The 57,671-nt window shown below is 33.6% G+C and carries 37 protein-coding genes (1 of these 37 running past the window's edge); 30 read left to right on the top strand and 7 right to left on the bottom strand.

Annotated features, from left to right (window positions below):
• From ruvB to ACJJV4_RS09550, 15 genes are all read left to right on the top strand, one after another.
• On the top strand, positions 1-868 hold the 3' portion of the coding sequence (gene ruvB, locus ACJJV4_RS09620; protein ID WP_405293834.1) for a Holliday junction branch migration DNA helicase RuvB. The gene continues 155 nt to the left of window position 1, outside the view; only the last 868 of its 1,023 coding nucleotides appear in the window; its start codon lies off the left edge, out of view; it ends in the stop codon at positions 866-868.
• A gap of 177 nt (positions 869-1,045) precedes the next feature.
• Positions 1,046-2,389, top strand: a complete 1,344-nt coding sequence (locus ACJJV4_RS09615; protein WP_405293832.1) for a cytochrome-c peroxidase — start codon at positions 1,046-1,048, stop codon at positions 2,387-2,389.
• A 64-nt stretch (positions 2,390-2,453) separates the two neighbouring features.
• The gene (queG, locus tag ACJJV4_RS09610; RefSeq protein WP_405293830.1) at positions 2,454-3,374 is read left to right on the top strand and encodes a tRNA epoxyqueuosine(34) reductase QueG; all 921 of its coding nucleotides are present in this window, start codon (positions 2,454-2,456) and stop codon (positions 3,372-3,374) included.
• 125 nt (positions 3,375-3,499) lie between these two features.
• Complete coding sequence (locus ACJJV4_RS09605; RefSeq protein ID WP_405293828.1) at positions 3,500-4,708, top strand: ATP-binding protein; 1,209 nt, start codon at positions 3,500-3,502, stop codon at positions 4,706-4,708.
• Between the two features lie 93 nt (positions 4,709-4,801).
• Positions 4,802-5,707 (top strand): hypothetical protein, encoded by a 906-nt coding sequence (locus ACJJV4_RS09600; RefSeq protein ID WP_405293826.1) that lies wholly within the window; start codon positions 4,802-4,804, stop codon positions 5,705-5,707.
• Between the two features lie 287 nt (positions 5,708-5,994).
• The gene (locus ACJJV4_RS09595) at positions 5,995-8,292 is read left to right on the top strand and encodes an NADP-dependent malic enzyme (RefSeq protein WP_405293824.1); all 2,298 of its coding nucleotides are present in this window, start codon (positions 5,995-5,997) and stop codon (positions 8,290-8,292) included.
• A 34-nt stretch (positions 8,293-8,326) separates the two neighbouring features.
• Positions 8,327-8,908, top strand: coding sequence for a Holliday junction branch migration protein RuvA (gene ruvA / locus ACJJV4_RS09590; RefSeq protein WP_405293822.1), 582 nt, complete (start codon positions 8,327-8,329; stop codon positions 8,906-8,908).
• 6 nt (positions 8,909-8,914) lie between these two features.
• Positions 8,915-16,150 carry a cell surface protein SprA gene (sprA, locus tag ACJJV4_RS09585; protein ID WP_405293820.1) on the top strand — a complete coding sequence of 2,412 codons (7,236 nt, stop codon included), beginning with the start codon at positions 8,915-8,917 and terminating at the stop codon, positions 16,148-16,150.
• 98 nt (positions 16,151-16,248) lie between these two features.
• The gene (gcvH, locus tag ACJJV4_RS09580; protein WP_405293818.1) at positions 16,249-16,629 is read left to right on the top strand and encodes a glycine cleavage system protein GcvH; all 381 of its coding nucleotides are present in this window, start codon (positions 16,249-16,251) and stop codon (positions 16,627-16,629) included.
• Complete coding sequence (locus ACJJV4_RS09575) at positions 16,622-16,999, top strand: VanZ family protein (RefSeq protein ID WP_405293816.1); 378 nt, start codon at positions 16,622-16,624, stop codon at positions 16,997-16,999. The genes gcvH and ACJJV4_RS09575 overlap by 8 nt, the downstream gene beginning before the upstream one ends.
• 61 nt (positions 17,000-17,060) lie before the next feature.
• Positions 17,061-17,780 carry an energy transducer TonB gene (locus ACJJV4_RS09570; protein WP_405293814.1) on the top strand — a complete coding sequence of 240 codons (720 nt, stop codon included), beginning with the start codon at positions 17,061-17,063 and terminating at the stop codon, positions 17,778-17,780.
• A 128-nt stretch (positions 17,781-17,908) separates the two neighbouring features.
• Positions 17,909-18,703, top strand: coding sequence for an energy transducer TonB (locus tag ACJJV4_RS09565; RefSeq protein ID WP_405293812.1), 795 nt, complete (start codon positions 17,909-17,911; stop codon positions 18,701-18,703).
• Between the two features lie 158 nt (positions 18,704-18,861).
• Positions 18,862-20,961 (top strand): gliding motility protein RemB, encoded by a 2,100-nt coding sequence (locus ACJJV4_RS09560; protein ID WP_405294164.1) that lies wholly within the window; start codon positions 18,862-18,864, stop codon positions 20,959-20,961.
• Positions 20,962-21,588: 627 nt separating this feature from the next.
• Positions 21,589-23,904, top strand: coding sequence for a chondroitinase-B domain-containing protein (locus ACJJV4_RS09555; RefSeq protein ID WP_405293810.1), 2,316 nt, complete (start codon positions 21,589-21,591; stop codon positions 23,902-23,904).
• Between the two features lie 30 nt (positions 23,905-23,934).
• On the top strand, positions 23,935-26,223 hold the full coding sequence (locus ACJJV4_RS09550; protein ID WP_405293808.1) for a heparinase II/III family protein: 2,289 nt from the start codon (positions 23,935-23,937) through the stop codon (positions 26,221-26,223).
• Positions 26,224-26,228: 5 nt separating this feature from the next.
• Here ACJJV4_RS09550 and ACJJV4_RS09545 read toward each other — a convergent pair whose 3' ends face one another.
• From ACJJV4_RS09545 to ACJJV4_RS09535, 3 genes are all read right to left on the bottom strand, one after another.
• Positions 26,229-27,410, bottom strand: coding sequence for a glycoside hydrolase family 88 protein (locus ACJJV4_RS09545; RefSeq protein ID WP_405293806.1), 1,182 nt, complete (start codon positions 27,408-27,410; stop codon positions 26,229-26,231).
• Positions 27,411-27,525: 115 nt separating this feature from the next.
• On the bottom strand, positions 27,526-29,028 hold the full coding sequence (locus tag ACJJV4_RS09540) for a RagB/SusD family nutrient uptake outer membrane protein (RefSeq protein WP_405293804.1): 1,503 nt from the start codon (positions 29,026-29,028) through the stop codon (positions 27,526-27,528).
• Positions 29,029-29,049: 21 nt separating this feature from the next.
• Positions 29,050-32,091 carry a SusC/RagA family TonB-linked outer membrane protein gene (locus ACJJV4_RS09535; protein ID WP_405293802.1) on the bottom strand — a complete coding sequence of 1,014 codons (3,042 nt, stop codon included), beginning with the start codon at positions 32,089-32,091 and terminating at the stop codon, positions 29,050-29,052.
• A 946-nt stretch (positions 32,092-33,037) separates the two neighbouring features.
• Here ACJJV4_RS09535 and ACJJV4_RS09530 point away from each other — a divergent pair.
• From ACJJV4_RS09530 to ACJJV4_RS09485, 10 genes are all read left to right on the top strand, one after another.
• Positions 33,038-35,311 (top strand): alginate lyase family protein, encoded by a 2,274-nt coding sequence (locus ACJJV4_RS09530; RefSeq protein WP_405293800.1) that lies wholly within the window; start codon positions 33,038-33,040, stop codon positions 35,309-35,311.
• 24 nt (positions 35,312-35,335) lie between these two features.
• Positions 35,336-35,707, top strand: coding sequence for a cupin domain-containing protein (locus tag ACJJV4_RS09525; protein ID WP_405293798.1), 372 nt, complete (start codon positions 35,336-35,338; stop codon positions 35,705-35,707).
• Positions 35,708-36,241: 534 nt separating this feature from the next.
• Positions 36,242-39,472 (top strand): SusC/RagA family TonB-linked outer membrane protein, encoded by a 3,231-nt coding sequence (locus ACJJV4_RS09520; RefSeq protein ID WP_405293796.1) that lies wholly within the window; start codon positions 36,242-36,244, stop codon positions 39,470-39,472.
• Positions 39,473-39,478: 6 nt separating this feature from the next.
• Positions 39,479-41,050 carry a RagB/SusD family nutrient uptake outer membrane protein gene (locus ACJJV4_RS09515; RefSeq protein WP_405293794.1) on the top strand — a complete coding sequence of 524 codons (1,572 nt, stop codon included), beginning with the start codon at positions 39,479-39,481 and terminating at the stop codon, positions 41,048-41,050.
• 12 nt (positions 41,051-41,062) lie between these two features.
• A complete protein-coding gene (locus tag ACJJV4_RS09510) occupies positions 41,063-42,250 on the top strand; it encodes a hypothetical protein (RefSeq protein ID WP_405293792.1) in 1,188 nt (395 codons plus the stop codon).
• A 23-nt stretch (positions 42,251-42,273) separates the two neighbouring features.
• Complete coding sequence (locus tag ACJJV4_RS09505; RefSeq protein ID WP_405293790.1) at positions 42,274-44,241, top strand: PKD domain-containing protein; 1,968 nt, start codon at positions 42,274-42,276, stop codon at positions 44,239-44,241.
• Between the two features lie 20 nt (positions 44,242-44,261).
• A complete protein-coding gene (locus ACJJV4_RS09500; RefSeq protein ID WP_405293788.1) occupies positions 44,262-45,182 on the top strand; it encodes a polysaccharide lyase family 7 protein in 921 nt (306 codons plus the stop codon).
• A gap of 155 nt (positions 45,183-45,337) precedes the next feature.
• Positions 45,338-46,042: a FadR/GntR family transcriptional regulator gene (locus tag ACJJV4_RS09495; RefSeq protein WP_405293786.1), complete on the top strand. Its 705-nt coding sequence runs from the start codon at positions 45,338-45,340 to the stop codon at positions 46,040-46,042.
• Between the two features lie 74 nt (positions 46,043-46,116).
• Entirely contained in the window at positions 46,117-47,415 is a 1,299-nt protein-coding gene (locus ACJJV4_RS09490) for an MFS transporter (protein WP_405293784.1), read from the top strand.
• A gap of 40 nt (positions 47,416-47,455) precedes the next feature.
• Entirely contained in the window at positions 47,456-48,220 is a 765-nt protein-coding gene (locus ACJJV4_RS09485) for an SDR family NAD(P)-dependent oxidoreductase (protein ID WP_405293782.1), read from the top strand.
• 57 nt (positions 48,221-48,277) lie between these two features.
• Here ACJJV4_RS09485 and ACJJV4_RS09480 read toward each other — a convergent pair whose 3' ends face one another.
• Positions 48,278-49,300, bottom strand: a complete 1,023-nt coding sequence (locus tag ACJJV4_RS09480; RefSeq protein WP_405294162.1) for a LacI family DNA-binding transcriptional regulator — start codon at positions 49,298-49,300, stop codon at positions 48,278-48,280.
• A gap of 156 nt (positions 49,301-49,456) precedes the next feature.
• Between ACJJV4_RS09480 and ACJJV4_RS09475 the strand changes: the two genes are divergently transcribed.
• The gene (locus ACJJV4_RS09475; protein WP_405293780.1) at positions 49,457-50,503 is read left to right on the top strand and encodes a PfkB family carbohydrate kinase; all 1,047 of its coding nucleotides are present in this window, start codon (positions 49,457-49,459) and stop codon (positions 50,501-50,503) included.
• Positions 50,504-50,593: 90 nt separating this feature from the next.
• Positions 50,594-51,262 carry a bifunctional 4-hydroxy-2-oxoglutarate aldolase/2-dehydro-3-deoxy-phosphogluconate aldolase gene (locus ACJJV4_RS09470; protein WP_405293778.1) on the top strand — a complete coding sequence of 223 codons (669 nt, stop codon included), beginning with the start codon at positions 50,594-50,596 and terminating at the stop codon, positions 51,260-51,262.
• A 79-nt stretch (positions 51,263-51,341) separates the two neighbouring features.
• Here ACJJV4_RS09470 and ACJJV4_RS09465 read toward each other — a convergent pair whose 3' ends face one another.
• The 3 genes from ACJJV4_RS09465 to ACJJV4_RS09455 all read right to left on the bottom strand — a co-directional run bounded on the left by ACJJV4_RS09465 (position 51,342) and on the right by ACJJV4_RS09455 (position 55,688).
• Positions 51,342-52,151, bottom strand: a complete 810-nt coding sequence (locus tag ACJJV4_RS09465; RefSeq protein ID WP_405293776.1) for an HAD family hydrolase — start codon at positions 52,149-52,151, stop codon at positions 51,342-51,344.
• A 125-nt stretch (positions 52,152-52,276) separates the two neighbouring features.
• Entirely contained in the window at positions 52,277-54,784 is a 2,508-nt protein-coding gene (locus tag ACJJV4_RS09460; RefSeq protein ID WP_405293774.1) for an outer membrane beta-barrel protein, read from the bottom strand.
• A gap of 100 nt (positions 54,785-54,884) precedes the next feature.
• A complete protein-coding gene (locus ACJJV4_RS09455; RefSeq protein WP_405293772.1) occupies positions 54,885-55,688 on the bottom strand; it encodes a helix-turn-helix domain-containing protein in 804 nt (267 codons plus the stop codon).
• 140 nt (positions 55,689-55,828) lie between these two features.
• On the opposite strand from ACJJV4_RS09455, the gene ACJJV4_RS09450 reads away from it, so the two are divergent.
• From ACJJV4_RS09450 to ACJJV4_RS09440, 3 genes are all read left to right on the top strand, one after another.
• The gene (locus tag ACJJV4_RS09450; RefSeq protein WP_405293770.1) at positions 55,829-56,836 is read left to right on the top strand and encodes a LacI family DNA-binding transcriptional regulator; all 1,008 of its coding nucleotides are present in this window, start codon (positions 55,829-55,831) and stop codon (positions 56,834-56,836) included.
• A 307-nt stretch (positions 56,837-57,143) separates the two neighbouring features.
• Complete coding sequence (locus tag ACJJV4_RS09445) at positions 57,144-57,290, top strand: hypothetical protein (protein ID WP_405293768.1); 147 nt, start codon at positions 57,144-57,146, stop codon at positions 57,288-57,290.
• Positions 57,291-57,335: 45 nt separating this feature from the next.
• On the top strand, positions 57,336-57,503 hold the full coding sequence (locus tag ACJJV4_RS09440) for a hypothetical protein (protein ID WP_405293766.1): 168 nt from the start codon (positions 57,336-57,338) through the stop codon (positions 57,501-57,503).
• Positions 57,504-57,671: the final 168 nt, after the last annotated feature.

Below are 57,671 nucleotides of genomic sequence, written 5' to 3'. Positions count from 1 at the left end.
TGAAGCATTAGATCATGCTTTATTTCATGGACCTCCAGGTCTTGGGAAAACAACTTTAGCAAATATTTTGGCTAACGAATTAAATGTAGGTATTAAAATAACTTCTGGACCGGTGTTGGATAAACCAGGTGATTTAGCGGGCTTGCTTACTAATTTGGACGAACGTGATGTTCTGTTTATAGATGAAATTCATCGATTAAGCCCAATTGTTGAAGAGTATTTATACTCGGCCATGGAAGATTATAAAATTGATATCATGATTGAAACAGGGCCAAATGCGCGCTCCGTACAGATTAATTTGAATCCTTTCACTTTGGTTGGTGCTACAACGCGTTCAGGGCTTCTTACAGCACCTATGAGAGCTCGTTTTGGTATTCAGAGTAGACTACAATATTACAAAACAGATTTACTTACCAATATAGTTCAACGCAGTGCAAGTATTTTAGATGTTCCTATCTCTATGGAAGCAGCTATTGAAATAGCAGGTCGTAGTCGTGGTACACCTAGAATAGCCAATGCTCTGTTACGTCGCGTTAGAGATTTTGCTCAAATAAAGGGTAATGGTAGTATTGATATTACCATTGCTAAATATGCGCTAGAGGCGTTGCATGTGGATGCACATGGTTTAGATGAAATGGATAATAAAATACTAACTACCATTATCGATAAGTTTAAAGGTGGTCCGGTTGGTATATCTACAATTGCAACGGCAGTTAGTGAAAGCTCGGAAACTATTGAAGAAGTTTATGAGCCTTTTCTTATTCAGCAAGGTTTTATTATGCGTACGCCGCGAGGAAGAGAAGTTACGGAACAGGCGTATAAACATTTAGGTCGTGTTAAGGGACCAATTCAAGGCGGACTTTTTTAAATATTTAATATACAATATATACTATCATTCGTTTATGTGTAGATAAAAACGTTCTGCGTTATGGCATTTGCATGTTATCTAATTTATGAGAATTTTAACAAAATTTTTGTAAGGTTGTTTAAGTTGTAGTTATGTTTGGGGCGGTTTAATATTATTTAGGCTCCCAATCAAATTATTATGAAGAACTTACCGCTATTAAGTCTATCTATTTTAACGACTTTTATTTTTATTACATCGTGTGCAAAAAATAATGATGAGTATATTGAAATGCCGTTACAAAGTGTTTTAGAAAATCAAATTAATGCCACAGCAGGGTCAAAAGCTGCTTTATTGCTTCCTGCCTCCAATGATTTTATTACTATTCCTGGTGATATAAATAATAATATTACAGTTTCTAAAGTTGAGTTGGGTAAACTATTATTCCATGAAACTATAATTGCTGAAAATTCTACAAAGGAACAAGGGAAAGATACTTACTCTTGTGCTAGTTGCCATCATGCTGCAGCTGGTTTTCAAAGTGGACTTTTACAGGGTATAGGTGAAGGTGGTATTGGTTTTGGTTCTAAAGGTGAAGGACGCTCCAAAAATCCCAATTACCTAGAGTCAGAATTGGATATGCAACCAATTAGAAGCCCAAGTATTTTAAATGTCGCTTATCAAGAGGTTATGCTATGGAATGGTCAATTTGGTGCAACAGGTTATAATCAAGGCACTGAGTCTAGTTGGGTAGATGGTACTCCAATTGCAACTAATAACTTAGGTTTCGAAGGCGTAGAGACGCAGGCTATAGCTGGTATGGATGTACACCGGTTGGCTATTGATGAAGACTATATATTAAATTGCTCATATAAAGGGATGTTTGATGAAGCTTTTCCTGATGTTCCTGTTAGTGAAAGATATAATAAATTGACGGCAGGTTTGGCCATAGCGGCTTATGAAAGGACGGTGTTATCAAACGAAGCACCATTTCAAAAATGGTTAAGTGGAGATGGAATGGCTATGGAGGATGATGAATTGGAAGGTGCTACTTTATTCTTCGGAAAAGGGCAATGTTACTCTTGTCATTCAGGGCCTGGGTTAAATGGAATGAGTTTTCATGCTTTAGGTATGAATGATTTAGCTGGTGAGAGTATTTTAACAATTGTAGATGAAACAACAAAAAAAGGTCGTGGTGGTTTTACAAAAAATAGCGAAGACGATTATAAATTTAAAACTCCGCAGTTATATAACCTGAAAGATGTAAGATTCTATGGGCATGGTGGTAGTTTTTCTTCTGTTAGAGATGTTATTAGCTACAAAAATGAAGCGAAACATGAGAATAAAGAAGTGTTAGAAAACCAATTAGACGATGCTTTTCAACCTTTAAATTTATCAGAAAAAGAAATTGATTTAATTACGTTATTTGTAGAAAACTCTTTATACGATCCAAATTTAAAACGGTATCAACCAACAACATTACCAAGTGGTAGTTGTGTTATAAATGCCGATTCTCAGTCGTCTATCGATATGGGGTGCAATTAATTTTTATTAAAAATAAAACGTAAAATAAAAACTTAATTGTAGTTTAGATGTTTTCATAAATTAAGTGAATAAACAAAAGTATACTCAACTCATTAAAGCCGAAGCCAAACGCCTTGGTTTTTTGTCTTGTGGTATAAGCAAAGCTCAATTTTTAGAAGAAGAAGCACCACGCTTAGAAAATTATCTTAATAAAAACATGAATGGGCAAATGCGCTACATGGAAAATCATTTCGATAAGCGACTAAACCCCACTTTACTGGTAGAAGATTCTAAAAGTGTTGTATCTTTATTATTGAACTATTTCCCTCCGAAAGTTCAACAAGATTCTAACGCACCTAAATTGAGTAAGTATGCCTATGGACATGATTACCATCATATAATAAAGGATAAATTAAAGCATCTTTTACATTTTATTCAAGATGAAATAGGCGAAGTAAGTGGTAGAGCATTTGTAGATTCAGCACCTGTTTTAGATAAAGCTTGGGCCGCTAAGTCAGGTTTGGGCTGGGTTGGCAAGCATAGTAATTTAATAACGCAGCAAGTGGGCTCATTCTATTTTATAGCCGAACTTATTATCGATTTAGAATTGGAGCACGATTCGCCGACTACAGACCATTGTGGTAGCTGCACGGCTTGTATAGATTCTTGCCCTACGGAGGCTATTGTTGAGCCATACGTTGTAGATGGAAGTAAATGCATTTCATACTTAACCATTGAACTCAAGGAAAACCTTCCGAATTCGTTCAAGGGAAAAATGGACGATTGGATGTTTGGTTGCGATGTTTGTCAAGATGTTTGCCCATGGAATAGGTTCTCTAAAGCTCATAATGAACCGCTATTCAATCCGCATCCAGAATTACTCTCGATGACTAAAAAAGACTGGGAAGAAATTACTGAGGACACCTTCAAAAAAGTATTTCAAAAATCTGCGGTTAAGCGTACAAAATTTGCTGGATTAAAAAGGAATATAGAGTTTCTAAAGTAAGATTTTTTTAATGTTAAGTAATCTTTGAATAGCTGTAAATGCTTTATATAAAGAATTTTAACAGTTTATTATGGGTTTATTTAATCGGTATGAAGTAATTTGCTATAATCTTAAATTTAATTATTATGGTTATCCCAAATATACCAGAAAACGAAACTGAAAGGCTTAAAAATCTAGAGTCGTATAATATTCTGGATACACTCCCCGAAACCGATTATGATAATATTACTACCATTGCGGCCGAAATATGCGGTACACCAATAGCTTTAATCACTTTGTTGGATAATAAGCGTCAATGGTTTAAATCACATCATGGTATAGACGTTAAAGAAACACCGAAGGAACAATCTTTTTGTGCTCATGCTATCAATGATAATGATGGCATTTTTATTGTTCCGGATACCCGCGAAGATTTTCGTTTTCATGATAATCCCTTGGTAACCGGAGATTCTAATGCTGTTTTTTACGCGGGAGCACCACTTACAAGTAAAAATGGCTTACCCTTGGGAACCCTATGTGTTATCGATCATAAACCAAATATTTTAAGCAAGACACAAATAAATTCACTATCCGCCCTTTCAAATCAGGTTATGAATTTGTTAGAGCTTCGTAAAAACAAATTTTTATTAGAAAAAACGTTAAAAGATTTAGAAGACAAGAATCATGAACTTGAGCGTTTCGCATATATTGCTGCGCACGATTTAAAATCTCCTTTAATTAATATCTCTAGTTTAGCACAAATATTTATTGAAGATTATAAGTTAAGTATAGACGCAGAAGGTTTAGAACTTTTAGAATTAATTATAAGTTCAACAGATAGTCTTCGTGAGCTAGTAGATGGCTTGCTTAGCTATAGCAAAAGTGATGGACTTGCAGAAGAAGAGAAATCTACCATTAATTTAGAAGCATTAATTACCGAAATAACTCAGTTATTTAATTCGGATCATCATGTTAAAATGGTTTTAGAATCGCCTTTAGAAGCTATTTTTATCAATAAAACGGCCATTCATCATATTTTAATGAATTTAGTTAGTAATGCTATTAAGTACAGCGATAAAGATGATGTTCTTATTGAAATGAATGTAAAAGAAACCGATACTCATTATAATTTTTTTATTAAAGATAACGGGCCAGGCATTGATAAAAGTGATCAAACCAAAATATTTAAATTATTTACTAAAATAGCTCATCAGGATAAGTTTGGGCAAGCTGGACATGGTATTGGCTTGGCGACGGTAAAAAAAATTGTTGAAAAACTAGGTGGAACAATTAGTGTGAATTCAGAATTAGGAAAAGGGGCGACATTCAATTTTTCAATTAGGAAAGAGTATTAGCACTTAAAATTTTACAAACAAATAAATTTTTTTGAAATGCTCGAGGTGTTGTCTCGACTAATATAAATTAATCAATAAAAAGAATATAATACAATGAGAACATCTTATAAACTTTTAAGTTTATTTTTAGTATTAACTATTATTGCTTGTAAGCAAACTAATAAAGTAGAACCTGTTGCCAATCTACAAGTTGAACCTATTGAAGAAGAATACGATATTCCAGTATCTTGGGTAGAAAAAAGAGTTGAATCTGCCAATAAAAAACTTAATGCTACCGAAGCAGGAAAAGTGCTATGGAGCGCAATGGAAGCTCATGGTGGATTAGCTAAATGGTTCTCAAACGGTTATCTTTCATTTCAATTTAATTACCAACCTTTAAACGGGAAAACAGCTAGGAATTCTTATCAAACTATTGATACTTGGAGTAATAAAGCAAGGCATAACAGTGTTACAGATACCGAATCAATTTTTGGTTGGGATGGTAAAGAAGCTTGGTTGAAGGCTAAGGATAGTACATCTTTTGCTTACGACACGCAATTTTGGGCATTAACGCCTTTATATTTTTCTGGTCAACCTTTTGTTTTAGATGGAGAAGGTGTAAATCTAGAATTATTACCAGAACTAGAATTTCAAGGGGCCACTCAAAAAGTGATAAAAGCAACTTATGATGCTGGAATTGGATCTGCCCCAGATGATTATTATGTTTTGTACGTAAATGCAGAAACTAATTTGGTAGATGCATTTAAATATATTGTGTCTTACCCAGATTACTTTCCAAACGGTGGTCATGCTCCAGAGAAAATTACAGTAACACAAGGCACAACTACTGTAGACGGTATTGTGTTTGCAACTGGTTTTAAAACATATTGGTCTACTAATGATAAAGATGGACTAGGTGAGTACATAACTAAAATAGATGTTAGCGATATTAGTTTCTCTCCAACTGTAGAAGATAATTTCTTTTCTAAACCAGAAGGTGCAGCAGTACTGAATAAATAACATAATAGTATAAATATTTAAAAAGCCTTAGTTGTCTCAAGTGGATAACTAAGGCTTTTCTATTTGTTTTAGTTCGCAAGATGTATTCTGTTCAACTGTAACATTCTCATAAAAGATGTTTTTAATTTAAAATAAACATCAATTTTTTAAAAGAATAGCAGTTTGCTTGGTAGGATTATTATATTTGTAAGTTAGAAGTAAGCCCTTTTAAGTTATTAAAAGACTTCAAATAATTTCGAGTCGTTTTAAAACCTAAAAGCTTAATAATAAATAAAATATCCATCTATATGAGTGAAGAAAGCAAGCGTAGAGAAGCCCTTATTTATCACGCAAAACCAACTCCAGGTAAAATAGCAGTTGTTCCAACAAAAAAATATGCTACCCAACGCGATTTATCTTTAGCCTATTCGCCAGGTGTTGCTGCCCCATGTTTAGAAATTGAAAAAGATAAAGAAGCGGCTTATAAATATACAGCTAAAGGAAATTTAGTAGCCGTAATATCTAACGGAACGGCCGTTTTAGGACTAGGAAATATTGGTCCTGAAGCCTCGAAACCCGTAATGGAAGGTAAAGGTTTATTGTTCAAAATTTTCGCAGATATCGATGTGTTCGATATTGAAGTTGATACGGAAAATGTTGATGAATTTATCGAAACAGTAAAAAATATAGCCCCAACTTTTGGAGGTATTAATCTAGAAGATATAAAAGCTCCTGAAGCTTTTGAAATCGAGCGTCGTTTAAAGGAAGAATTAGATATTCCTGTAATGCATGACGATCAGCATGGAACAGCAATTATTTCGGCAGCAGCCTTATTAAATGCGGTAGAAATTGCTGGCAAAAAATTAGACGATATAAAAATAGTAATTAGTGGTGCTGGTGCGGCAGCTATTTCATGTTCGCGTTTATATCAAGCCTGTGGTGCAAAGCGCGAAAACATGGTAATGCTAGATAGTAAAGGTGTAATTCGCGATGATAGAGAAGTATTATCAGACGAAAAAGCAGAATTTGCAACGCACAGAAAAATTGATACTTTACTCGAAGCTATGCAGGACGCCGATGTATTTATTGGTTTATCTATGGCAGATATTGTAACACCAGAGATGCTATTGGTAATGGCAGAAAACCCGATTGTTTTTGCAATGGCAAACCCTAATCCGGAAATAAAATACCAATTAGCCGTAGATACTAGAAAAGATATTATTATGGCAACAGGCCGTAGCGATCATCCTAACCAGGTTAATAATGTACTAGGTTTTCCTTTTATTTTTAGAGGTGCTTTAGATGTACGTGCTACTAAAATTAACGAAGCCATGAAAATGGCTGCGGTAAGAGCTTTAGCTAAATTAGCAAAAGAGCCCGTGCCAGAGCAAGTTAATATTGCCTACGGAGAAACACGTTTAACCTTTGGTAAAAATTATATTATTCCAAAACCATTCGATCCGCGTTTAATAGCAGAAGTACCGCCAGCAGTTGCAAAAGCGGCTATGGAAAGTGGTGTGGCAAAACAACCAATTACAGATTGGGAACGCTATAAAGATAGTTTATTACAACGTTTAGGGTCTGATAATAAATTAGTTCGTTTATTATTAAACAGAGCTAAATTGGCACCAAAACGTATTGTTTTTGCAGAAGCCGATCAATTAGATGTTCTAAAAGCAGCACAGATTGTGTATGATGAAGGTATAGCTATTCCTATTTTATTAGGAAGAAAAGAAACTATACTATCGTTAATGAAAGAAATTGAGTTCGATGCTGATATTTTAATTGTCGATCCAAAAGAAGAAGAAGAAAACGAGCGTAAAAATAAATATGCAAAAGTATACTGGGAGCAACGTAAGCGTCGCGGTGTAACATATTATTCTGCTCAACGATTAATGCGTGAGCGAAATTATTTCGCTGCTATGATGGTGAACGAAGGTGATGCCGACGGATTAATTTCTGGATATTCTAGAAACTATCCAACGGTGGTAAAACCGATGTTAGAGTTAATTGGTTTAGCAAAAGGCATTTCGCGTGCTGCAACTACTAATTTAATGATGACTAAACGCGGACCTTTATTTTTAAGTGATACCTCAATAAACATCGATCCAACAGCTAAGGATTTGGCTAAAATTACTCAAATGACCTCTAAGGTGGTTCAAATGTTTGGTTTAGAGCCTGTAATGGCTTTGGTGTCTTATTCTAACTTTGGCTCGTCTGCAAACGATCGAGCTTCAAAAGTAAGAGAGGCTGTTTCCTTTTTGCATAGACATCATCCAGAAATGATTGTTGATGGTGAATTACAAACAGATTTTGCTTTAAATGATGAAATGCTTAGTGAGAAGTTCCCGTTTTCTAAGTTAGTAGGTAAAAAAGTAAACACTTTAATTTTTCCGAATTTAGATTCAGCTAACATTACATATAAATTATTAAAAGAATTAAACGAAGCCGAATCTATAGGACCAATAATGATGGGAATGCGCAAACCAGTGCATATTCTTCAGCTTGGTGCAAATGTTGACGAAATTGTTAATATGGCTGCAATTGCTGTAATAGACGCTCAGCATAAAGAGAAGTGGGAAGTAGAACATGCCGAGCTAAAATAATTTTATTACATTTGGAAGGGACCAAAAACCTGTTATGATAACACACATTCAAGGTAAATTAGTAGAAAAAAACCCAACACATGTTGTAATAGACTGCAATGGTGTTGGTTATATGTTAAATATATCGTTACATACATTTTCAAATATACCAGATGCGGAACAATTAAAATTGTTTACGCATCTTCAGGTTAAAGAGGATTCGCATACATTGTATGGGTTTTCCTCAATAGCCGAGCGAGAAATGTTTAGGTTATTGTTGTCGGTTAGTGGTATTGGGGCAAGTATTGCGCGAACCATGCTGTCTTCATTAACACCAAAACAAGTTCGAGAAGGTATTGCTACTGGAGATGTGGCGCTTATTCAATCTATTAAAGGGATTGGAGCAAAAACAGCGCAGCGTGTTATACTCGACTTGAAAGATAAAGTATTGAAAATTTATGATATAGACGAAGTTTCTGTTTCTAAAGGCAATACCAATAAGGATGAAGCGTTATCTGCTTTAGAAGTACTTGGTTTTGTTAAAAAACAAGCCGAACGTGTTGTGGAAAAAATTGTAATGGCCGAACCAGATGCCTCGGTAGAATCTATTATAAAACAAGCCCTAAAAAAATTATAGTACATTTTGAAAAGAACTAACCTTTATTTTTATAAATCAATAAAACGCTCGGCTCTTTTGTTGTCCATGCTGTTTTTTTCAATAATATCTTGGGGACAAGAAAAAGAACAAGATTCTGTAAAAAAAGGGTATCAGCAAGGAGAAATAAAGACATCGCGACCAAATAGTATTGAATCTAAGTACACTTATGATGCTTTAACCGATAGGTATATTTACACTGAAAAAATTGGGCAATTCAATATTAATTATCCGGTAATTTTAACTCCAAAGGAGTATTATGCTTTGGTTGCAAAACAAAACTTAAGCAGTTATTATAAGGAAAAGGTCGATGCGTTTTCAGGGAACAAAGAAGGGGCGGAGGATGCTCAAAAAAACCTTCTGCCTGAATTTTATGTTAAATCCGATTTTTTTGAATCTATTTTTGGAGGTAGTACTATCGAGGTGATTCCTCAAGGTTCGGTAGAAATGGATTTGGGTGTTTTATTTTCAAAACAAGATAATCCATCATTTTCACCAAGAAATAGAAGTAATTTCACTTTCGATTTCGATCAACGTATCAGTTTAAGTTTATTGGGGAAAGTGGGAACACGTCTTCAGATTAATGCAAATTATGATACACAATCAACCTTCGATTTTCAAAATCTTATAAAATTAGAATATACACCAACCGAGGACGATATTCTTCAGAAAATAGAAGTTGGTAATGTAAGTATGCCTTTAAATAGTTCCTTGATTACAGGAGCACAGAGTTTATTTGGAGTAAAAGCACAATTGCAATTTGGAAAAACAACCATTACTGGCGTGTTTTCTGAGCAGCGTTCTGAGTCTAATACTGTTGTAGCGCAAAGTGGTGGAACGCTTGAAGATTTCGAATTGTTTATTCGAGATTACGATGAGAATAGACACTTTTTCTTGGCACAGTATTTTCGAGATAATTATGATAAAGCATTAAAAACCTACCCATATTTAGATACAAGAGGTTTACAAATTACTAGAATTGAAGTTTGGATTACTAACAGAAGTAATAGAACCGACAACGTAAGAAATATTGTTGCCCTTCAGGATTTAGGTGAAAGTGATAAAGTGTACTCTGCTGTAAATGTTTTTGGAGCTGTTGGAGGACTTCCTAGAAATAGTAATAACGCATTCGATCCAACTAAAATAACTCAGTCCGGATCAACATCTCAGTTAAACACAAGTATCCGTGATGTGGCGACTATAAAGTCGGGTATTGAAGTGTCGGGTACCAATGAAGGTTTTGATTATGCAACTTTAGAAAATGCAAGAAAATTAACGAGTGGCTCGGAATATAATTTAAATTCTGAGTTAGGTTACATTTCATTAAACCAGCGTTTAAATAGCGATGAAGTATTAGCTGTTGCCTTTCAATATACAATAGGTGGCGAGGTGTATCAGGTTGGTGAGTTTGCTAATGATGGGGTTTCTGCTACCGATGTTACAACTAATACAAATGGAGATGTTACTCAGGTTGTAAATAGTAATTTAGTTGTAAAACTATTAAAAAGTAGTATTACCAATGTCGATCTTCCTATTTGGGATTTAATGATGAAAAACATCTACGATACGGGAGCCTATAATTTAAGTTCGGAAGATTTTAAATTGAATATTTTTTACAATGAAGCTTCACCTTTAAATTACATTACACCTGCTGGAACAACACCTTTTCCTGATCCTTTGCCTGGTGAAAAGCCATTAAATGAACAACCACTTTTACGTGTTTTTAATTTAGATAAATTAAATTATAACAACGATCCACAAACAAGTGGTGACGGTTTTTTCGATTATGTAGAAGGGATTACAGTGCTTTCGCAAAACGGACAAATTATTTTTCCGAATGCAGAACCATTTGGTGAATATTTATTTGATGTTTTAGGTGGTGGTGATTATGAAAATGATGCATCATATAATGAAAATCAGGAAAAATATGTTTACGATGTACTCTATAAAAGTACAAAAACAAAAGCTTTAGACGAAAACGAAAAAAATAAATTTAAATTAAAGGGGCGTTATAAATCATCGGGTAGTGATGGTATTTCTATTGGTGGATTTAATCTTTCGCCGGGATCTGTAAGAGTTACGGCTGGCGGGCGTGTTTTGATAGAAGGTATAGATTATACTGTAAATTATCAATTGGGGCAAGTTCAAATTTTAGATGAATCCCTAAAAGCATCTAACACACCTATTGAAGTTTCAACCGAAAATAACTCTGTTTTTGGACAGCAAACTAAACGTTTTACAGGCTTAAATGTAGAACATAAGTTTAACGAAAATTTTGTTTTAGGCGGAACGTTTTTAAATTTAAATGAACGACCAATTACTCAAAAAGCTAATTATGGTACCGAGCCTATAAACAATACTATTATTGGTTTTAATGGAAATTACGCTACAAAGGTTCCGTTTTTAACACGTTTAGTTAATAAGTTGCCAAATATAGATACCGATGCAGAGTCTAACTTTTCTGTCCGTGGTGAAGTTGCTTATTTACTACCAGGTTCTCCTAGCGGAACTGACTTAAATGGCGAAGCAACATCCTATATAGACGATTTTGAAGGTTCGCAAAATGCAATTGATTTACGTTCGCAACAATCTTGGTTTTTATCTAGTAGACCTATTGGTTTAAATACACCATCTAACGGAAATGAGGATGATAATGGTATTCAAAATGGTTATCAACGTGCCATGTTAAACTGGTATTCTATAGACCCTATATTTTATACAAGTCAAAGACCAGATGATATTACAGATGAAGATATGTCTAGCCTTTATACAAGTCGTGTTTTTATTAACGAGTTGTTTCCAGATCGAGATTTAGTTCAAGGTCAAAATTCTGTAATTTACACGTTAGATTTAGCATATTACCCACAAGAGCGTGGACCTTATAATTACGATCCTGCTGCTGCCGATGGTATTGATAATGTAGAGGCTAGAGATAGTTGGGCGGGTATTACACGCCAGTTAACTTCAACAGATTTTGAACAGCAAAATGTAGAGTATATCGAGTTTTGGTTACAAGATCCCTTTCAGGATAATCCATCAAACCCAGGTGGTAAATTGGTTTTTAATTTAGGGAATATATCCGAAGATGTTATAAAAGATGGTAGAAAGTTATATGAAAATGGATTGCCTGATGATGGTAATATTGATTTACTTCAAAAAACAACTTGGGGAACTGTAGTGCCTCAAAACCAGTCGTTAATTTATGCCTTCGATTCTACGGGAGATGAGCGTACTAATCAAGATGTTGGTTACGATGGATATCCCGATTCTGGAGAAACACCAACAATAGATGGTGATCCAGAGCTTACGGCTATTTACGCTAATTATAGTGGTTTAGATGATCCTGCAAATGATAACTACGAGTATTTTTTAAATGCTGAAGGAGATATTTTCGATCGTTATAAAAGGTATAATGGTGTTGAAGGTAACACGCCAGATACGTTTAGCAATACCGATAGAGGCGCCAATACACAGCCTGACGTAGAAGATATTAATCGTGATAATACCATGAATACGATTGATAGTTATTACGAATATGAATTAGATATTCAACCACAATATTTACCACGAACTAGAGCCGATTTTGATAATATTTCAGATAGTAATCCTTTAAAAGAATATTTAAGAGATTTTAAAGATCAACCTAGAGCTTTACCAAATGGTGAAAGTATAAATGTAAGATGGTATCAAGTTCGAATTCCTGTTGAAGGAAATGATAGAGTTCCCGTTGGTGGTATTAGTGATTTGCGTTCGGTACGTTTTTCAAGAATATATCTTAAAGATTTTGTTCAACCAACGATTTTCCGTTTTGGAACTTTAGACTTAGTTAGAAGTGATTGGCGAAGATATTCTCAGGCTTTGGATGCAGACGATCCAACTCCTGCAGATCCACAAACCGATTTTACAGTTGAAATTATTGGAACTATTGAAAATGATGGTAGTTATGAAAGACCTCCGGGAATTGAACCCGAAGAGCTTTATAATAACAATACAGTAGTTCAGCAAAATGAACAGTCGTTGGTGCTTAAGGCTTGTGGTTTAGAGGCTGAAGATGCTAGAGCTGTTTATAAAAATGTGAGTTTTGATATGCGCCAATATAAACGTTTAAGAATGTTTATGCATGCCGATGATGACGATTCTGGTAATTTAAATGATGAGGAACTCGTCGGTTTTATTAGAATGGGTAATGATTTAACAGAGAATTACTATCAAATAGAAATACCATTACAAGTTTCACAGTCTACTACAAGAGAAGGTTTATGGCCAACAGCGAATGAAATTAATATACCTATTGAGATTTTAGGTAAAGTTAAAGCAAAAGGAATTTTGGACATGACATTGTCGAACGAAGATCCAACGTTTTATGATGTAATAGGAGACGATATTCAAATAGCGTCTGATCCATATGGAGGTTACACTTTAGGGCAACATCGTGTAGGTATCAAAGGAAACCCTAATTATGGTGATATTAGAACTTTAATGGTGGGTGTTAAAAATATTGCTCAAGATAAAGGTGATGTTTGTGGTGCGGTTTGGTTTAATGAAATGCGTTTATCCGATATGGATAACGAAGGAGGTTGGGCAGCTGTAGTTAGTATGGATACTAACTTTGCCGATTTTGCTAGTATTAGTGCTACAGGAAGTCAAAGCACCTCTGGTTTTGGATCTATAGAGCAAGGGCCAAGCCAGCGTAGTTTGGAGGATGTTAAGCAGTACGATGTTGTAACTAACGTTAATGTTGGGCAATTGCTTCCAGAAAAATGGGGCATTCAAATACCATTTAATTACGGGCAAAGTGAAGAGTTAATTACGCCAAAATACGATCAATTCTACGAAGATTTAACTTTAGATTCTAGATTAGACGCTGCCGTAACTGAGGTGGATAAAGATAAAATTAAAAAGCAATCTGAAGATTATACTAAACGCCAAAGTATTAATTTAATTGGTGTTCGAAAGAATAGAACAGGTGAAGCAAAACCACGTTTTTACGATGTAGAGAATGTTACTTTAAATTATTCTTATAATAAAGTTGAACATCGCGATTTCGAAATAGAAAACTCGGTTAATAAAACGGTGCGTGTTGGTGCCAATTATGCCCACAATTTTAATCCAGTCACTATTCAACCTTTTAAAAAGAACGATTCATTATTTACCGGAAAATATTGGAAAATTTTAAAAGACTTCAACTTAAATTTATTGCCTTCTAGTTTTACAATTAATACAGATTTAAACCGTCAGTTTAATAGACAAAAATTTAGAGATGCCGATTTATCAGGAGGTTCTAATATTGAAATAGAAGAGCTATTTAGAAGAAACTATACGTTCGATTTTCAGTATACTGTAAATTACAATTTAACCGAGTCGCTTCAGTTTAATTTTACAGCTTCAAATAATAACATTGTCCGCAATTATTTTGTAGATAATATTATTAACGGAGAGCAAGACCCAACTTTAGACGTCTGGGATGGCTTTTTAGATTTTGGAGATCCAAACAGGCAAATGCAAAACTTGGGGCTAACCTATCAATTACCAATTAATAAAATTCCAGTATTTAGTTTTGTTAATGCTACTTACCAATATACAGGTAACTTTCAATGGCAAAAAGGATCAGATTTATATGGTAGTCTTGAACTAGATGGTGAAACTTACGATTTGGGTAACACCATTCAGAACGCCAATACACATAATATTAATACATCTTTAGATATGAATAAGTTGTATAAATATATTGGGTTGGTTAAAAAACCAATACGTAGAGTACGCACGAGAACAGTAGGGCCTCAATCTAATCGAGGATCTGCAAAAGATAAAAAACAACCTAAAGCTAAAAGTCAAGCCACTACCAAATTATTAAACGCGGGTATTGATATATTAACAGCAGTAAAAAGGGTGCAGTTTAATTATTCTGAAAATAATGGAACGTACTTACCGGGTTATACGCAAACTCCTGGTTTTTTAGGTACGCTTAAACCAACGTTTGGATATACTTTTGGTAGCCAAAGTGATATTAGGAGTTTAGCGGCGCGAAATGGTTGGTTGACTTTGTATCAGGATTTTAATCAACAGTTTACATCTACCAATACTAAACAATTAGATGTGTCTGCAAGTTTAGAGCCTGTAAAAGATTTAAAAATTGATATTGTTGGTAATAGAACTTACTATAAGAATTTTACCGAAAATTATAGAGTTGATGTAAATAATGATAATCAATATATTGGTTTAACTCCAAATACGTTTGGAAACTTTAATATATCTACACTTTTAATTAAAACAGCTTTTAGTAAAAGCAACGAAACCGTTTCTGATGCATTTAACGATTTTAGAAGTAATAGGCTTATTATTGCACGTCGTTTAGCAGCTCAAAACGGTGCAGATGTAAATGATTTGGATGATGATGGTTATCCAAAAGGTTTTGGTAAAAACAACCAAAATGTATTACTACCTGCGTTTTTAGCAGCTTATACAGGCACAGATGCAAGTAAAGTAAACACAAGTGCTTTTAGAGATGTTCCAATTCCAAACTGGGATTTAAAATATTCTGGTTTCATGAAAATGGCATGGTTTAAAAAGCGCTTCAAACGTTTCTCATTAACTCATGGTTACCGTTCAACTTATACCATCAATCAATTCCAGTCTAATTTAGATTATAATGAAGTAGACTTTTCTTTACCTTATGATGATCAGCCAGACGATACCAAGGATCAGTCAGGAAACTATAAAAACGAGCGTCTATTCAGTAACATTAACTTAACGGAAATGTTTAGTCCGTTAATGCGAATAGATTTAGAAATGAAAAATTCAGTAAAAATTCTAGCTGAAATAAAGAAGGATCGTTTATTATCATTAAGTTTTGATAATAACTTAATGACAGAAATTATCGGTAACGAATACATTATAGGGTTAGGTTATAGAATAAAAGATTTAAGAATTAGATCTAAACTTGCTGGTCCACAAAAGCGTATTGTTAGTGATTTAAACATGAAGGCAGATATATCTGTTCGCGATAATAAAACCATTATTCGTTACTTAGATCTAGAAAATAACCAAGTAACATCTGGGCAAACCATCTGGGGGTTAAAGTACTCGGCAGATTATGCCTTTAGCAAAAACCTAACAGGTATCTTTTATTTCGATTACTCGTTCTCTGAATATGCTATTTCTACAGCGTTTCCATTAACAACTATTCGTTCTGGATTCACTATTAGATATAATTTTGGGAATTAACAATTAATCTATTTGAAAATCAATCTTGAATAAATACATTTGTGGAAACTTATATAAATCAGTTTACATATTAATCGTATTTAATAAATCAAATTAAAATGAATATTCCATCAGAATTAAAATACACTAAAGACCACGAGTGGATAAAAGTTAACGGCGATATTGTTACAATTGGTATTACCGATTTTGCACAAAGCGAATTAGGCGATATTGTTTATGTTGAAGTAGAGACTTTAGACGAAACTTTAGAAGCTGAAGAGGTTTTCGGAACTGTAGAAGCTGTTAAAACAGTTTCAGATTTATTTTTACCAGTTTCAGGTGAAATTATTGAGTTCAATGAAGCTTTAGAAGATGAACCAGAAAATGTGAATACTGATCCTTACGGAGACGGATGGATGATTAAAGTAAAATGTTCTGATATTTCTCAAATAGATGGGTTAATGTCTGCTGATGATTATAAAGCCTTAATTGGTGCTTAAAAAGTCGGCAATAGTCCTAGCGGTATTATATACTGTTGCTTTGGTAACAGTTTGTTTAATATCTCTCGAAGATATGCCAAAAGTAGACGTTTCTAATGGAGATAAAATTTTCCATTTTGGAGCTTATGCGGTTTTTACTGTTTTATGGTACGGTGCTTTTATGTTTAACTTCAAGTTAGAAAAAATGAAAGCTTTATTATACGCAACCATCTTTGCAGTACTATTTGGTATAGTTATTGAGGTGTTACAAGATACTATGACGGACTATCGCGCAATGGATATCTATGATGCAGTAGCAAACTCCTTGGGAGCTTTACTCACAGCTTTGATATTGTGGCGAATAAACAAATTACAAGTTAAAAAGCAATAAAGACTTGTTTTTTTGAATAATAAATAGTTATTTTAGCAATCTTGATAAACTAATTAAATTTATGGAACCTAAAAAAAATCCTAAAGCAAATGTTGGACGTAACAGTTCTCTGTATTTTGCAATCGGCTTAGCGTTAATGTTATTCTTAACGAACTATGCTATTAATTTTAAAACTTATGATGAAGTAGTTACCGACATAGGAGTGGTAAGTATGGATGAAATAGAAGAGGAAGAAATTCCAATTACAAATTTAATGCAAACGCCACCACCACCACCACCACCACCAGCAGCACCAGATGTTATTGAAATCGTGGAAGATGAAGTGGAAATCGAGGAAACTATTATAGAGTCTACTGAGGTTGATCAAGAAACAGAAATTGTTGAGGTTGAAGAAGTAGAAGTTGTAGAAGTTGAAGAGGATATCGAAGTACCTTTTGCTGTTATTGAAAACGTTCCTGTTTTTCCTGGTTGTGAAAAAGGAAACAACGCAGCTAAAAAAGCTTGTATGTCTGAGAAAATTCAAAAATTTGTAACTAAAAAATTCAATACCGAATTAGCTAGTGAATTAGGTTTATCTGGAAGACAACGTATTAACGTAATTTTCAAAATAGATAAAACAGGAAATGTTGTTGGAGTACGTTCAAGAGCACCACACCCAGGTTTAGAAAAAGAAGCAGCACGTGTTATTAACATGTTGCCAAAAATGAAACCAGGTATGCAACGTGGAAAAGCCGTAACAGTACCTTACTCTTTACCTATCGTATTTCAAGTTCAAGATTAAATTTCTTTATCGCTGTTAATCAACAGCATTGTAAATATAAAATCCCGTTACATTTCTGTAACGGGATTTCTTTTTTGGTATGCTTATTGATATTTTATCATAATATTAACATTTAAATTTTAATAATTATGAGTAATCCAAAGAAAACTCACGAACTCATTCGGCAAAATGAGCAAATCGTGAAAAAATCTCAAAAGCATGATGCAAATTTACAAAAAAACTCCACGCTTTACTTTCAAGTGGGGTTAATCGTCTGTTTGTTTATGGTGTATGGGCTTTTTGAAATGAAATTTGAGTCGGAAATCCCTAAAGAGAGTGGTTTTGTTTTTGAACCAGAATCTGAAGAAATTCGAATTGAAAACTACCAGGTTTATGTTGAACCTGTAAAAGAGATTCAGGCAGAACCTCAGAAATCAACTAAATTAATAAATAAGGTTATTGAAATTGAAAACGGTGCTCCGCTTAAAGAAGCTCTAAACATTAAAACGGCCGACGAGAATATAACTTCTAAAGCTGTCGCTATAGGTGATGTTATTGTTGAAGGGCCTCCAATTGAAGAACCTCCAGTAGATTTTATTAGTGTTGAAGAGGTGCCTATATACCCGGGTTGTGAAAATAAAAAATCGAACTTAGATAAACGAAAATGTATGTCTGAGAAAATAACAAAGCTAGTTCAGAAAAAATTTGATACCGATTTAGGGAGTAAGCTTGGCCTATCTGGTAAGCAAGTGATTAGAACCCAGTTTAAAATTGACAAAACCGGGCGTGTTACTGAGATTAAAACACGCGGTACCCATCCAGATTTGGAAAAAGAAGCTGAACGTGTAATTAATAAAATACCAGAAATGACACCAGGAAAACAACGTGATAAAAATGTAGGTGTTATTTATACCTTGCCAATAGTCTTTAGTGTGCAAGAATAAATTACTCAATATAATTGTATAAGAGCCGTTAACCTATATAAGTTAACGGCTTTTTTTGTTTAAAAGGAACTTTTGGAGTTGCCGTGTCGAATCTAAAAAATATAGTATCTTTCGATCTTAAATATTTGTTATACTATTTATCAATCCCCAATTAAGTGATGAAGCAATTTCTTTTCCTAGTATTTATTTTGGTTCAATATCTGGGCTATGCTCAAGCTAATTCTTATTCAGAAAAACCACCAGTGTTTTCGGCTTGCGATAGTGTTTCTTTTAATAATCAGCAAAAGTGTTTTGATAATCAAGTTCATTCATATATCTACAATAACTTTAAGACACCTTTAAAGGTGAAAAATGAAAATTATAAAGGAGAAGTTGTGGTGCTATTTGAAGTAGATACAACGGGTCGTTTTAAAGTAATTTATGTTGATGCTGTATATAGTGAATTGAAAGAAGAGGCAACTCGTGTATTTTCAAGTCTTCCAAAAATAAAGCCGGCAACTTATAATGGTCGTTCTACGTTTAAGCAATATTCTTTGGGAATCAAAATTCCTTTGGAGGATATTGGAATTTATAACGAACAAAATGAAACCATTAAATCAGTTTCTAAGTTAGAACAAAAAGCAAAGCAAGAATATGATCAGGTGGATAATGATTTAAAAGCCTTTGAAAATAAGGTATATAGAAGTCAATTAAACATTCAGTTTACACATAGTGACTATGCGAAGTTTGATAGACAAATGAATGCTGTGGGAACAAATAGCCATACCGCGTCAAAACCCTTTGTTTATGATGATGTGGCGAGCTATTACGACTTTGAAGCCGAAAATGAGGCCCTGCAGCGTGAAACCAAAACTTGGGCCGGACAGAAGCTTTGGAATGAACATTTGGTTCAATTGCAAAGTGATGATTATTGGTTTACTATAGATCCCATTTTTGATTTAGAAGTTGGTAAAGATACCGACGCTGAATTTAGCTCAACTTATAATAATACACGTGGCTTTCTAGTGCAAGGTGGCTTGGGTGAAAAGTTTAATTTTTATGCATCCGTTTTTGAAAGTCAAGGACGTTTTGCCGATTATGTAAATAGGTATGCAGAAACTTTAAAGGCTTTTGGCCCCGATCCCGCTATTATTCCCGGTCGAGGTATTGCAAAGAGGTTTAAAACCGATTCTTATGATTATCCAGTAGCCGAAGCATACATGTCGTATGCGCCTGCAAAATTTGTAAATGTCCAGTTTGGACATGGTAAAAATTTTATAGGCGACGGATACCGTTCTTTGCTATTGAGTGATGTTGCTAGCCCACACCCGTTTCTTAAGTTAAATACTAAGTTCTGGAAAATTAAATATACCAATACTTGGATGTGGTTAAGAGATGTGCGCCCAGAAGTTACGGAAGATGGTGCGTTTTTAACGAAATACATGGCTAATCATTATTTAAGCTGGAATGTATCTAAACGCTTTAACTTAGGTTTGTTTGAGTCGGTAATTTGGACCAGTTCGAATAATCGTGGTTTTGATGTTAATTACTTAAACCCAATTATTTTTTACAGAGCTATAGAGTTCGAAACCGGGCAAGATGCTGGTAATGCTGTTATTGGGGCAACAGCAAAATATAAGTGGAACGATAATGTTAATTTATATAGCCAATTTGTGTTAGATGAATTTTCTTTGGCCGATGTAAAAGCTGGAGAAAAGAGTTGGAAAAACAAATTTGGTTATCAATTGGGGGTTAATTATTTTAATGCTTTTAAGGTTGAAAATTTATTGCTTCAGTTTGAGTATAATCGCGTTAGGCCCTATACATATTCACATAATACTATAGCCACAAATTATGGGCATAATAATCAATCTATGGCGCACCTTTGGGGAGCTAATTTTAGTGAAGCTATATTTATAGGTCGCTATCATTACAAGCGATGGTTTGCCGATGCTAAGTTAGTTTTTGGGGTTCGTGGTTTAGATTTTAATACCGATACAGACACGTTTAGTTATGGTGCCGATATTTATAAAAATTATAACGATCGTCCTTTCGATTCTGGAGTAGAGGTAGGACAAGGTCTGAAAACAAAAATTTTTAATGGCAATTTGCAAGCCGGTTATGTATTAAATCCTGCGTCTAATCTAAAATTGTTTACAGATATTACGGTAAGGAATTTTAATCCAGATGCTACTACAGATGCCACTTTCAAAAATAGTACAGTTTGGTTTAACTTCGGTATTAGAACCGACTTGTTTAATTGGTATTTCGATTACTAATTTTCTTCTAAAATAGAGGGTTGTTTTCATTTTATCAACGGCCTAGCTCGAGGGTTTAACCTGTTTTAGCTGCATGTTTAATGAAGTTATTGTGCAATCAATAGAAATTTGGTGTCAATAATAATCTAAATCACACTGTACTAGTGCTTTATTTTTCATTGACTAAGAGCTTGTATCAATTGTTTTTTCTTCGTTTATTCTTTTTTCTATGGCATTTTAACCATAATTGATGTTTAATTATCAAATTTTCTGTTAAAATAATTTGCTTACCTCGAAATTATGCATATATTTGGAAAACCAATCTGGTTAACCAATTTGGTTTTCCAGAAAAACAATCCACCTAAACTAAGCTAGATATAAAACAAAGGTGTTTTTTCTTTTTTTAGTTACGTTATGGTTAAATGTTAAATTAATATCTTTTCGAGATGTTTTTAAAGCAGGATGAAATACAGAAAAAAATAGATATTTCAAGTTTAATCCATGGTTTTTGTCTTTTTGAAATAAACCAATTAAAAGAAAGCTTGAACAAAATAAATTATAGTTGAGTAGTTAGTTGTTTTTAAAAAGAAGGTCTTTTGTTGTAATTGGCCTTCTTTTTATTATTTTAAATGTATCAAAAACGTTTTTATGAATAAGTTGTTTAGCCTTTTTTTGGTAGTAGTCTTTTGTTTTTCTTGTAACGAAAAAGTTAAAAACTCAGGTGCTTTAGTAAACACCAATGAGGAATTGTATGAGGCTATTAAAAATGCCAAAGCTGGAGATAATATTGTTTTGGCAAATGGTACGTGGGAGAATGTAGAAATAAAGTTTGTAGCAGAAGGTACTGAGGGTTCTCCAATTACGTTACGAGCAGAAACTCCAGGACAAGTATTTATTGAAGGTGTTTCTAATTTAGAAATTTCGGGACATTACTTAGTTGTTGAAGGCTTGTTTTTTAGAAATGGATACACGCCAACAAGCAACGTTATTGCGTTTAGAACAAGTGAAGAAACTGTTGCTAACCATTGTAGAGTGACTAATTGCGTAATTCTAGATTACAACCAAAAACATCGTGATAATGATGATTTGTGGATTCAACTTTTTGGAAAACACAATAAAGTAGATCATTGTTATATAGCTGGTAAAACTAACGGCGGTCCAACACTTAGGGTGGACTTAAAAGGGAATCAGAGTATTAGAAATTATCATCAAATTGTTAATAATCATTTTGGGCCAAGACCTAGAAAAGGTGGTGCCAGAGGCGAGTCTATTCAATTAGGTAGTAGTTTTACGTCTATGTCTCCTAGTAACACAACTATTGCTAATAACTTATTTGAAGAATGTAATGGTGAAGTTGAAGTTATTTCTAGTAAAACAAATTTTAACGAAATTAGAAATAATGTATTCTATAAAAGTGAAGGTTCTGTAGTAACACGCCATGGTAACTATGCTGTTATTGACGGTAATTATTTTATAGGTGATGGTGTAAATAAAAATTACGGTGGAATTAGATTAGTAAATACCGGACATTGGGTTGTAAATAATTATTTCTATAACATTATTGGTGAAAACTTTAGAAGCCCGCTAGCCGTAATGAACGGAATCCCAAAGTCCCCATTAAATAGATACAACCAAGTTACCGACGTAGTAGTTGCTTATAATACTTATGTAGATTGTAAGTCGCCGTGGCAGTTTGGTGTGGGTACCAACATAGCGCAAGCCGATGTTTTACCAATATCAGAAATCCGATCAGCAAGACCTATTAGAACAACAGTTGCTAATAACGTTATTTATAACACAGTTGGAGATAATGAACCAGTGATTGAGCATGATAAGGCCGATGGTGTTTTGTTTAAAAGTAACGTTATAGATAATAGTGGCGTAAAATTTAATGAATTTAACGGAGGTTTGGTATCAGCTAAATTAGAACTAAAAACTATCTCAAAAAATATTGCGATTCCAACAGGTATTCCGAGTTCTGTTGAGCCTTATGTAGGTTTCGAGTTTAATACTATAACTAAAGATTTGGCAGGAAATTCTAGGGCTGATCAAAATAAAATTGGAGCTTTTGTAAATTCAGAAATGGGAGATCCAAATATTTTAGATAAATCAAAATATGGAGCAAGTTGGTATTCTAATGTTATAGAAAAAAAAGCACCAAACACACATGTGGTTTCTAAAGCTGAAGAGCTTCAATCACAAATTGATAAGGCTAATAATGGTGATATCATTGCTTTGAATTCAGGAGTTTTTGAAATTAAAGAATCTATTATCATCAATAAAAATATTACTATACAGTCTAAAGAAGAGGCGAAGGCTCAAATTATATTTTCAGGTAAGGTCGATACTCCATTATTTTCTTTACATCCTAAAGGAATTCTTTCTATAAAAAATGTGAGTTTAAAAGGAAACAATACAAACTATGCTTTTGCTACTTTAAAAGAAGATATGTCCAATCATTTCGGCTTATCGGTATCAGCTTGTGATATAAGTGACTTTAATTATGCTTTAAAAGTATACAAGGAGTCTTTTTCAGAAGCAATTACATTTGAAAGTACATCTATTTCAAATTGTGAAAACGGTTTAGAATTATCTGAAGAGACAAACGATAGAGGTGATTATAACACCGAATATTTAACAGTAAATAACTGTATATTCAATAACGTGAAGCAAAATGTTATTGATTATTATCGCGGTGGTTATGATGAGTCTACTATTGGTGGCAATCTATTAGTTGCTAATAGTACTTTTACTAATTGTGGTGCTAATGAGCCTAACAAAATGCTGTTAAATCACAGAGGGATTGTTTACGTTAACATTAATAAAAACACATTTAAAAACAATGCTGTAGATTATGTTTCTATACTTTGGGGAGCAAAGGAAAATTATGAATTAGATAACGTAATTACTAATTCCGGAAAAATAAAAACCGAAGAAAATTTAAAAATGAAATTAATGTATTAACCCATATATTAATTTGAAATAATAAATACAATGTTTTATTCTCAACTTTCACTAAAAAGAGATATTACAACAGTTAAAAAGCAGCATTTAAATTTAATTTTAATGCTGTTTTTTGTTGGTGTAATATTTCCTTTCTATGCTCAAAATATCTCATCTACGGAGATTATTAATAATAAAGAATTACCTAATTATTTAACAGAATCTGCTCGGGCAGAGTTAGGTATTAATGGAGATATATCAAAAGAAGTTTTAGCAAGTTATTTAAGAGAGAAGTTTTCTGAGCGCTATTTTTTCAATTGGAAAAACAAAGACAAACGTTTTTTAGAATATAAAAGACTTTATGCTTCCGCGGAAAAATCTCATGTTGAAAATGCAAAAGACCATATGGAGAAATTTCCTGATGTTGCACAATGGAAATTACCCTTTAATTACAAGAATGGAGAGCCTGTAAACGCTTATGCATTGCGACATTTGGCACGTCAGCACAAAATGGTCGACATTGCTTATTTATACCATTACAAGAATAAAGATACTACTTATTTAAACTATTTTAAAAACCAATTACAATCGTTAAATGCTGCACTAGCTGTAAATAAATATGAAGTTATTCAAGATGGTAATGGTGTTTTCGAATCTTTTAGGTCGGGATATCGCGTTTTAAATTGGTTGCAAATTCATAATTTGTTTTTAGGCGACGCTGCTTATACTGATGATGATCAACTAACAACAATAGCAACGCTTTTGCAGCATGGAGCGCATTTGTATGAGCATAACACAAAGTTTCATGCGGGTAATCACCAAACAAGAGGTTTATCTGCTTTAGCCATGCTGTCTATATTGCTTAGAGACTTTGAGGGAGCCAATGTGTGGTACAATCATGCCATGAAACTTTTAGAAGAACATTTATCGAAAGAAATTAACGACGATGGTTTTCAATTTGAGCGCACGGTGCATTACCACATGAGTGATATTGGAAATTATTATTACGTGTATCAGCTTGCTAAAACGAGTAATCTCAAAGTGAATTCTTATTGGAAAGATAGGTTAAAATCTCTTTTTGAAACCTTAACCAAAATAGCATATCCTGATAAAACAGCTCCTGTATTATCCGATGATACCGATAACCCTTGGGGAGAGAAAAATGATATTTCAGGAGCACTAACGTTGGGTTATCTTTTGTTCGATTCGCCAAAGATGGGGTATTTCGCAAATAATAAAGTAGATTCTCGAATGTACTGGTTTGTTAACGAGAAACAATTGACAATGCTCAATAATATTCAGTCGAAATCTCCAACCATGAAATCGGTTGAGTTCCCGGATACAGGTTATTACATTATGCGAGAGGGTTGGAAGGAGAAAGATAAAATGATGATTATTTCATCGGGTTTAGATGCCAATAAACCAGATCATCAACATGGAGATATGCTTGGTGTGCAGGCTATGGCAAATGGAAAAGTAATTTTGCCTAATTACCAAGTGCGCTATTCTTTAAAAGATTTGGAACTTTTTAAAAATTCATTGACCAAAAATGTAGCTTTGGTTGATCATGAATTAATTGGTAAAGAATATACCTCTAATAAAGGCGGAAGTGGTTTTGGAAAATTTTTAAATTTACCAAAACCAACAACTATAGTTTGGCAGAAAAATAAGGATTTGGATGTTTTTATTGGAAGTCATGATGGTTTTGGAAATATAGGAGTTGGGTATCATAGACAAGTATTATATTTAAAGGATGATTTCTGGGTTGTAAAAGATAATTTTACTTCGGATAAAAGCCATGTTTATAAACAAGTTTGGCAAGGTCATTATAGTTTAGAAGAAGGTGCGAGTTTAATTCGTTCTTCTTTTGATGATGCTTCTGGCCTTGACATTTTTCAAATGAATAAAGTGGATACAGTGGTAAACTCGGGGCAACGTGGTAAGCAGTGGTCTATAGTTTCAAAATCTGGATTAAGTAATTTCAGTTTTATAACGATTTTATATCCTTATTCGGGTTACAGTAACCGCATAGATGAAGATAGTAAAAAAACTAAAGTGAAAGGTTGGATGCTAAATGCTTCTGATGTTGTAATAAAAGGGGATCACGCTTACAGTTTATCCAAATCAAATAAAGTATTATTATTTGGAGTAAAATCTGTAAAATGGAACGATATTGAAATTCAGTTTTCTGAAATTTCCGATATGTTTATCAAGACTAGTAATACTGAAGTAACAATACAATCGTTAACAAATAAATATGTTAAGGTTGTATTGAAGACTAATAAAATGAAAAAAGCAATTTCTCTAAAACCAGGAGAGGCTGCTTTACTTAAAATGTAGTAAACTTATGAAGTCTTTAGTTCCTTCAGTCTTATTAATGTTTCTAAAAAATAATAATCTCCGTATACGATAGGTTCGTCCATTTCATCTTTTTTAGGCCAATTACCAGTGCTGTGATCTAAAATAAAAGGCGCTTCAATATTTTCATTTAAAAGGTAGTTTTTGGAGTTTAAACTGTTTACTACTTTTTTACTATAGTTTAAATAGTCTTCATTTTTTGTATATCCAAATAATTCTACCAAAGCAGATGAAACTAAGGCTCCAGCTGAGACATCTTTTGGTGCGTTTGGAATAGAAGGATCGTTAAAATCCCAATATGGAATGCCATCTTTAGGTAGGTTTTCGTGGTTTATAAAGAAGTTTGCTGTAGCTTCTGCGCGGTCGAGGTACTTTTTATCTTGGGTATAGCGATAAGCCATGGTGTAACCGTAAATAGCCCAACCCTGGCCGCGTGCCCAAGAAGATTCGTTAGCGAATCCTTGGTGTGTCACCTTCATTCTTGGTTGATAGGTAATAGTATCATAGTCTACAACGTGATAACAGCTATTATTAGGTCTAAAATGGTTTTTTAAGGTGTTATTAGCGTGTTTTACAGCTAAGTGATGATAACTGCTATCTAAAGATATTTTAGTAGCTTCAAACAGTAATTCTAAATTCATCATATTATCTATAATGACTGGAAATTGCCAAACATCTTTGTTGAAATCCCACGAGCGAATGCTACTTATGTTTGTATTAAAGCGTGTACTAAGTGTTTTGGCGCTTTCAACAATTATTTGTTTGTAGTCATCATTGTCTTCATATTTTAGGCCATTACCGAAACTGCAGAAAATTTTGAAACCCATATCATGGGTTCGGTTGTTAAATTTTTCATTTTCAATATAAGCTGTCCATTCTTTGGCTTTGTTTTTATAAGCTTCGTTTCCTGTTAAGTCGTAAATCTGCCAAAGATTTCCAGGAAAAAAACCACTGCACCAATCTTTGGGTAGTACCTTTTTTAGAGTATTGGTTTTTAAGTTTACGCTACGCGGAAAGGCTAAGGAGTCTAAAGGGTATTCTAGTAGTTTTTTATATCGAGCGTTTAATGATTCTTTGGCAGTTTTTACAGACGTAATTTCTGTACTACTTTTATTTTTGCAGCTTATAAGGTTTATTATTATAACGATAAGTAGTATGTGTTTTTTCATCGAGGTATCATTTAAGTATTGGTAAATTAAATAAAAAAAACCTCAAATCAATAAATGATTCGAGGTTTTAAAGCTAGAAGCGACTAATATGCTTCATATAAAATTGGTGCTAAACTTATAGATTTGGGTTTCTCTCTTGTTCTACTTCTGGAATAGCAATAAGGTAGTTGTCTTCGCTAAAAGATTTAGCTCCCTCTAGACCAGATGCACTAAATACCTGTGTACCCAATTTTCTTCTGGCAATATCGTACCATCTTTTAAGTTCAAAAGCAAGTTCTAATCTGCGTTCCTCTAATACCATGTCTGTAAAAGCAGCGCCAGATAATCCAGAAACATCTGCTGGTGATGCACTTGGCGTACTTCCTGTAGCACCATCTCTAGCTCTTTCTCTTACTTCGTTTACCCAGTCGTGAGCTTCTTGACTTCCAGGAGTAACCTCGTTAGCAGCTTCTGCTGCAATTAAAAGTACTTCAGCATAACGCATAAGTGAGTAAGCATGGCTAGATGCTCTACCATTTCCTCCAGATTCTCCTCTAAAACGTGTGTATTTTGCACAGTATGGTTGGTTTTTGTTTCTGGCATCAAACGAGTTAAATTTGGTATAAGGCTCTTCAACACCATCAAAAACTCCTGTGGTGTTAAAACTAACAGCTCTTCTGTAATCGTTTTCATCCCACGTTGTAAATGCTTTAAGTGGTGGAACTAGAACTGCCCAACCTTCTTGACCAGAACCAAATTGGTCATCTGCTCTAATTCCAGTAAATGGTACAAGATAATCTGTACTATAATTTCCAAGAGACGTGTCGCCAATATAATCTAATGTAAAAATTGGTTCTTTTGAATCACGAGCTAAGGCTGAATTAAATAAATTTTGAAAATCTGGTTCTAAATCATACCCATAAGTGTTCTTTTTATTAATAACATCTTTAGCTTCTGCATAAGCCATTGGATAGTTGCCTATAGTTAAATAAACTGAAGCCAAATAAGAACTCGCTGCTCCTGCAGATGGTATAGATCTTGTTGCTTGCGTTGTAGGTAGCCATGTTTTTGCAAAGGTAAAGTCTGCAATAATGTTTGTGTAAACGTCTGCCGCTGCTGTTTTTTCTATATTATTACCTTCTTCTACATTGGTTACTGGTTCACTTAAGTAAGGAATGTCTCCAAATTGTCTCACTAAATGATAGTATGCTAATGCTCTTGCAAAATAAGCTTGAGCAACAACAGCATTTACTTCTGCTTCATCTGCATTTATAGTTTCTGCTCCTGCAATAGCTTGATTAGCTGCAGAAATTATTTGATACATTATTGGCCAACTTACTCTAGTTTGCCCATTGTCATCTAGATCCGTGAACTCATCATGGTCAATTCTTTCTTGTCTTGTGTTAGGGTCTGAAATTTCAATCATATCACTACGAAGCATAAGCGTCATTCCAGTTTCTCTAGTTAGGAAATAGCGATTATGCATATAACCATAAGCACCATTAACTGCTACTTGTAATTTGTCTATAGACGTAAAGTAGGTTGTAGGTGATAATAACCCTACTGGCTCCTCTTCTAAGTCTGAACAGCCTATCATTGATAATCCTATCAATAAAAATAAATATTTATATGTTTTCATTATGTCTGTTTTAGTTTATTATTAAAATTTCAAATTAAGGCTCATAGTGACTGATTTCACTGTTGGGTAATTACCAAAGTCAAATCCTTGAGTTGTGTTAGCCTTAGAATCGTTGCTTCCACCAGAACCAGAATAACTAACTTCAGGGTCTAAACCAGAATAGTTTGTAAAGGTTAATAAGTTTTGTCCACTTACAGATAATCTAAGGTTATCTAAACCTAATTTCTCTGTTATGTTTGCAGGTAAGTTGTAGCCTAAAGCAATATTTTTTAGTCTAATATAACTTCCATCTTCTACAAATCTAGAAGTTGAGCGTCTTACACCAGAAACTGTAGGAATATTGGAGTCTGTATTAGTTGGCGACCAAGCATTTAAAACATCTCTAGTTGTGTTAGAATCTCCAACATTAGCCTGTAGCTTTGTTAGGTTGTAGATATCGCCACCTTGAACACCTTGAAAGAAGATATTTAAATCGAAATCTTTGTATGAGAAGTTATTATTTATACCTAAAGTCCAATCTGGATTTGGATCACCTATTAATTTTTGATCGTCGGTATTAATTAATCCATCTCTAGCACCTGAGGCATCAGCCATGTCTGTGTACAAAGCATCTCCAGCAACGGCACCACTAAAGACGGCTGTTCCTGCAGGAATGTTAGTACCATCATATACACCTCGGTATTCATATCCATAAAATACACCAATAGCTTCACCTTCTCTTAAAACGTGAGTACTACCACCTAATGATAAATAACTTGGCGCTGCATTTAGAAATACATCTTGACCGTTTAATAATTTTTTAAATTCATTTTTATTTGTAGACCAGTTAAAATCTGTTGTCCAAGTAAAATTATCGTTTGTAATATTTCTAGTGTTTAATGATATTTCAAATCCTTGATTGTTTACCTCTCCTACGTTTCTTAAACTAGCAGCGGTAAGAAACCCTAAATATTGAGCTTGACTTCCGTCTTCCATTAAAAGATCTTTAGTGTCAATGTTGTAATAATCTAATGATAAAGATATTTTGCTATTAAATAAACCTAAGTCTATACCAATATTAGTTTGGTAAGATGTTTCCCATTTCAAATCATTATTAGCAGCTTGATCAGGTACAACAGCATTTACAACACTTCCTCCGTATAATCCGTTAATATTATCAAATTTGGCTAAGGATTGGTAAGAATCAATTGCTTGGTTACCTGTTAAGCCATAACTCGCTCTTAATTTTAAGTTTGATATGGTTTCGTGATCCATTAAAAAGTTTTCATTAGATACTTTCCAACCAATAGCTCCTGAAGGAAAAATAGCGTATTTTTCGTTTGAAGCAAAGTTAGAAGCTCCATCACGTCTAACAGTAGCTGTTATTAAGTACTTGTCGTCCCAGTCGTAATTAACTCTACCAAACTGTGATTGAATTTCAGATTCTACTATCGAAGAGTCCGGAATTAAAGGCGTATCTCCACCAGATAAGTTGTAGAAAGAGAAATCGTCATCAATTAAGTTTTGTACTCCGGCTGAAAATCTTGTTGTTGTATTTTTTTGATATGAATACCCTCCTAATAAGGTTAAACTACCTTTACCAATTTCGGTCTTATAAGTTAAGTAATTCTCACTTAATAAGGTTGTAGATTGTCTGTTATTAATCTCTGCAGTACCGTTGTTTCCTCCATCGGTAATTAGTAATGTTTTTGGAATATATGTGCCTACGTTTTCGTTAAAGGTGCTGTAACCAAAAGTTGTTTTAAAAGCAAAGTTTTCTGTAATATCATAGTTGGCATATAAGTTTGCTCTATATCTGTCAGACTTTGTTTCATTTATACGTTCTGTGGCAACGGCATAAGGGTTGTCTACATTATCTCCAACAGAGTTAACAGTATAATCACCATTTTCATCGAAAATGCCTAAGTCTGGAGAAAACCTAACTAATAGTGAAATAACATCATCTCCACCTCCATTAGCAGTTTCACCTGTAGATTGTGTAGAAACTCCATTTTTAGTGGCTCTACTTCCAAAAAGGTTAAACCCTAATTTTAATTTATCTGTTACTTGAGCATCAATATTTGATAAGAATGTCATTTTTTCGAAGTCGGAATTTACAATAACACCTTCTTGTTGAAAATAGTTTGCAGAAGCATAAAAATTTATATTATCGCTTCCTCCAGAAAAAGAAAACTGATGATTTTGTGTATGCCCTGTTTTGTATAGTAGGTCTTGCCAGTCTGTATTTTCAGTTCCTTGTACATAAGACGGGTTTCTTAATTGTTGGTAAGCTGCAAATTCTTCTGCATTTAATAAATCTAGTTTATCTCCCGTGCTTTGCATAGCGTAATTAGTATTAACTTCTATAGTTAATTTACCGCTTCTACCTTTCTTTGTTGTTACTAATACCACACCATTTGAACCTCTAGATCCATAAATAGCGGTTGCAGAGGCATCTTTTAATACCTCCATTGATTGAATATCATTTGGCTGTGGCATACTCGCACCTACAAAACCATCGACTACAATAAGAGGACTACTACTTGCGTTGATAGATGTATTACCTCTAATTTTAATGTTAATAGGAGCTCCCGGCTCACCACCATTATTAGATTGTACTACTACACCAGCTGCACGACCTTGAAGAGCTTGTTCTGCATTTAGTACAGGAAATGCATTTAATTCTTCTGCTTTAACTGAAGATACAGCACCTGTTAAGTCGCTCTTTTTACGAGCACCGTAACCTACAACTACAACTTCTTCTAAAGCACTTACGTCTTCTGCTAAAGCTACATTTATTTTAGATTGTGCTCCAACAGTCACTGTTTTTTGAACAAATCCTACGTAACTAAAACTTAATTCAACACCGCTTCCTTCAACAGTGACAGAGTAATTACCATCAAAATCTGTAGAAGCACCTGTGTTAGTTCCTTTCACAATAACGTTAACACCTGGTAGGGGTTGGTTATCGGTTGCCGAGGTTACTGTACCTGTTATTGTTTTTTGTTGAGCGTTTACTGTAAATGCAAAACAAAAGGCTAATAATAAAAGGTATACCTTTTTAAATCGCTTGTTTTTTTTCATTAGTTTAATAATTAATTTAGTTTAAAATAAATTTCAAGATATATGCTGTTCCTAGTGGTGATACAAATAATATCTTGGCGTGTGTTTGTTTTTTTTGTTTGCTTTTTCTTTTTAGTTTTTCATTTCTGTTTTTCGTGTGTTTTGTAGTATTAGTTTATTTTTTAGGTGAAAAAAGCCCAATTTTAAACTGCCAAACCACTTTGGTTTACCACTTTGGTTTACCAAATATAGTTAAATATTTCATAAAAACAAGAGGCGATAATTTTGTTTTAGATTGGTAGTGTTAATAAATCGTTAAGAAACCTAGATTACTCTTAGGATTCGGCTGTTTTATGTACAAGGCAAAATATGTGTTAATTTTTTAGTAAATTGAAATAAATCATGCTTGTTTTTTGATTTTTTGATCAAAATAGGTTTTGTGATTAAGGGTTATGTGGCTTTGATTTGATGAAAGTGTTTGCTTTATTTTAGTTAGTACATGTGTTTTGAAATAAAACTGAATACATAAATTGTTTTATTTAAGGATTAAGATTTTTTTTAAAATTAATTACGTGTGCGTTTTTTAATCTTTAATCTTACACTTCTAATGTAAGAAAATATTTAACAATAAAGTTGAAATTTATTTCTTTTTTAAATGGCAACTTTAAAATCTGTTTGCTTGATTTCTTAGATTGGTTTAGATTATGATGTTTTAACGCGCAATATTTTTCACTTTTGAACCATTTGTGTTAGTTTTCTAATAAATGTTTTGGATGTAAAATTATTTTTAACTCGCAGGTACTAACCTTGCGTTGTTTAGCTGAAAAATCTTGCTGTATGCAACAAAACTTATGTTTTTTTGGATTGTTAAAATCTGGGATTTGTTAGTCATTCTTTTGTGTAAGTGATAATTATGTCTATATTTGGTAAACCAATTTGGTAAACCAATTAAACCAATTCTAATAAAATGAAAAAATCAGGAGTCAATTTACTCAGTTTAATACTCGTTTTAGTTTCGATGTTCTCTTGTAAGGAGCAGGTATCGAATGAGAAAAGTGAAATGATTTCTACTGAGACCGAAGGAGGTCATCCTAGTTTAATTCTTACAAAAAAAGGAGTTGCGGATATTAGAGCGCAGTTAGGTAATATTCCAATTTTTGATAATACCTTAAAAGAAGTTCAAGAAGAAATTGATGCCGAAATTGAGTTAGGTATTGATACACCAACACCTAAAGATTATTCTGGGGGTTACACCCATGTGCGTCATAAACGTAACATGATTGTTTTACAAAAAGCGGGAGTTTTATATCAAATTTTAGATGATGAAAAATATGCGAAGTATGTTAAAGATATGCTTATGCAGTACGAGGGTATGTATAAAGGATTGCCTAAGCATCCTAAAACAAGATCTTACGCGAGAGGCAAGTTGTTTTGGCAATGTTTAAACGATTCTAACTGGTTGGTGTATGTGAGTCAGGCTTATGATTGTGTTTATAATTACTTAACTGAAGAGGAAAGAAATAAGCTAGAAACTAACTTGTTTAAACCATTTGCTGATTATATTTCTATAGAAAATCCACAATTTTATAATAGAGTGCATAACCATAGTACATGGGGGAATGCAGCGGTTGGAATGATAGGTTTGGTTATGAATGATGAAGAGTTAATCAATCGCGCTTTGTACGGAATTAAGGATTTAGAAATGGACAAAACCGCTAAAGATGATGACGGTGGGTATATTAATAAGGACGGGAAAGCTGGATTTTTGGCTAACATAGAAGAGCCTTTTTCACCTGATGGCTATTATAATGAAGGACCATATTATCAAAGATATGCCATGTATCCGTTTTTAATTTTTGCTGAAGGCTTGCATAATGTAAGGCCAGATGTAAAGATTTTTGAATATAAAGAAGGCGTACTTTTAAAATCAATAAATGCGCTTTTAAATTTATCTGATGCCGATGGTGACTTTTTTCCACTTAACGATGGTCAAAAAGGGATGTCTTATTACAATAGTGCTTTAGTAACAGCTGTAGATATTTCGTATCATTTTGGAGGACAAGATTCAGGGCTTTTAAGTATTGCAAAGCAGCAAAATAAAGTGCTGTTGGATGATTCTGGATTAGCTGTAGCACTCGGAATAAAAAATGAAGAAGAAACACCATTTAGCAAAAAGTCTATTAATTTATCAGATGGGCCTAATGGCACTCAAGGAGGTGTAGGTATTTTGCGTAACGAAGGTATGGAACTTGTTTTTAAGTACGCGGCACAAGGTTCAAGTCATGGGCATTACGATAAATTATCATATTCATTATACGAGAATGGCGATGAGGTTATCCAAGATTATGGCTTAGCTCGTTTTGTGAATATTGAACAAAAAGGTGGCGGAAATTATTTAAAAGAAAATAAAACTTGGGCGAAACAAACCATAGCTCATAATACTATAACGCAAAATGAAATATCTCATTTTAATGGCGATTTCGAAACAGGGAATAAATATCATCCAGACCTTAATTATTTTTCTTCAGAGCATGACAATGTACAAGTAGTAAGTGCAAAAGATGTTCATGCCTACGTTGGAACAGAAATGCTTCGTACTATGGCTATTATAAAGGACGAAGATTTTGAAAAACCATATGTTTTGGATATTATGAAGGTAACATCAAATAAGGCTAATCAATATGATTTTCCATATTACTTTTTGGGTCAGGTTTTACAAACTAACTTCGAATATAAAATACCAGCTACATTAAAAACTTTAGGTAATAAGAACGGATATCAGCATTTGTTTGTTGAAGGTTCCGCTAAAGCGCAAAGTGATAATAGTAAATTGTCTTGGTTAAATAAGGGAGCATTTTACACGTTAACAATGGTGACTACTACCGCCGACGATTTGTTGTTTACGCGAATAGGAGCAAACGATCCTTATTTTAATTTAAGACGAGAGGCCGCTTTACTTTTAAGGCGTAAAAATGTAAAGAACACAACGTTTGTGTCTGCGATTGAGGCGCATGGAAGTTATAGTCCAGTAACAGAATCTGCAGTAAACTCTAAAAGTAATATAGCAGAGTTAAAAGTGCTTTTAGATACGGAAGATTATACAGCAATTGTTATTACTAACGTAAAAGGTAATTCTAAATTATTTATTACTGCCAATATCAATTCAGGAAAGGATGCAACACATAAATTGAAAATTAATAATGAGAATTATGAGTGGTCTGGTTCTTATTATTTCAAATAAATAAATCAACTTAAATAAAAAATTATGAAAAGATTAAGTGAAAAGTATGTCATCACAAAAGACATGGAATGGGAAGAACTTGGAGGAGGAGTTTCAAGAAAGTTTTTGGGTTACGATAATCAAATTATGATGGTAAGGGTAAAATTTGAGAAAGGAGCATTAGGTTCTCCTCATCAACACTTTCACACGCAAGCTACTTTTTGTGCTTCAGGTAAATTTGAATTTGAAATTGATGGAGTAAAGCAAATTGTAGAAGCAGGAGATGGTGTATATATTGAGCCGAATTTATTACATAGTGCGGTTTGTCTGGAAGCAGGTGAGTTAATTGACACGTTTAGTCCGGTAAGAGAAGATTTTTTAAGTGGTGATGGTGTGTCTTATTTTGGAGACAAATAATTAAAGTATAAAATCTATTTTGTTATTAAAATGATATTTTTTAACACCTTTTTAGGTAGAGACGATGTTTTATTAGGTGTTTTTATATCAATTCTTTAAAAAACTAAAAAAATGTTTTAACATTTTTTTAGTTAAAATGTATTTAAAGGCTGTAATTAACAAAATTTTATATATATTTGGTAAACCAATCTGGTCAACCAGTTATTGAATTGAATGAAGTAAACCAATACTTATAATAATAGGAAGTAAGGTGAAAGCTTTTTTTAAATAGAATAAAAAAAGGACGGGTGTGCGCCCATCCTTTTTTAGTTGATTTACTTCTTTTAGGAGGGAAGTAAATTAAAAACATGCAATTACAGTATTAAAAACATGTGTTCTACAAAATTACTAAGATTACAGTTAGTTCATATTGTTTTTAGGATTGCTTTAAGAGTTAAATATCTCTTAAAATAATCACGTTTTTTGAACATAAGAGAGTTCAATTAATTCTGGAGTGTGAATTCCAGACCAAACAAAAATTAAACTAAATTGATTATGAATTTAAAGTCTAAACTAATTTTAGTAGTAATGTTGGTTTTCAATATTACTTTATTTGCGCAGAGCAGCATGCAACTGAAAGGTGTTGTTGTTTCAGCGACAGATGGCATTCCTATTCCAGGGGTAAATGTTATCGTTAAAAACACATCAAAAGGAGCGTCTACAGATTTTGATGGTGTTTTCGATATAAAAGTTGAAAAAGGTGATGTTCTTCAGATTTCTTACATAGGGTTTGTGTCTCAAACGATCATCATATCAAATCAGAAAACTCTAAATATTTCACTTAAAGAAGACGTTGCTCAGTTAAATGAGGTTGTTATTATAGGGTATGGCGATCAAAAGCAAAAAACAATAACAAGTGCATTATCGAAAGTATCTGGTAAAGCTCTAGAAGATGTTTCTGTTGCTCGTGTTGAAGATGCACTTCAAGGAAAAGTAGCAGGTCTAAGAATTCAAGTAGGAGCATCAGAGGCTGGTGGAGATCCTAAAATTACCTTAAGAGGTCCTGGGTCTATTACAGGCTCATCATCACCACTAATTGTTGTAGATGGTATTGTTTTAGGTAATGATGCTGATATTTTAGGTTCTATAGATAATAATGATATCGATTCTATAAGTGTTTTAAAAGATGCTTCCTCTGTTGCTATATACGGATCTCGTGGTGCAAACGGTGTGATTTTAGTAACGCTTAAAAAAGGTGTTTCAGGTAAAACTAAGTTTTCTTTTAACTCATTTACCGGATATAAATACGCTAATAAGAACGATAATTTTAACACAAGTATTTCTGACGAAAGAGCTAGGTTAAATGGATTACAAGGTGTTATTAATGATATCTCGGTAGACAGTCCAAATTATGATAGAATTATTGGTGATTACGATTCGGCCTATGCTGAGTTAGATGCTATGGATTTTATTGCTTCTCTTGGAGGTGGTGAAAAAAATTGGCAAGATGAAGTTTTTAATGGCGGAGTAATAACAAGTCATTCTTTAGGTGTTAGAGGAGGAACGGAATTAACTAGTTACACGGCGTCTTTAGGATATCTTGAAGATGAAGGTATTGCATTAACGGATAATTTTAAAAAGTACAATGCTAGAATTAAGGTTGATAGTAAGTCGAAAAACAAAAAGATAAAGTTTGGGGCTAACTTAAATGTAAATTATAATGATCAAAAAAAGTTACCAGCGAGGTTTACAGATCCGTTAAGACAATATGGGCATTTACCTCTTTACTTAAATGAAGACCATTTAGAATATGTAACTAATTTCCCTACAGATGTAGGAACCTCTACAGATGCTGGTAAATTATTTGAAAACCTAGAGGAAGGTAGTTATGGTTTTTCTAGGGCTTTTGATCACGTTTTTACGCAAGATCCAAATAACCCAAGACAAATTTTAAGAGATCCAAATACAGGTCTTCCAGTAGCGAGTGATTTAACTTCAGGCGGGTTAACATTATCTACTACAAAAAATGTACATCCATTAGTTCACTTTTTGGAACGTTCTAGAACAAAAAAGAAGTTAAGTTTAAACGCTTCATCTTACATTGATTTTGAGTTAGCAAAAGGGCTTAATTTTAGACAAACAATTTCTGGTGTTTTTAGACATAACAAGAACAATGATTTCGATTATTTATACGGTCAAGAAAATAGAGATCAAGAAGCTTTTCGTGCAGAAGGAAGAGATGAGCTAAATCAATTTGCATTTGAGTCTCTTGTAAAATACAAGAAAAGTTTTGGTAAGCATGATTTCAATTCCGTATTTGGTTTTGAGTATACTCAAAGGGATTTTTACACACAAGAAACAGAAGCTGTAGGTTACACCAATGATTTCAATAATAACATTGCACTTGCAGATGGAGGAACAACCTATACTGATAACGGAACAGATAAATTGGTTTCGTATTTTGGAAGAATAGATTACAATTATGATGAGAAGTACTTATTTCAAGTATCTGCTCGTACAGATGGAAGTACACGTTTTGGTCCAAACACGCGTTTTGGATTCTTTCCAGCAGCATCTGTTGGTTGGGTTTTATCTAAAGAAAACTTTTTGGAATCTAGTGAAGTCGTAAGCTTTTTAAAATTAAGAGCTAGTTACGGTATTTCTGGATCTAACGAAATATCTAACAATATTTTCGAATCGCTTTACAGGTTTGAAGAAACATTTGGTACTGTTGGCTATAATGGCCAAACGGGAGTTAAAGGTTTAACTTTAGCAAATCAAGATTTAGGTTGGGAAAAACTTGTAGAATTCAACCCAGGACTAGATGTTACTTTCGGTAGGAGTCTATTAAACTTAACTTTAGATTACTATACAAGAACGAGTGAAGATTTAATTCTTTTTGCTCCTGTGCCTGGTACATATGGTGCTGATAATTGGCTTCAAAATATAGGTGAAGTAAAAAATGAAGGTGTTGAAATTGAATTAAACTCAAGACTTATAACTACAGAAGATTTTAGTTGGGCTGCTTCTGGACAGTTTTCTTTAAATAGAAATACGGTACAAAGTTTAGGGAAAAGTGAACAAATTATTTCAGAAATATCTCAAGACACAAGAGCAACACAATTTATAGCTCGTGTGGGACAACCAATAACATCTTTTTATGGTTGGGTTTACGAAAAAGAAATTCCTTTAGAATGGGTTGATAACCCTTTTAATAGATTTAATAATGATTTTGCAGATGTTTATGTTAAGGATTTAAATAATGACGGAATTATTGATGATGAAGATAGAACAGAATTAGGTAGCCCATATCCAGATTTTACTTGGGGTTTCAATTCCGATTTTACTTATAAGGATTTCGATTTTGCTTTTCAATGGCAAGGATCTCATGGCGCAGAAGTTCGTGTAGCCGATTTAGATCAGTTATATTATGCTAGTGAATCTGCAGTTAATGAGTTAGCTAATTTCCCTGATAGAGATTTAACGGTGCACAGAAGGTTTACAGACGATCACATTCAAGATGCTTCTTTTGTTACCTTAAGAAACGTAACACTTGGCTACTCGCTTCCCGATTCATTTACTTCAAGGAATAATATAGACAAACTAAGATTTTATATAACAGGTGAAAACTTATTATTCTTTACAGCAAAAGGGTACGAAGGGTTTAATCCTGATGCATCTGGACAAACATCTGATAATGCCAATACGCCATTAACATCGGGTTACCAAAGAGGAGATGGTCCTGTGGTTAGAACAATTTCAGCAGGGATTAACTTTCAATTTTAATTAATTATGAAAAAGATATATAAAAATATAATACTTTGTTTTTCTTTAGCAGCTTTAGTTACAAGTTGTGAGAAAGAATTAGACCTTAGTAATCCAACGGCACTTTCTATAGAAGAGCTATTGCAGACCAACAATGGATTTGAATTATTGTCAAATGGTGTTTTAGATGCTTATCAAAAAGTGCCAGCAAACGAATTTCTTTTAATAGAATTAAGATCTGATAATGTTAGAGCAAATTCTGAAAACGGAAACTTTCCGGCAATTAATGCCTACAATGTAGATCCTAATAATGGAGATGTATCAACATATTATTCTAACAATATGTCTACCATTAAACATGCTAATACCGTTATTGATAATAGGTTTTTAGCTCCAGAAAATCAGCAATACACCGTGGGTGAAGCTTATTTTATGAGAGCATTATGTCACTTTAACTTAGTAAGAGCATATCAAAATGTACCATTTGTAGATAAGGTTTTAGATATTACTAAAGACGAAGCATTAGATTATCCTCAACTTCCTGAAGCAGATGTTTATGCGAAAATTATTAGCGATTTTAAAACATCAATAGCTTACTTAGATGGTGTTGCACAGAACAGATACCGCCCTTCTAAAGGTGCTGCTATTTGTTTAGCTGCTAAAGCGTATTTAAGTCAGCCTAATCCTAATTACGAAGAGGCAGAATTATTATTAGCTTCAGTTATAGAAAATAATAGTGTATACAACTATGATTTAATATATACAGAACGTGATGCAAGTTTAACCGATCGGGAGTACTATGCAACTTTAGCAGTAGACTACGGTAATGTTTTTGGTAATCAATTTACAGGTGGTTTTTCAGAGTCTGCATTAGCATCAGATCCAGTTCTTGATGGTGACTGGTCTAATAATCCTGGTTTTGAAATCAATGAAGAAGTTATTTTCTCTATAGCTTACGATCTTGTTAGTAGTGATAATTACACTACTAGTGATAGTGGTTTAGGAGATCAAGTTGAAACAGATTCAGAATCTCATAGTTTCGCAATGACGTTGCAAGGTCCTTCTAATGGTGTAAATATCGCTTCTCCTAATTTTTTAGAGATCATGACGCCGGAATTACAGCCTGTAAGATTCCCTGGAACTATTAAAGCATTAGATTATAGTGCTTTTTCAAATGATAATACTGTGGATGTTTTTAATGCTAAATTTCCAACAGATGGTGAAATTGGTGATAATGATTGGATTGTTTTAAGATATGCTGATGTGCTATTATTATATGTAGAAGCTATTTTAGGTACTGATGATAGTACAACAGATTCCAGAGCTATTGATGCATTTAATCAAGTAAGATTAAGAGCGGGCTTAGAGGAAGTCGTTAATGTAACAAAGGACGAATTGTTGGCTGAAAGACAGGTTGAGTTTGTGTACGAAAACCAACGTTTATATGATTTAATTAGGTTTGGTGAAGCCGATAGAGTATTAACTGATTTTTCAACTTTAAATAGTTTGTTTTATACCAACGAGAAGAAATATCTTCCTTTTCCTCAAAGAGAAATAGATAATTTACCAAACTTTTACAAACAAAACAACGGATACTAATACCTCATAATTATGAAAAAATATTTGTTTAATTTAAAATATGTAGTGGTTGGTGCGTTAGTATCTCTAACAGCTTGTGTTAGCGATGATTTAGCTAATGTTGGTGATTTGGAAGATATCACAGGACCAACACCTTTTTATAACTCTACCGATGTAACATCTTCAGAGTTTAATTGCAATAAAGAAGAGCTTTGGGCAAACTATGAAATTAATTTTCAAGCTGGTTCAAACTTAGCTGTAAATGGTACAAATTACGAATGGGTAGTTACACCAGCTGATGGAGTAACTTTAATTAATAAAGATTTGCCAATTTTAGAAAAGTCGATAGAGGCTGAATTAGCTGAAATAGTTGCTATTGAAAAAGAGATTGCTAAGCTTGAATTTAAAGTTCCTTGCGAGAGTAATGCAGAAAAGAAAGCGGTTCTTGAATCTCAAATTACCGATTTCGAAAGCCAATTAGAAACTGCTAACAATAATCTTTCTGATGAAATAAAGCAAAATGTGGCAGATTTAGAAAGTCAAATTGAAAATTTAGAAGCGGCAACCTTACAAGATAGAGAACTTATATTTGGTTTTCCTGGCCCAGGAGATTATACGGTTGGGTTAACGGTAACTGATAATCTTGGTAAGTCGAATTACACAGAAAAGATAATTACCGTAAATCAAGCAGTACCAACAATTCCAATTCCTGAAATAGGCGAGCCTGGTTTTGAAGATAATAGTTTGTTTGATGGATCTGGCGATGGTAGAGACTCTTGGAGATCTCCAAGTAGTTCTAGTTGGGGGTCTGTTTTTCAGATTAATACCGATAGTAACGGTAGAGGTGAAGGAAATGATTTGCCTGAAGGGATTCAAGCAGCAAAGTTCCCTTCAGATGGTACCAGAACGGGCTATCAAGAAATTGAGGTAACGCCAGGTGCAACTTACGTATTATCATATTTTAGTGCTTTTGAAGAAGATACCTTTGGAGACGTAACAGTAGCCATTATAAATACTAATGCTTCCAATCTTGAGGAAGCTAAATTAGAATCGAATATTATTGCGTCTAGAACGGATACAAACGATGGTAGAGTAGCAAATGTATTCAAAAAACACGCCATCACATTCGAAGCAGGAGAGAATGAGAGTGTTATTATCTTACTTACCAACACAGGTGTAGAAAGTAGGTTAGATGCATTTGATATCGTAGTTAAACAATAAAAACCTTCTAAAAATTTAATATTATGAATTATAAATTATTTAAAAAATTAGATAGAAGCGTTTTAGCTTTACTATTCATGTTTTTGGGTCTTATATCTTGTTATGATAGCGGATACGATGAGTTTATACCGCCTACAGGAAATGTAAATAATATACAACCAAATACATTATTTACAACAAGCACAAGTGCAGATGATACTATGTCATTTGTGTTTAGAAGTTATTCAACAGATGCTGCTTCTTATTTATGGGATTTTGGAGATGGTAACACATCTACAGATGCAAATCCAAATTATACTTACGCTGTTGGAGGTCTATATACCGTAAAACTTACCACAAAAAGTTCTGAAGGTTTGGTAGCAGAAGATTCATCGGAAGTAGCTCCCCTTTTTCTTGATTTTGATTTTACAATAGTAGATTCAGAAGTAACTTTTCAAAACCTTAGTTCTGGAGCTAATAGCTTAGTTTGGAATTTTGGTGATGAGGAAACTTTAGAATGGGATTCTGAAGATACTGAAGATGATGCCGATTTTAGTCCTGTACATGTTTATAAAACAGCAGAAACTTTTGTAGCAACGCTTACTGCAACTAATTTTTTAGGAGCAAGTGTTTCTGTATCAAAAAACATCGAAGGCTTGGTTTTATCTACCGTTCCAGATTTTACGTTTGCTGTCTCAGGTTTTACCGTAAATTTCACGGATGCATCAGTTTTAGCAGTTTCTTATAGTTGGGATTTTGGTGATGGTACTACATCAACAGAGCAGAACCCAACACATATTTATGCAGGAGAAGGTAGTTATGATGTAATATTAACAACTACAAATGAAGCAGGTGTATCTAAAAGTATAACAATTGGGGTTCCAGTTGGAGGCATTCAAGCAACCTTTGCAGCCGTTATTCTAAATGGTACAATGGATGAGTTTACAGCTAACAAGGATGATAATAACGATGCATGGGAAACAGATCCTCCAAATAGTTTAAAAGACGGATCGGACAGTCCATACTTATGGGATAATAAAGGTCTTAGAGATGACTTAGGATTAAAAGCTGCTGGAATAACCACATCTGCTAATACCGGTAGCTATGCATTAAAATTTAGTAGTAACGATCGTAGAGCTTATCAACCATTTGCAGTTGAGGTTGGAGTAGAGTACACCGTTTCAATGTTTGTTAGAACAGAAACAGGAGATAATTTTAATGTGTATATGCTTAATAATGAAGCTCAAGATGAGAATGATTTAGCGGGAAATAGTGATGCAGTATATACGGTTTCAGGAAATCCAAACTCATACGTAGAACACACTTTTACTTTCAGAGCAAGTTCTTCAACGGCAGTGTTTTATGCTGTGCCAGACAGTGGAATTAGCGGAGATTCTGAAGTTTATTTAGACGATATATCAATTCAAACACCTGGTTTTGATGCTTCAGGTCAGCCTACTGGAGTTACCGCAACTTTTGCAGCAGCAATTCTTAATGGTACTATGGACGAGTTTACAGCAAATAAAGATGATAATAATGATGCTTGGGAAACAGATCCTCCAAATACATTAAAAGATGGATCGGATAGTCCGTACTTATGGGATAATACGGGACTTAGAGATGGTTTAGGCTTAAAAGCTGCCGGTATTACAACTTCGGCAAATTTTGGTACATACGCTTTAAAATTTAGTAGTAACGACCGTAGGGCTTACCAGCCATTTGCGGTAGAAACTGGAGTAGAGTATACTATAACCATGTATGTTAGAACAGAATCTGCAGATGATTTTAATATATATATATTAAATAATGAAGTTCAAGATGAAAATGATTTAGCAGGAAATAGTGATGTAGTATATACGGTTTCAGGAAATCCAAATTCATATGTAGAACATACATTTAGCTTTATAGCGAGCTCATCTAATGCTGTATTTTATGCCGTACCATCTAGTGGTATAAATGGAGATTCAGAAGTATATTTAGATGATATTTCAATTGAAACTCCTGGGTTTTAATAAAAATATTTTTAGTAAAAATGAAACACTTTAAAAAAGAAATATTAGTAATTATATTAACAGCTTTTCTATCTGGAAACGTTGCTTGTCATGCACAGAAAAGCAACGTTTCAGATTCGGATATTAAAGTTGAAAATAAAAAGAAGAAGAAAAAAAGGAAGAAAAAAATTAAGCTTCCAAATATAGATTTAAGTCATTGGAGTGTTACAACTCCTGAAAAGAATAGTAAGGGTGGCGCAATGAACATTGAGCCTCCAGAGATTTTAGATTACGCCACAGACGAAAGGTTATTACCATATATGTATAATGATTCTACTAGTGGAGCATTGGTTTTTTATTCTTTTCCGAGTAATGCCACAACGGCAAATACAAAGTACACAAGATCTGAATTAAGGGAGCAAATGGTTCCTGGTGATAATAATACGAACTGGACCTTTGCAGATGGTGCTAACATGAAAGGGAAACTAGCCATGGGAGAAACAACAAAAGATTCAGACGGTAAGTATCATAGAACTATTATCATGCAAATTCATGGGCGTTTAACAAATGAACAAAGAGATTTAATTGGTCAAAAAGATAATAACGCACCTCCAATTTTGAAAATATATTGGGATAGAGGTAAAATTAGAGTGAAGACAAAAGTGCTTAAAGATTTAAGCGCAACTGGTGAAGCTTTATTGCATGAAGATGCTTGGGATGATGATGACGGATTTAATTTTGAACAAGAAGTTGGTTTTAGAAAATTTACGTTAGAAGTAAAAGTATCTGAAGGTAAAATGGTTGTTGTATTGAATAATAATGAGTACAAGGTTTATGAAGATATACACATGAGAAAGTGGGGTGTTTTTGAAAACTATTTTAAGGCAGGAAATTATTTTCAATCAAGAGATGAGGGGGCGTATTCTAAAATTAAGTATTACGAACTTGAAGTAAGCCATTAAAGGAATAATAAATAGAAATCTATTTGATCAGGTTATAAAAATATACTAGATAAAACAGGATTAATAACTTAACTGTTTTGTTTAAGTTTAGCACCATTATTTGGTTAATCATAAGTAAGTGTTAACCGGTTGGTAGTCATTAAATTGAAAAAAATATGAAGTTAGAAGTAGTTACATTAAGCGATAGTCAGAAAGCACAAAACGATATAATTGGTAAAATTAGAGATCTAATCAATTTTAAAAACTTAGAGCCTGGAGATAAACTACCTGCAGAGCGAACCTTATCTGAAAAGTTTGAAGTAACACGCTCTAACGTTCGTGATGCTATTCAAAAATTAGAGTTTTACGGCTTATTAAAATCTATTCCTCAAAGTGGCACTTTTGTAGCAAATATAGGTGTAATTGCTATGAACGGAATGATTGATGACATTTTAAGGTTAGAGTCTTCCGATTTTAAATCTTTAGTAGAAACAAGAATTTTGTTGGAATTAAAAACGGTGAGATTAGCGTCTTTACGAAGAACGGAAGAAGATTTAAAAAATATAAAAGCAGCCTTAGATGCTTACAAGGAAAAAGCCTTGTCTGGAGAAGATGCTGTTCAAGAAGATTTACTTTTTCATTTAGCTATAGCAAAAGCAAGTGGAAATAGCACCATAAACATGTTTATGTTAACTATTACACCGCAAATAATTATCGATTTCGGTAAGTACCATGTTTGTAATATAGATCAGGCTGTTGTAGGAATTCAAGAGCATAATGATATTTACGATGCTATAAAAAAGCAAGACCCCGTATTAGCCAAACAAAAAATGAAGGATCATTTTAAGATTCTTTATCAATATTGTTATAAGGTTGAATAAATTGAATCTCATTTGAAAAATAACGTATTCGAATATAATCGAATATTTAAATTAAACTTAATTATAATAAAGTTATGAAAGTAAACGGATTAAGATGGTGGGTTGTAGGACTTGTTGCGTTGGCTGCAGTTATAAACTATATAGATAGGCAAGCTTTTGGAGCGCTTTGGCCTGATATCGCAAACGATTTATTTCCTGAAATGGATAAGGATGGCCATAAAGCTATTTACGGTACCATATCAACTGTATTTATACTTTCATATGCTGGAGGTCAAGCTCTTTTTGGAAAAATTTTCGATTGGATTGGTACCAGAATTGGATTTGCACTTTCAATTGGTGTATGGTCGATTGCTACCTTTTTACACGCATTCGCACAAGGTATGCTAACTTTTTCAATCTTTAGATCAATCTTAGGGATTGCTGAGGCAGGAAATTGGCCTGGAGCGGCTAAAGCTAATGCAGAGTGGTTCCCGACAAAAGAGCGTGCACTTGCTCAGGGAATTTTTAATTCCGGAGCAGCCATTGGAGGTATAGTTGCTTATCCAGTTATTGGGTTGTTATCTGCTTATTTCGATTGGAAAGCTATATTCATAGTTGTTGCAGCTCTTGGATTTTTATGGTTATTACCTTGGTTATTTATTGTTAAGGGGGATCCTAAATCTCACCCTTGGTTATCAGATGAAGAAAAACAATATATTCTTTCTGGACAAAAAAATCAGGATATTGACAATGATGGTACTTACGATGATGGCTATAGTCCTAATACAGGAGAATTGTTAAAGCGTAAAGAGAGTTGGGGTGTTATAATTGCCTCTTCTGCAATCGATCCTATTTGGTGGCTTTTTATTGTTTGGATACCAATTTATCTATCAGAGGTTTTTGGTTTAAATATAAAAGAAATAGCGTTCTCTGCATGGGTACCTTATGTTGGTGCTATGATTGGCGCAATCTCTGGAGGCTTAATTGCTAAAAATAGATTAAACGCCGGATGGTCTGTAGATAAAACTCGTAAAATGACTATCACCTTGGGCTGTTTAATTATGATTCCTTGCTTCTTTCTTTTAAGAGCGCCTGGTACAGCCATCAATGCGGTAATTATTATGGCCGTGCTACTGTTTGGTTTTCAAGTGGCTATTGGAAATATTCAAACACTTCCGAGTGATCTTTACAGTGGAAAAATTGTTGGTACGCTTTCTGGTTTTGCAGGAATGGGAGCTAAATTGGGAGCTGCAGGACTTACTATCTTAGTTACGTTTGTAACTACAGGAGGTAACTATACACCTGCATTTTTAATTGGTGGAGCATTAGCTATAATAGCTTTATCAGCTGTTTGGTTTTTAATTCCTAAAGTACATCCGTTAAAAGAAAAATAAAAAATAAAGCATATAATAATAAAACTTAAATTTAAAAAAGATGAGTGATTCAAAAGTAAAAGTAGCGGTTATAACAGGTGCTACAGGTGGTATTGGTTTTCAAGTAGCAAAAAGATTAGGTCAAGACGGATACACTGTAGTATTAAATGGTATTGAAGATGAAGTAGGTGCACAACGTGTAAAAGAACTTACTGCAGAAGGAATTACTGCTGAATATTTCGGATTTGATATGACAAAAGACGAAGCAGTAACTGAAAACATTACTAAAATTGGTGAAAAATACGGGAAAATTGATGTTCTTGTAAACAACACAGGTGGTATTGGTGTTAGAGCTAGATTTGAAGAAATGACAACTGAACAATACAGATTTGTTATGGCTTTAAACTTAGATTCAGTATTTTTTGCATCAAGAGCAGCTATTCCTTTCCTTAAGAAAAGTGAAAACCCTAGCATAATTAACTATACTTCTAATGCAGCATGGAATGGTGCAGGACCTGGAGCTGGAATTTATTCAGTATCTAAAGGTGGAGTACAATCTATCACTAGAGCTTTAGCTAAAGATTTAGCAGAATACGGAATTAGAGTAAATGCAGTATCACCTGGTACTATTGATACGCCTTTCCACGCACAAATTAAAGCGACTAAACCAGAAGTTTTTGCTTCTTGGGCAAACAGTGTTTTATTAGGTAGATTAGGTCAGCCAGAGGAAGTGTCTGGTGTTATTTCTTTCTTAGCTAGTAAAGATGCATCTTTTATTACAGCTGAAACTATCCAAATTGGTGGTGGACAAGCTTTAGGTATCTAAATAATTATAGATTTAGTCAAAACTTATAAAGCGTCTTTGTTTAATTACAAAGACGCTTTATTGTTTTTTAGAAGAGTCTCTAATAATCAGTTCCGCGTTTAAAATAATCTTGTTTAGTGTTTGGGTAAACGATTCTTTTTTAACGTGCTTTAAAAAGGTTTTAGCAGCAAGTTGGCCAATTTCTGAGCTATGTTGTTCAATACTCGAAATGGTTGGAGAAACTATAGCTGTAAAAGCTTCATTTCCAAAACCAACTAAAGCAATATCTTCAGGCATTTTAATTTTTTGTTCATTTAAAACCTGAAAAGCACCTAAAGCAGCATAATCTCCAGCAACATAAACAGCATCTGGTCTATTGTTTAAAGCTAATAATTGAGTCATTTTTTCTCTACCATCTTCAGTTGTTAGGCTACTTTCAATTAAGAGTTCTGGATCTTGTGGTAAATTATATTTTTTTAAAGCATCCACATAACCACGAATTCTATTGTTAAAAATTCGAGTACGTTTAAAACCTCCAATATGGGCAATGCGTTTACAACCTTGGTTTACCAAGTGCTCCACAATCATATGGCTGCTGTTGTAATCATCAATACCTATATAATCTACGTTTAAATCATTTTCACCACGGTCAAATAAAATTAATGGAATACCTTTCGATTTTATCTTTTCATAATAACTTAAATCTATAGTTTCATTGGCCATTGAAGCAATTATACCATCGACTTGTGTGAATAATAAGGTATCAATATTTGCGCATTCTTTATGATAAGACTCATTAGATTGCGTAATAATAATATTGTAACCGGCCTTATTTAAAACCTCTTCCATATTTTGAATAACTGAAGAGAAGAAGTTGCTATTTGTACGTGGTACGATAACGCCAACTAAATTACTTTTACCGCTTCGTAAAGCACTAGCTAAATGATTGGGTTGGTAGTTTAGGTTTTTTGCAACTTGTTTTACGGCTTTTTTAGTTTTATCACTAATTCTGGAGTCGTCATGAAGTGCTTTTGAAACCGCGGCGGCAGAAATATTTAAAACGTTTGCAATATCTTTTATGGTTGTTTTCTTTTTCACAATGAAATTTTTTATATATTTGCTTAAACGTTTAAGCAAATATACTGAGTTAGTATTTATAATCAAAGCACGATATTTAAAATATAAGGTTTTGATTTATTTTTAATTTTTTGGTTAAACGTTTAAGCAACTTTAATTAAATTAATAAGTATTAAAAAAATGGGTAAAGTAGTAACATTCGGAGAAATCATGTTAAGATTAGCTCCTCAAGGATTTTTAAGATTTTCACAAGCAAATAATTTCGACGCAGTTTATGGTGGTGGAGAGTCTAACGTAGCGGTTTCTTTAGCTAATTACGGTGTAGATGTTGATTTTGTAACACGTTTACCAAAGAATGATATTGGTGAGTGTGCTATGATGGAAATGCGTAAAAGAGGTGTTGGAGTTGATAAAATTGTTTATGGTGGAGATCGTTTAGGAATTTATTTCTTAGAAACTGGAGCTGTATCAAGAGGTTCTAAAGTGGTTTATGATCGTGCTCACTCTGCAATTGCTGAAATTGAATCAGGAATGATTGATTGGGATACTGTTTTTGAAGGATGTGAATGGTTCCATTGGACAGGAATTACACCTGCAATTTCTCAAGGTTCTGCAGATGTATGTTTAGAAGCTGTAAAAGCTGCAAGTGCAAAAGGAATTACTATTTCTACAGATTTAAATTACCGTGCGAAATTATGGAATTACTGTGATGATGCTCATAGAGAAGCTGTGATGACAGAATTAACATCTTACTGTGATATTGTTTTAGGAAATGAAGAAGATGCAGAAATGCACTTTGGTATTAAGCCAGATGGAGCAGCTGTTCAAACAGCAGGACATGATGTTAAAGCAGAAGCTTTCTTATCAGTTTGTAAGCAAATGACAGAAAAATTTCCAAGAGCTAAAAAAGTAATTACTACTTTAAGAGGTTCTATCTCTGCATCTCATAACACATGGGCAGGCGTTTTATATGATGGAAAAGAAATGTTACAAACGCGTCAATACCAAATTACTGATATCGTAGATAGAGTAGGTGGTGGAGATTCGTTCATGGGAGGTTTAATCTACGGATTATTAAAATACCCAGAAGATGATCAAAATGCATTAGACTTTGCAGTTGCTGCATCTTGTTTAAAACACACTATTAAAGGTGATGCAAACTTAGTAACTGTTGCCGAAGTTGAGAAGCTTATGGGTGGAGATGCTTCAGGACGTGTTGCAAGATAATATATAAGTTTATTTGTTAAGCTGTTGAGTCGTTTATTTGCGAATCAACAGCTTAGCAGCTTATTTAACTTAACGAATAAATATAATAAAATGGCACAATTTTCAAGATTAGAAGTGGCGCAAGCCATGAAAGATACAGGGATGATTCCTTTATTTTTTCATAACGATATAGAATTAAGTAAAAACGTATTAAAAGCGTGTTACGATGGTGGAGCAAGATTAATGGAATTTACTGCGCGTGGCGATTTCGCTCACGAAGTTTTTGGTGAATTAACTAAATATGCTATCGCCGAATTACCAGGGATGATTATGGGCGTTGGTTCGGTAACAGATGGTGCTGCAGCTTCACTTTACATGGCTTTAGGAGCAAACTTTATTGTAACTCCAGTTTTAAGAGAAGATATTGCAATTGCTTGTAATCGTAAAAAAGTATTATGGTCTCCAGGATGTGGAACATTGACTGAGATTACTAGAGCAGAAGAATTGGGATGTGAAATTGTAAAACTTTTCCCTGGTGATATCTACGGACCACAATTTGTAAAAGGAATTAAAGGCCCACAACCATGGACAAGCGTTATGCCTACAGGTGGAGTTTCTCCAACTGAAGAAAACCTAAGAGGTTGGTTTGATGCGGGTGTTACTTGTGTTGGTATGGGATCTAAATTAATATCTAAAGATATTATTGCTAATAAAGATTACGCAAAATTAGAGAAAGATGTAAAAGCAGCTTTAGCTATTGTAAAAGCGGTTAGAAAGTAAGTTTTAAATACTGTAAATAAAAAGCCTTCCTTTTTTCTTAATGAAATTGGAAGGCTTTTTACTGTTTTAGCGTAGTCTTCTAAATAAATTTACTGTTTATTAGGGCTTCTAAAACAGTCTCTACTCCTTGATCCATGTTGCTTTTAGTTTCAAAATTAGCTACTTGCTTTACATTAGGATGCGCATTTTGCATAGCATAACTGAAATGTGCTAATTGTAGCATTTGCAAGTCGTTATTATAATCGCCAAAAACCATAGTTTCATTTTTACTAATGCCCATGTCTTTTTGTAGCATATTTAAAGCGTAGCCTTTATTGGCATCTATATGCGAAATATCGAGCCAGTTTTGCCCAGAAACTGTTACTTGATAATCGTTTTCTATTTCTGAAATATGAGGTAAAATATGCTCTTCTGAAGATTTAAAATGGTAAACAGCTATTTTCATAAAATCGTCGTCGGTTACTTTTGTTAAATCTTCAACAATTTTATAAGCAGTGTAATATTCACTGAATTTTGAAATAAATTCAGCGTCATTGGTTTCAATATAAGCGTTTTTTCTTCCGCATAAAACAATATAACAGTCTTTAGTTTTACGGAGTATTTCAATAGATTTCAAAACATCTACATTAGATAATTTTAAAAGCACATTGGTTTCATTTTTGTGCTGCATTAATCCACCGTTTTCTGCAATTATAGAAATATCGTGTTTTATAGAATCGAGCTTATGCACAATGCTTTGGTATTGGCGCCCACTAGCTGCTACAAAATGAATATTTCGTTTTTTAAGTTCTTCAAATTGTTTAAAAAAGCGATTGCTTACTTCACTATTGTTATTTAATAGTGTGCCATCCATATCGGTGACAACGAGTTTTACTTCAGATAAATTCATATAAAATAGTTCTTAGCACAAAAATACAAACTAGAATTGACAGGGATGTTAGTTAAATATTAAAATAAAAAACCTGCAAAATGTTCAAGTCTTGCAGGTTTAATTTTTATTATGAAAGTCATTTATTAAAACTCTTTTTTACCAAATTCACTATCAATAAATTTAGATTTATTTTTAACCGTATTAAAGGTGTACGATAAATTCAAAGATACCATATCAACTTCATATCTGTAATTTGTGGTGGTATAAAATTGGTCTAGTCTAGAAGTTGTAATGCGTTGTTCATTTGTGCTAAGTAATCCCATATCTATGTTCTGCCATTGTAACGTTGCTGTTAAACGATCGTCAAAAAATGTTTTTCTAAATGCTAAATTTGGTGAATAGAATCTAGAGTCTTCGCCCATAGCAGTATTTCTATCGGACAGATAATTGAACGTAAATTGCAGTGATGCATTGTCCCAAAATGAATAGGTTGAATTTAAGTTGAAAGAGTAAATCGTCGACTTTGAATCAATATTGTAACTTCTAGAAACACCATCTCTGTGATTAAAGTTTAGTACACCATCAATAGCATAATTATAGATATTTGCACCAATAACGTTTGTCCAGTTTTTGGTAGGTTTAAGTGTTGCTCCAAACTCTAAGCCTACGGCATTGCTTTTCCCAACGTTAGAATATACACGGTTTATAACACTGTCTATTATGGCACCGTTGGTTTCGTAAGCTAATGTGTTTACTCGGTTTATCACGTTATTCACATGTCTAAAATACGTGGTTGCATAAACGGAATTGCCTCCTTTTAATTTTTTTGTTACGCCCAATTCAACTAAATCTATAAACTCTGGTAATAAGGTATTATCACCTTGCTCAAAAACTTCTGAATGTTCACGCTCGGCAAAACTATTCATTTTTAAAGTGGTGGTGCGCTCTACACGTTTACTGTATGCAGCTTTAATGTTCGTTTTATCATTAATGGCATATTGCACAGATGCAGAAGGAAATAGTTTTACAAAATCGTATTCGTAAACATTTGGAGTTGTTTCACTCTTTAAAGATTCGGTGTACGTTCTATCCATAGATTCTAAACGCACGCCAGCATTATAATCCCAGTTGTCTTTTTTGCCTGTTAATTGTGCATAACCAGCATGAATGGCACGTTTTAATTGGATATCACTAGAGAATTCTGGTACTAAAACGCCATCACGTTCGTAAACAAAATCACCTTTGTGATCAATATCTCGGTATTGGTAGCCGGTTTCAAGTGTTCCGAAAGAGAATGGTTTCCACGCGTAATCTAGGTTGAACCGTGTTCCGTAAAGCGGATTATCATTAGTGTTGTACTCTTGTTGGTAGATAATAGAATTATCAGGATGGCCTAAGTTATCATTCACAGTTGGGCCACCTAAAAAAGTGTATTCATATAAAATAGAAGTGGATAATTTAGAATCGTCATTAAATTTGTGTGCATAATCGAAACTACCTAAAGCGAAATCTCCTTTTCTAATCCTTAAGTTGTGGTTATAATATTCAAAAGTGTATAACCTGTTTTCTGTTCCAATTGGTGAAACGGCGTGGTTATCGTAGTAAACAATATCGGCAAGCCGCTCTTTGGTGTGTTTCCCTGCGAAAAAGCCAAGTGAAAACTCATCATTTTCATTAGGTGTAAAATCGACATTAAAACGGCCATTATAACTAACTTCATCAAAACTACGCTCACCATCCGAAGGTAAAAAGGTGGTTTTGTTTTCGGCTTGGTTTACAATAAACATATCGCCTTCACGACGTCCTGTTTTATCGTTACGTTGGTAACTTGCTCCAAGAGAAATATTCCATTTATCGGTACGTTTATTTACTGTAGCATCTATGCCATAGCGTTTTGCCGGTACTTTAGTATCGTAAGGTTCAATAGAAGGAAATCCACCACGAACATTAAGTTGAGTAAATGTACCGTTTGTAGCTCCTTTTTTTGTTTTAATATTTAAAATTCCACCTTTTCCTTCTGGATCGTATTTTGCAGATGGCGCTGTAATTAGTTCTACGGTTTCTAATGCATTTGCAGGTAATTGTGCTAAAATAGAAGCAGCATCGCCTTGTGTTGGTTTTCCATTTACCAAAACTGTAAATCCTTTACTACCACGAACACTAATTTCACCTTGGCCATCTACGGTAACCGATGGTAAGTTTTTTATAACATCAACGGCATTGCCACCTTCGGCATTTTGATATTTTTTTGTATCGAATACTTGACGGTCAATTTTATGAACAACAGCAGAACGTTCTGCTTTTATCATAACTTCGTTTAATTGGCTTCCTAAAGTTAATTTAATGCGTCCTAAGTTAATAGCTTGTCCTCTTTTATTAACTTGAATAGTTTCCGATTTATAAGAAGTGTATCCCATGAAAGAGGCTTCTATGTAGAACGTGCCCGATTTAATGTTTTCTAAAGAAAAGAGCCCTTCTATATTAGTGACAACACCCGTAATTAAATCACCGTTGGTTTTGTATAGGGCTGCAGTAGCGTACTCTAATGGTTCGTTGGTGTCACCATCAATAATTTTACCGCTTATTTGACTAAAGATAAGTTGGGTTGAAAAGAAAAGCATTGTGAATGCCAAAGAGATTTTAAGTTTCATTTTACTTAATGTTATTTTTTTAGTTCGTTTAATTGTTTGAAGCAAAGCTATAGGTATTGCTTAAAACAAAATGGTGTTTTTGAAAAAATTATGGTATATATCATGTTTTGCTTTTAAACTCGCTAGGCGTTTTTCCAACGTGCCGCTTAAAGTATTTTGTAAAATGTGAATTATCTCTAAAAGAAAGTGTATACGCGATTTGAGATATGTTTTTTTCAGTATATAAGAGTAAACGCTTGGCTTCACTTAAAATAAAATTAGACAAAACTTCGGAAGCTGTTTTATTAGATTCGTTTCTGCAACTTGTGTTCAGGTTTTGCGGACTAGTATTGAGTATGTTTGCATAGTGCTTTACACTATTAGATAGCGTTTCTTGCTGGCTTAATAACACAATAAATTCTTGATAAATGGTTAGGTTACTTGGTGTTTTTTTATTTTCAATTTGAAGAAGTTTACCTAGCAACACCTTTAATAGACCTTCTACAATAGCTTTGTTTTTTTTGTTTTTATTTTCGTGAATTAGAAGTTTAAATAACTGTTCGATAGTTTTATTATCTTTAGTTATCAAGTAAGTAAATGCACTTATGTTTATTAGCTGTTGTTTAATTTTAATATCTAAACATTGCTCTATAAACTCCTCTTTTATAATAATAACGTAGCCTTGAGGTTCTGAGGTTAAATGCCAATAATGAATTTGTTCTTTTCTCACAATAAAAAAGATGGGATGATTTATTTCTATTTTATAGTGATCTATAACATGGAAACCCGTAGCTTTAGTAAAATAAATAAATTCTAAATATTTATTATGCTTGTGCGGCTTGGTTACCCGTGTATGTGTTCTAAAAGGTTCTATTTTTATATATTCTTGAAGACGTGTTTTATCTTTTATGGTGAGTTCTGTCATAATTAATGAGAAAGAATAAAATAGAGACTTATTAATAATTGTCTATTTTACAAATATAAAATAATTGTAACTTATATGTAATAGGTTAAATTGAAAATACTATTTTTGTAAATTGCACTTCTTTATATCTCAAAACTGGTATGGTTACATTAAAACAATTAGCGAAAGAATTAGGCGTTTCAATTTCTACAGTTTCAAAAGCTTTAAATAATAGCGAAGAAATTGGAGAGGATACTGTGAGACGTGTAAAAGAGCTTGCAGAACTGTACAATTACAAACCGAACAAAGTCGCGTTAAGTTTAAAAAATAATAAGACGAAAACCATAGGCGTTATCATCCCAAATATTTTAAACAGAATTTTGGCCAAAGTACTTTTTGGAATCGAAATTGAGGCTGCAAAACATGGCTACAATATTATCACGTGTATATCGAATGAATCGTTAGAAAAAGAAAAACAAAGTCTGCAATTACTTGCCAATGGTAGTGTAGATGGTTTTATTTTATCGGTGGCCGAAGAAACACAAATTAATAATGAAATTGAACACTTCAAAAAAACCATTAGTCAAGGGTTACCAATTGTTATGTTCGATCGGGTTGCTCACGATGTCATGTGCGACAAAGTTATAGTCGATGACTTTGACGCCATGTATAATGCAACTAAGAGTTTATTAAAAGAAAAAAGAAAAAATATTGTCTTTATTAGTAATATTAACGACCTCAGTGTTGGTAAGTTACGTGAGCGCGGATACAATAAAGCAATCTTAGAGCACGGTGTACAAGAGCCACTGGTTTTAAAGATAAAAAAGAAAAAAGACGATCATCAGAAAAAAATAAAATCTTTCTTAAAAAAGAATAGAACCGTTGATGCCGTTATAGCAGCCGATAGTTCGTCTGGAATCATAGCTTTAAACACAGCTATAAACTTAGGACTAAAAGTACCAAAAGATTTCTCTGTAATTGCTTTTGCAAGTAAATCAGATTCTAATCATACCATCCCAAAATTAACAACTATTCGTCAACATGCAAAAGAGATTGGAGTAAGTGCTGCTCAAATGTTAATTACTCGAATGCAAAATTTACCTGCTAATGCAGATGTGAAAACTAAGATTGTAAAGACGAGTATTGTCAAAAATAAATCCACTTTATAGCTAAAAATAGCTTTTTTTGTAGAATTTTACTTTCAATTTGTTTTTTTTTAATGCCTTTGTCGCGACTGATTATCGACGTAATGCATTCTACGCAAGAATAACCTTATTTTTACGGTAAGGCTAAGCCTTTTTATGCATGTTTTTTACGGGAAATCCTTTTTTTACTGAAAATTTAAAAAAATTCTTCTGTACTTTTGCTTCACTGATCTTAAGATAATTACCAGTTTTTTACCCTTTAATTCGTACAAATTATCGGGCCAGGATTCCATTTGCCAATTTTTAAAATTAACCTTAAAAACACAAAACAATGAAAGCATTAAAAATTACATTATTAGTAGCAGTATTAGCAACAGCATTCGCATCATGCACAGAGCAAGATTTAAATGATGATGAAATTCTAGGAAATGACGAAGCAACGAGCGCGTATTATACAGGCGGCGACATCGACGAATAGATAACAAACAAATAGCGAAACAATTCACATTAAAAACACAGAATAATGAAAGCATTAAAAATCACATTCATATTAGCCTTATTAGTAACAATATTTACATCATGCACAGAGCAAGACTTAAACGATGATAGCGTATTAGCAGGAAATCAAACCGAGAACACAGATACAGGCGGAGATATTGATGAATTCACAGGCGGCGACATCGACGAATAGATAACAAACAAATAGCGAAACAATTCACTTTAAACACACAAAATAATGAAAGCATTAAAAATCACATTCATATTAGCCTTATTAGTAACAGTATTTACATCATGCACAGAGCAAGACTTAAACGATGATAGCGTATTAGCAGGAAATCAAACCGAGAACACAGATACA

Source organism: Algibacter sp. Ld11, assembly GCF_045066735.1.
Lineage (GTDB): Bacteria > Bacteroidota > Bacteroidia > Flavobacteriales > Flavobacteriaceae > Algibacter.
Note: the sequence above shows the minus strand (reverse complement) of the source record. Positions and strands in the feature narration are given on the sequence as shown.

Coding starts and splice junctions, on each gene's coding strand:
- ACJJV4_RS09505 (WP_405293790.1), top strand. CDS start 42,274: ATGAATTATAAATTATTTAAAAAATTAGATAGAAGCGTTTTAGCTTTA.
- ACJJV4_RS09555 (WP_405293810.1), top strand. CDS start 21,589: ATGAATAAGTTGTTTAGCCTTTTTTTGGTAGTAGTCTTTTGTTTTTCT.
- ACJJV4_RS09470 (WP_405293778.1), top strand. CDS start 50,594: ATGGCACAATTTTCAAGATTAGAAGTGGCGCAAGCCATGAAAGATACA.
- ACJJV4_RS09550 (WP_405293808.1), top strand. CDS start 23,935: ATGTTTTATTCTCAACTTTCACTAAAAAGAGATATTACAACAGTTAAA.
- gcvH (WP_405293818.1), top strand. CDS start 16,249: ATGAATATTCCATCAGAATTAAAATACACTAAAGACCACGAGTGGATA.
- ACJJV4_RS09460 (WP_405293774.1), bottom strand. CDS start 54,784: ATGAAACTTAAAATCTCTTTGGCATTCACAATGCTTTTCTTTTCAACC.
- ACJJV4_RS09500 (WP_405293788.1), top strand. CDS start 44,262: ATGAAACACTTTAAAAAAGAAATATTAGTAATTATATTAACAGCTTTT.
- ACJJV4_RS09535 (WP_405293802.1), bottom strand. CDS start 32,091: ATGAAAAAAAACAAGCGATTTAAAAAGGTATACCTTTTATTATTAGCC.
- ACJJV4_RS09485 (WP_405293782.1), top strand. CDS start 47,456: ATGAGTGATTCAAAAGTAAAAGTAGCGGTTATAACAGGTGCTACAGGT.
- ACJJV4_RS09530 (WP_405293800.1), top strand. CDS start 33,038: ATGAAAAAATCAGGAGTCAATTTACTCAGTTTAATACTCGTTTTAGTT.
- ACJJV4_RS09540 (WP_405293804.1), bottom strand. CDS start 29,028: ATGAAAACATATAAATATTTATTTTTATTGATAGGATTATCAATGATA.
- ACJJV4_RS09510 (WP_405293792.1), top strand. CDS start 41,063: ATGAAAAAATATTTGTTTAATTTAAAATATGTAGTGGTTGGTGCGTTA.
- ACJJV4_RS09515 (WP_405293794.1), top strand. CDS start 39,479: ATGAAAAAGATATATAAAAATATAATACTTTGTTTTTCTTTAGCAGCT.
- ACJJV4_RS09600 (WP_405293826.1), top strand. CDS start 4,802: ATGAGAACATCTTATAAACTTTTAAGTTTATTTTTAGTATTAACTATT.
- ACJJV4_RS09525 (WP_405293798.1), top strand. CDS start 35,336: ATGAAAAGATTAAGTGAAAAGTATGTCATCACAAAAGACATGGAATGG.
- ruvA (WP_405293822.1), top strand. CDS start 8,327: ATGATAACACACATTCAAGGTAAATTAGTAGAAAAAAACCCAACACAT.
- ACJJV4_RS09490 (WP_405293784.1), top strand. CDS start 46,117: ATGAAAGTAAACGGATTAAGATGGTGGGTTGTAGGACTTGTTGCGTTG.
- ACJJV4_RS09570 (WP_405293814.1), top strand. CDS start 17,061: ATGGAACCTAAAAAAAATCCTAAAGCAAATGTTGGACGTAACAGTTCT.
- ACJJV4_RS09465 (WP_405293776.1), bottom strand. CDS start 52,151: ATGAATTTATCTGAAGTAAAACTCGTTGTCACCGATATGGATGGCACA.
- ACJJV4_RS09605 (WP_405293828.1), top strand. CDS start 3,500: ATGGTTATCCCAAATATACCAGAAAACGAAACTGAAAGGCTTAAAAAT.
- ACJJV4_RS09565 (WP_405293812.1), top strand. CDS start 17,909: ATGAGTAATCCAAAGAAAACTCACGAACTCATTCGGCAAAATGAGCAA.
- ACJJV4_RS09595 (WP_405293824.1), top strand. CDS start 5,995: ATGAGTGAAGAAAGCAAGCGTAGAGAAGCCCTTATTTATCACGCAAAA.
- ACJJV4_RS09455 (WP_405293772.1), bottom strand. CDS start 55,688: ATGACAGAACTCACCATAAAAGATAAAACACGTCTTCAAGAATATATA.
- ACJJV4_RS09495 (WP_405293786.1), top strand. CDS start 45,338: ATGAAGTTAGAAGTAGTTACATTAAGCGATAGTCAGAAAGCACAAAAC.
- ACJJV4_RS09450 (WP_405293770.1), top strand. CDS start 55,829: ATGGTTACATTAAAACAATTAGCGAAAGAATTAGGCGTTTCAATTTCT.
- ACJJV4_RS09545 (WP_405293806.1), bottom strand. CDS start 27,410: ATGAAAAAACACATACTACTTATCGTTATAATAATAAACCTTATAAGC.
- ACJJV4_RS09520 (WP_405293796.1), top strand. CDS start 36,242: ATGAATTTAAAGTCTAAACTAATTTTAGTAGTAATGTTGGTTTTCAAT.
- ACJJV4_RS09615 (WP_405293832.1), top strand. CDS start 1,046: ATGAAGAACTTACCGCTATTAAGTCTATCTATTTTAACGACTTTTATT.
- ACJJV4_RS09475 (WP_405293780.1), top strand. CDS start 49,457: ATGGGTAAAGTAGTAACATTCGGAGAAATCATGTTAAGATTAGCTCCT.
- ACJJV4_RS09440 (WP_405293766.1), top strand. CDS start 57,336: ATGAAAGCATTAAAAATCACATTCATATTAGCCTTATTAGTAACAATA.
- ACJJV4_RS09560 (WP_405294164.1), top strand. CDS start 18,862: ATGAAGCAATTTCTTTTCCTAGTATTTATTTTGGTTCAATATCTGGGC.
- ACJJV4_RS09445 (WP_405293768.1), top strand. CDS start 57,144: ATGAAAGCATTAAAAATTACATTATTAGTAGCAGTATTAGCAACAGCA.